Genomic DNA, 57,044 nt, shown 5'->3' on the forward strand with positions numbered 1-57,044 from the left:
GCAACCTCCCGTTCAAGATGCCTTCATTTTCTCATGAGCTTGAGGTTCTTGAAAGGTGGGGAGTATTTGACGCTCACATGGTCGGCATATTTGAATAAGCATTATAGAGGCAAATCTTTTCTTTTTTACATTTGGGGGGATTATCAGATTCCCGCTATAAGGTTGTCAATGGTTTCTTTTTATGATGGTTTAGAATTACCGTTTGGATGTATCTTGAACAAGGTAAATGAGATACATAACGTACTAATTCAATACAAAGAGAAAGCACAGTTTGATTGTATTACTATTATTGAAACGGGCAAATCAGACTTAAATGAAGACGAAACAAAAAGTGAATATATACTAACGCTATACTCAAAAATCATTAAGTGTTAGGTGCCAAAACTATCATCGAGTCAGCAAATCGGTTCGATTTTGAAGTTGATGACATTTTGGAAACGCTTGTAAAAAAACTCCCTCCTGTAAATTCTGATGTAAGTTATTTGGATGGTATGCAATTATTTCAATTTTGGTATGAGAAAGCATTATACAGCTTCAAAAAAAATCGAATTGTTGTTGGTATCGATGAGCTGCTATATGCCTTATATCTCGCGCAAGTTATGAAATATTATTTGGGTTTCGAGAAATGTATAACTTTGTTCCGGGAGCACAGAGATTACGCGACGGAGCAGCAGAAGTTAGGGTACAAACATATTGTAGAAGGAGTGTTTGATTTATGAAAAAAGCATTTCTATCTTTGACGATGGGGTTGATTTTGTTAAGTGGTATTATTCTTATTCCAACACAACCGACACCACCGACAAATATGGCAACTCTTAACGATCATGGATGGGGCGGTTAATAAAAATAATAAGAGTCCCGGCCAGTAATTTGACTGGTCAGGGACTCTTTTGATAACTCGGTCGCGGCTCGCTGCGCTGCGACTGTCAGGCGGATATCCCTGAACATCCCTTCACCTTGTGCCGGAAGGCTTCGGCCTGTTCCGCTGGCATAGGCTGGCGGGGATTTTTTTTATTTCTCCTCACCTGGGCAACTACCGTGTTCCTTTGGATATATCCCCATAGACTGATCTCATAAAGTTGATCATGCGCCCTGGGAGGAGAATGCTGTATGGAGCCAACGACCGACTTGGAAACACTCCGGATGAGATTATGGGATCGATACTTGACCTTGCAGGACAGGAACAACATTTCTTTTGATCAATATTGGTATGAATTTCTGATCAGATATTCGATAACGGATGAAGATTTGAATGGGGAAACAGCCGCGAAATGAGAACGGATGAACTAGACGATGAATTCACGTATAACTTTGCCATGGAAACCGCATCCTAACGTGTAACTTATTCTCTACAACACACAGGATGATCGCCATGGCTTTTTTGCATAATTGGATTCGAGGAAAGAAGAGCTTTACGGCGCAGGCGCAGGCGAACCACAAGCTGAATACCCCGATCAGCTCCGTATTAGCGCAAAATATAGCGGATTTGCACGAGCTGTTCAGTCAGACGCCCGATTTGGTCATACGCCATTTCGTGATCAAACAGACGGGCAGACAGGCGGCAATCGCTTATTTGGACGGGCTTACGGACAAAAATGCCCTCAACAACAACGTGCTGCGCCCGCTTCAATTCGAATCGGATGCGGACGCGCCGGGCAATTTGCCCCGGGTGAACGTCGGGAATGTCAAGACCATAAGTCTGTGGTCCGATCTCGAAATGTCCATGCTGCAGGGCGTCAGCATTTTGTTCGAGGATGGCCGCAGCGAAGCCGTCGTCTTCAACACCCAAGGATGGCCGCAGCGGGCGATCGAAGACCCGCAGCTCGAAGCATCGCTTAAGGGCGCGCATCAAGGCTTTGTCGAAACCGGCAGCCAGAATATTGCGATGATCCGCCGCTACATCCCGAACCGCGAGCTGAAAATTAAGGAGCTGACGATCGGCCGCCGGGGGAAAAACCAGATATCCATCTTATACATGGCCGATATCGTTCATCCCGAAATATTAAAAGAAATCGATGACCGCATTCGGCAGTTGGACATCGATGCCATTATTAACACAGGGGAATTGGCCGAACTGATCGAAGACAACCCATATTCGCCTTTCCCGCAGTTTATTGCCACGGAACGCCCGGATTCGGCTGCCGCCCAATTGCTGCAAGGGAGATTCGTCGTCGTTGTCGACCGTTCGCCAAGTGTATTGATCGGCCCCGCGACGTTTACATCGTTTTTTCAAAGTGTGGACGATTACAGCACACGTTGGATGGTCGCGTCCTTTACACGCTTGCTGAGGTTTGGGGGATTTGCCTTAGCCGTCTTTTTGCCGGCGCTCTATATCGCCGTCATTTCCTTTAATTACGAGGTCATTCCGCTGCAATTGTTGCTGTCGATCGGAGAATCCCGGGCGCGCGTTCCGTTTCCTCCGCTTGTCGAAGCTCTGCTTATGGAAATTACGCTGGAAATGATGCGCGAAGCGGGGGTCCGGCTTCCGGCTCCCGTCGGCCAAACGGTTGGGATTGTCGGGGGCATCGTCATCGGGCAAGCGGCCGTTTCCGCGGGAATCGTCAGCAACATTATGGTTATCGTGGTCGCTTCCACGGCGATCGCTTCGTTTATTATCCCGAATTACGATATGGCGTCCGGCGTCCGGCTGCTTCGGTTCCCGATGATGATCATTGCCTCGATGTTCGGGATTGTGGGCATCGTGATCGGCATGATGACCTTGATCGGGCATTTGATTTCGCTGGAATCGCTTGGCACACCTTACGGCAACCCGATCGCCCCGATGCGGTTCGCGGATATGAAAGACACGTTCCTTCGTCTGCCCTTATGGAACATGAGGAAGCGTCCCAAGAGCTCGCGGGCCGTTCAATCGCGAAGAATGGGCGACAACCACCCGAAAGGTGACGGCTGAATGAAGAAGTTTTTTTCGGGCCGTGCTTTTTTGGAAGCTGTGGGTTTTTGCTGTGGATGAAAACTCGTGTTACCCGGAGGCGGCTCGCATGAAACGATGGGTTATGCTCGGACTGCTGGTTCTTCTGCTCGTTCCAGGCTGCAGCAACGATAAGATCAATGTCGAGGATTTGACGCTCGGCTTAATGCTCGGCATGGATTTGGACCAAGATAACCATATGGTGTATTACTTATCCAGCCCTGTATTTAACAAGGAAGCGGTGAAGAAAAACGAAGAGTTCGGCCGCAAGACAGAAACGTTTCGCCAAGCGATGACGGGGTTTGATGCGATGACGACGGGACTGACCATTCGGGGGAAGGTACAGGTTATGCTGGTAGGTAAGCGCGTACTACAGCATCCGGATTGGTTCCGGCTGTTCGATGGCGTATACCGGGACGCCAAGTATTCCGTGAACGCCAGAGTCATCGCCGTCGATGGGCCGGTTTCAGAAATTATTGACTTCTATCCGCTCGATAAGCCGCGGCTGCCTCTGCATATGACCAAATTGATCGACACGGCCAACCGGAGAGGAATAACCGTGCGAACGACGCTGCAGGAGCTGCACCGGCAAATGTACGAGAAGGGAATGACGCCATCGATTAGTGAAGTTAAGATGAGTAAAGCCGTTGAGGTGACAGGAACAGCGGTGCTGAACGAGCGCGGGAAGTATGGGGAGCTGTTGGGCTTTCAAGAGAGCAGCTTGCTGCTTCTTTTGCAAAACCGCGGAAAGGAAATAAATCTATCGGTTGAAATTCCCGGAAAAGGTCATGGACGTCCCGTCCCACGAAGCGTGACCACCTTTCGGGTCAAAAGTAGCAAGATAAAGATTAAAACGAAGCACGCTCAAGACAAGTTTCAATTCGACATCGATATTCGGTTGCCCATTGCTTTGTCGGAACGGTTATTCCCGTTTGACGTCAGAAAAAAGGGAGACAAGCTGCAGCAGGCCATTGACAAGCAGTTGAAGCGGCAGTTCGAACAACTGATCCGAAGTTTTCAAAAGCATCAGGTCGATCCGATCGGTCTCGGGCTGTACGCCCGCGCTCATGAGTATCAAGCCTACAAGAAGGTGCAGGATCGTTGGGGCGAAGCGTTTGCCAAGGCGGATGTGAAGCTTTCCGTAAAAACAGAAATTGTCGATATGGGGCCGGCCAAATAAGAGATGCCCGAGCCTGTTCAATTCGTAAAGCGGGTGATAACGGATGAAAAAGTATGCGTTTAATGACATTACATTGATGCAATATATTTTTCTGATCGCCGGCATTCAATTGGGCGTCGGCTTGCTGCAGCTGCCGCGGGAGTTGGCCGAACTCGCAGGAACCGACGGATGGATCGCTATCGTCATCTGTTTTTTCATTGCCACCTGCTCTAGTTTAACGATAGTTCAAGTGATGAAGCGGCACCCGGACGGGACGCTTTTTGATCTGCTGAAGCGGTACGCGGGAAAATGGGTGGGACGAGCCGCAGCGGTCTTGACCGCAATGTATTTTGCTTTCTTTTCCTATACCATCATGGTAAGGGCTGTTTTGTTTATCAAGTCGTGGATTTTACCGAAAACTCCTGATGTCGTCATGCTGATTCTACTCGCCATTCCGTCGTATTTGCTTGCCCGGGGAGGCGTTCGCGTTTTAGGCCGCTATGCGGAGCTCATTTTTTATATCACCTTGTGGATGCCTTTCTTCTACCTGCTCTCCTTGAAAGAAAGCAATTGGCTGTACATGCTTCCCTTGTTTAAAGAGGGTCTGCATCCGATCCTGCTTGCGATGAAGCCGGCGCTGTACGCCTTTTTAGGGTTTGAAGCGTCGTTTCTCCTGTATCCGTTTCTAAAATCCAAACAATACGCCTCAAGGGGGATTGTTATCGCCAATGTGCTGACGCTGCTCGTTTACCTGCATGTTACCGTGACCTGCAACGTCTTTTATAGCCCGGATGCCATTACCCACTTTAATGAGCCCTCAGTCAATGTGCTCAAAACGATGGAATTCCGGTTTATCGAACGGCTGGAAATCGTTTTTCTCTCTTTCTTTATTATGATCATTTCAACCACATGGCTGCCGGGAATATATTTTTCCGTTTTCTCGATCAATTGGATTTTCGGCAGAGAGGATCACCGTAAACTGCTTCAATGGGTAATGCTGCTTTTTATCGGCAGCGTGATCTTTGTTATGCCGACGTTCAACAAGACCGATAAATGGATTGAAGTCGTCAACCTGACGGAGATGTTCTTCGGCTATTTGTTCCCATATATATTGTGGCTGTACGTATGGCTTCACGATCGTCTGCGCTGGAGGCGAGGGGGAACATGAAGCGATGGGTACGGACGGCAGCATTAGTCGTATTCGTGGCGATGCTGCCCGGTTGTTGGGATCAGGCGAATATCGAGGATTTAACGCTCAGCTTATCGATAGGCCTCGATGTGGACGAGAAAGATAACTTGATGGTCTCTACGGCCGCTCCCGTGTTCAGTAAAGAAGCGAAGAAAAAAAATGAAGACTACGAATTCCGGTCCAAGACGATCCGCACGGCCAGAAACCGGCTCGATGCCGTCGTGTCCGCCCTTACCGTCGGTGGGAAATCGCAAATATTGTTTGTCAGCAAGCGACTGACGGAGCGGGCGGATTGGTTGCCTTTGACGGATGTTTTTTTACGGGACGGGAAGCAGACCGTCAATGCCAAGGTCGTGCTTGTGGACGGCCAATTATCCGATGTGATGCACTATTCTCCTAAGGACAAGCCGCGGCTTTCCCTTCATCTGACCAGGCTGCTCGATAAAAACAATCGGCGTAACTTCACCGTCCGGACGACGGTGCAACAGCTGATCGACCAAAAGTACGAGAAAGGCATGAGCATCTCCATTTCCGAGCTTAAATTGAACAAGGAATTCGAGGTGACGGGCACGGCGCTCCTGAATAACAAGGGCAAATACAAGGGCTCCCTGAATCGACAGGAAAGCTCCTTGCTGCTCATTCTGCAGCGGCGTACGGTAGAAGAGATTCCTTTCAATATCCATATCCCGCATGAGCGGAAGAGCGGTGTTTTCGCCTCGGATATGGTCAGCTTCAACGCAGGTACCGAGAAGGTCAAAATTAAAACGGCTTACAATCAAGGGAAGTTTCGTTTTGATGTGGACATCCATTTATCAGGAGCTTTGACGCAGAGGCTGTTTCCTTTTGATTTTGAAAAAAAAGGAGGAGAGCTGGAAGCCGCGATTGAGAAGCAGCTGGACAAGCAATTCTCGGAGCTGGTGAAAAAATTCCAGAGCCTGAAGGTCGATCCGGTCGGCTTCGGCGTCTTCGCGCGGGCGTACCAATTCAAGGCATTCAAGCAGGTGCAAGAGGAGTGGGACAATGCGTTCGCAAAAGCGGACGTGAACGTAAAAGTCAAGTTGACGCTCAAGAGCACCGGGGCCATCAAGTGACGCATACAGGATATAAAATTCCGAGAAATCCGGAGAAAAAAGATTGGCCCTTGCCGCAAAGGATGCGAGCAAGAGCCTTTTTTGCGTTGTTTCACGAAATGACAATCGCCGCTTTAGCGCAGCGCCGTCTTCACATCATCTTTGGATTCATTTAACAGGATAAAGTAAAAATGTAGAGAATACAACAAAGCGAAGGAAGATACTGAATGGAAAGGGGACAACGAAATGAAATTGACGATTTTGGGCCCGTGGGGCGCTTATCCGGCTGCGGATTCCGCGTCGGCGTCGTATTTGATTCAGACGGAGTCGGTCAACGTGCTGCTGGATTGCGGCTCCGGCGCGCTTGCCCAGCTTCAGCGGCATCTGCCGCTGGAGGAGCTGGATGCGGTCGTGCTCACGCACTACCATACCGATCATATCGCCGACGTGTACTGCCTTCAGCATGCGGCGATGATTCTGATGCAGCTCGGCCGCAGGACGAAGCCGATCGAGATTTATGCCCACGACGCGGACCTTACGGCTTTCGCGACACTCGCTTACGGAGAATACATGCATTCGCATGTCATTGCGGTAGGAGATACGCTTGCGCTGGGTGATCTGATCTGGACCTTCGGGCATACGACCCATCCCGTTCCGTGCCTGTCCATGCGCATTGAGCATGGGGGACAGACGCTCGTGTTTACGGCGGATACCGCTTGGAACGACGATTTGGTGCGAATCGGCCGGAACGCGGATCTGCTGCTTTGCGAAAGCAATCTGTACAACGAATACTTCGGCAAAATCGGCGGCCATCTGACCGCCGGCGAAGCGGGAAGGCTCGCCGCTCAGTGCGGAGCGAAGCGGCTCGTGCTGACGCATCTTCCCCAATACGGCGATCTCGGCCAGCTTGTCCGGGAAGCGCAAGAGACGTATCCAGGACCGATTGATCTCGCCCGCACGGGCGATCAATATCGGCTGTAATACAGCCGGAAGAAATAAAAACAACGGATGGAGAAACCATGCTAACCGAAAGATTGCGAAGGCTCGAACTGCAGCGGCGCTTCGCGCTGCTACGCTGTTCGTCTCGCACGATCTCAACGTCGTGCAGTACATGAGCGACCGGGTCGCCTTCATGTATCTGGGCACGCTCGTCGAGCTTGCGCCGGCCGAAACTATGTTTCGCGGTGCGGTCCATCCGTACACGCGGGCGCTGCTCTTGGCGATCCCGTCCGTGCCGGAGAGCGGCGCGAACGCATCGTGCTCCGCGGCGAGGTGCCGAGCCCGCTTGATCCGCCATCGCCATCCGATCCGCCCAAGCCTACAGGAGAACGAGGAGGGAACCGTTTTGAACATCGGCATATTGTCGGATTTGCATATCGATACCAATAACCCCGGCTGCTCTGTTTCGGTCGAGGACGCGCTCTGCGAAGCGGCGCTTGCGCAGAAGATTGACCTGCTGCTGATCGGCGGAGACATCTCCAACAACAGCGCCATGACGCTGAAGACGCTCAGGTATATCCGGGAACGGCTGTCCATTCCGTGCTTGTTCGTTCCGGGCAATCACGATTTGTGGAACATCCATAATCCGGAACGTACGGCTTGGGATTCGTACCGCGAGCTGCAAGCGTTCGAAGGGAACCTCGCGAACGGCGTCTACATGATCAATGAAGAATGGGCCGTCGTCGGAGATATCGGCTGGTACGATTACTCGTTCGGCGCAGACCGCTACACGAAGGAGGAGTTTGACCGGATGTCGCTCGGCGAGCGGACGTGGCAGGACAGTCTGTTTGCCCTATGGGACCGGCCGACGACGGAGGTCTGCGATTATTTCGTGCAGAAGCTGGACGAGCAGCTGAGCGCGCTTCGGGACAAGAAGGTCATCGTGATGACCCACGTCCTGCCGCACCGTTATTTTACCGTCCCGAACGCCGGCGAGGTGTGGGGCTACTTTAACGCCTTTCTCGGAAGCGAGCAGTACGGGAAGCTGATCGAATCGTACGCCTCCTCCGTGAAGCTGGCCGTCTGCGGCCACGTGCATTACCGGAAGCGGCAAACCTTCGGCGGCACGCTGTACGTATGCAGCTGTCTCGGCTATACCCGGGAATGGTCGAATCCAGGCGATGCGCGGACCGAGGTTGCGAAGGCATTGTCCGTCATCGAGCTGGCCTCTCTTGAGGATCGAAGCACGCTGAATTCATAATTGATCTGTCCATTTTACAAAGGAAGCACCTCTTACGGCGAAAACGGTCGGAGGCGCTTCTTTTTTCGTTCTTCCGGAATAGGATGCAGTACGCTTCGGGTACTACGCAAAGTTAGTACTACCCGCTTTGTCGAATCCGCGTACAATATGGTTTAAGACCAGGTGCTAAGAACTAATCGCAAAAACATAAAGCACCGACGGAGGGAATGGCTATGGTATTGGTAAAATGGTTGGCCCGAATCGTACTCAACCTGTTCTTTCAAGCGAGATTCAGCGGTTTGGAAAAGCTCGACTTCCGCAAACCGACCATTCTGATTCCGAATCATCTGTCGCTGATCGACGCGGCGCTGCTTGCTACGCGGCTGCCGGAGGAAGTGACGTTCGTCGTGAACACGCGCATTGCCAAGCGGTTCGCCCCGTTGATCCGGCTGCGCAAGCATATTGCCGTCGATCCGATGAATCCGTACTCCGTGAAGCAGATGGTCAAGACCGTGCAGAAAGGGGCCCCGCTCCTCGTATTCCCGGAAGGACGCATCAATACCGCGAGCGGCGGCTCGCTGATGAAAATATACAGCGGCGTCGGCTACATTGCGCTCCGCACGGGCGCGACGCTGTACCCGATTGCCTTGAACGGCCCGGAACGGTCCAAATTTTCTTACCTGAAGCATAAAATCCGGCAAGTATGGTTCCCCAAGGTTACCGTGCAGATCGGCGATCCGTTTACTTTGGATTATGACCGCAGCCAGTCGATGAAATCGCAAAAGGAACGCGCTGCGGCGCAAATCCAGAAGAAGCTGGAAGCCGAGCTGGTGAGCAGCCGGGTGAAGACCGGGATCAACCTGTTCAACGAACTGCTGACCGCCGCCAAGCACCACGGCTACAACTTCCCGGTATGCGAGGATTTGAGCCAGACGTTTACTTACAAAAAGCTGCTGACCGCTTCCTACGTCTTTGCCAGAAAGCTTGCTTCCGAGCTGAAAGACGAGCCGGGCGTCGCCGTCCTGCTGCCGAATTCCGCCGCCCATCTGCTTGTTTTGTTCGCGCTGTTCAAGCTTGACAAACGGCCGGCGATCCTCAACTTTTCGGCCGGAGAAAATAACATGCGCATCGCCTGCGAAACCGCTTCTGTCCGCACGATTCTAACTTCCAGACAGTTTGTCGACAAAGGAAAGCTGACGCCGCTGATCGAAAGTCTCGGCCACAAGTACCGCGTCCTGTATTTGGAAGACATGAAGGACACGCTCCGTATGAGCGATAAGCTATCCGGCTTCGCGGATTTTCTGCTCAAGCGGAAGGCGACGGTGAACAATACCGAGATTGTGCTCTTCACCTCCGGCAGTGAAAGCGTCCCGAAAGGGGTCGTGCTGGACCATGCGAACCTGTACGCGAACATGCAGCAGACGCGCACGGTGATGGACATTAACGCCCGGGACGTTTTTTTCAACGCCATGCCGATGTTCCATAGCCTCGGGCTGCTGGTGACGGTGCTTCCGGTGCTGAACGGCGTGAAGGTGTTTCTGTACCCGAGCCCGCTCCACTACAAAGTCATCCCGGAGCTGGCCTACGATCGAAATGCGACGTTTTTGTTCGGCACCTCGACGTTTCTGGCGGCGTACGGCAAAGCGGCCCATCCGTACGATTTTCAATCGCTTCGCTGCGTGATCGCCGGAGCCGAGAAGCTGAAGGACGAAGTCCGACAGCTGTGGGTCGACAAGTTCCATGTGTGCCCGGTGGAAGGCTACGGCACGACGGAAGCGTCGCCGGTCGTGGCGATGAACACCCGGATGTGGCACCGCAAAGGCACGGTCGGCCAATTGCTCCCGGGCATCGCATATAAGCTGGAGCCGGTGCCGGGGCTGGAAGGCGGCAAGCTGCTGATTCAGGGCCCGAACTTAATGAAGGGCTACCTGCTCCACGAAGAGGGCTTCAAGCCGTGTCCCGAATGGTACGATACCGGAGACGTAGTGAAGATCGACGAAGACGGCTTTGTGACGATCGTGAGCCGGGTGAAGCGGTTCGCGAAGATCGGCGGCGAGATGGTGTCCTTGAACCAAGTGGAGGAGATGGCGGCAAGCTGCTACCGGGACGCGAACGTAGCCGCAGTCAGCGTGCCGGACAGCCGCAAAGGCGAACGAATCATACTATTCGTGACGCAGGAAGAGCATCAGATTCAGACGATCAAGCAATTCGTGAAGGATCACGGGCATTCTCAACTCATGACCCCGTCCAAGCTTATGCGGGTCGAGAAGCTGCCGATTCTGGGCAGCGGCAAGCCGGATTATGTGGCACTCAAAAAGCTGGCCGAAGAGCCGGCGGCAGACGAAGGAGCGAACGCTGTATGAACCTATGGAACAAACTCAGACTCAAGCCGATCCATGCGCTGCTCGTCTCGCAATTTTGGAGCGCGTTCGCCGATAACGCTATTCTGTTCGCGATCATTGAGATGCTGCGGGCCAAGGCGTATCCCGAATCGTATATCGGCAATGTGCAGCAAGCCTTTTTGTTCGCTTACGTCGTTCTGGCGCCGTTCGTCGGAAGCTTCGCGGATAAGCATCCGAAGTCGGTCGTGCTGTTGATCGGCAACGCGCTGAAAGCGATCGGGATCGTCGGGCTGCTCTTCGGTCTTGAGCCTGTCTTAAGCTACGCCGTAATCGGAATCGGCGCAGCCGTGTACAGTCCGGCGAAATACGGCATCCTCGGTGAAATTTTAAGCCGCTCCGCGACGGATGCGAAGCAGCTCGATTCCGAGCTGCTCAAGGCGAATGCCAAGATCGAAGGGTATACGATCATCGCCATTCTGGCCGGTACGGTGGGCGGAGGCATTCTGGCGAAGCAGTCGCTGACGGTGTGTATCGTCGCCTGCCTGCTGCTGTACGTGACCGCGCTGCTTTTGTCGCTTTCGATTCCCCGGGTGGCGGGGAACCCAAACATTCATTACATCAAAGATTCGATCTTGTTCTTTAAAGATATCGCCCGGCTGTTCCGGGACCGGACGGCCCGCTATTGCCTGATCGGCACCGGTTCGTTCTGGTTGACGTCGTCGGTGATTCGCGTGGCGGTTATCGCATGGATTCCGCTGCATCTCGGCATTCACGGGGTCGATCAGATTTCGATGCTGATTGCGGTTACGGCGATCGGCATTATGGCCGGAGCCCTGGCTGCTCCCAAGCTGATCCCGGCGCATAAGTATCTGAACTCTTATCTGTATGGCGTCGTGATGGTGGTGCTCATTCTCGTTTTCCCGATGCTGGGCAATTTGTACGTGACGGTGTTCATTTTGCTGGCGGTCGGTTTCGCCGGGGGCGTCTACGTCGTACCGCTGAACTCGGTGCTGCAAAAGGTAGGCAACCCGAAGATCGGCGCAGGCAAAACGATTGCCGTGCAAAACTTGTTCGAGAACATCCTGATGTTTGCGGGCGTGCGGGCGTATACGCAAGCGACCGCTGCGGGAACAAGCGTGGAGACGTCGATCTACGGCGTCGGGCTGGTGCTGGCGCTGTTCGTGCTGTATCTGGTGTTCCAGGCCGTCATGCTGAAGCGGAAAAACGCCGGAGTTGCCGATTCCCGCATATGATCGTTCGTGCTTCAAAGCAAAGACCGGACCCCGCCGCCTGGCAGGGTCCGGTCTTTGTTGCGCTTAGCGTCCCGGCAGCGAGGCCGAGCCGTACGGATAAGTATACTGAAGCGGTTCGTCGAACGTGATGTAATCGAGGTTGACCATCAGCAGCAAAAAGCGCATGCCGGTTTTAGGATCGCTGATGATGATGTGGTCGCGGCCGGCGGCTTCCAGACGCCCTTTGAAAATTTTGGCGTTCCACTGGGTGTTGTTCTCGTACGTCATATACAGCGTAGCGATTTTGCCCAAATTGAGCCGCAAAATGTTTTCGATGAAGGACTGCTCCATCGGCAGCTGCCCCGGGGTGGTCGGCGCGGCCGCCATCGGCACCGGCTGTCCTGCAGCTGTAATCATAGAGCCTGCCGGAATCATCGGCGGCACCGCTTGCGCAGTAGGCTGGCCGAAGCCGGGGCTGGGGTAACCGGCGCCATAAGGAGTTGGTACTGCTTTGGTCGGATTGCTATACATCGCTCATAATCCTCCTTCAAACTTCGCTTGAATTGGGTTTCGACTGGGCTGGAGCACACCATTCATACTATGGTGTGGGCGAATGTTTGGTGACGGATTTTTTTTATGGGAACTCCTCGTCCTTTCGTACACGGATGTAAAAAAGAGCCCTCGATTTACAAGGGCTCTCTCCGAACTAAAAATCAATATGATCCGGGTCCGGACCGAAGCGACGGTCTTGGTTCAGGCCGTCCAGACGCGCTATATCATCGTCGGACAAGGCGAAGTCAAAGACGTTGATGTTCTCGCGGATGCGGCTTTCGCGAATGGACTTCGGAATGGTGACCACCCCGTGCTGCAAATCCCAACGGAGAATGATTTGCGCTGGCGTTTTGCCGTATTTATCCGCAAGCTCGCTCAGCAGCGGCAATTCGAGATTACCCTGCATCAGCGGACTCCAAGCTTCGAGCTGGATCTTGTGTTCCTTGCAGAACGTCCGTAGCTCCTGTTGAATCAGAAGCGGATGGAATTCGACTTGGTTAACCGCAGGAACGATTTCGCTACCCTGCAGCAAATCCTCCAGATGGTGCACTTTGAAATTGCTGACGCCGATCGCCCGGACGACTCCGTCCTTATACAGCTTTTCGAGCGCTTTCCACGTTTCCTTATATTTGCCCTTCACCGGCCAGTGAATGAGGTACAGGTCGATGACCTCGAGCTGCAGCTTCCGCCGGCTTTCCTCGAAAGCCCGAAGCGTACTGTCATAGCCTTGATCTGCGTTCCATACTTTCGTCGTGATGAACAACTGGTCGCGCGGAATGCTGCTGGCTTGAATCGCTTGGCCTACCCCGGCTTCGTTGCCGTAGACGGCAGCCGTATCAATGGAGCGGTAACCGGCTTCCAGCGCATGCTGCACGGCTTGGACGACCTCGTCGCCTTCCTTGGTTTTCCAGACGCCCAGTCCGAGCCATGGCATGCGGACGCCGTTGTTCAACACCGTAGTGTCGCTGTTTCGCTGAATCACGGTCATGCTCAAATTCCCTCCCTGGACAAATTTCATTCTATTTCATGATAACACAAACGGCTGCGGAACGAAAAATTGCGGTCCGGATCACGTGGGATGAAGGATGCTGATGAATCGCCTTGAAGAAATGATTTACAAATAAAACCTAATTTAATATAATTAGCCATGCATATTCATTTATTACTCAATACTTTTGTCTTAAACCATCCTTCATCAATGACCTTAGCCCCAAAAAATGGTGATTTTTAGCAAACTTACACGCTTCCATATTAATTTTGATATACGTTAATATATCGCATTATCGCATTGGAGAGCTTATTTGGGTTTGGGAGGTGTTTCATGTATTTGACGGAACGCGAGAAAGAGAAGCTGCTCGTCACCGTGGCGGCCGATGTGGCCCGGCGGCGGCTGGCGCGCGGCGTGAAGCTGAACTACCCGGAAAGCGTGGCGCTCATTACCTCCGAGATCATGGAAGGAGCGCGCGACGGGAAGACGGTAGCGCAAATGATGCAGTACGGAACGACGGTACTCCGGGCGGAGCAGGTGATGGAAGGCGTGCCGGAAATGATTCACGAGGTGCAGGTGGAGGCGACGTTTCCGGACGGGACGAAGCTGGTTACGGTGCATCAGCCGATTCGGAAAGGCTAACCGTTGATGGCCAATGGAATGCCGTTCATTTATGTGACATATGGAGCGGCTTTTGTGTGCAGCGCAGGAAAGCCGGCGCAGAGAGGGGAGCGTCTATGGTACCGGGCGAATACCGGATCAAACCGGGATCGATCAAGCTGAACAAAGGAAAAGAAAAGTCGGACCTCGTCGTTGTGAATACGGGGGACCGGCCGGTGCAGGTCGGGTCTCATTATCATTTTTTCGAAGTTAACCGGGCACTTTCATTCGACCGGGCGGAAGCTTTCGGGATGCGGCTCGATATTCCTGCCGGCACGGCGGTCCGCTTCGAGCCGGGCGAAGAGAAGAAGGTGCGGCTTACCGAGCTTGGGGGCGAGCGTTTGTCTTACGGGTTGAACGGTTTGTCCCGGGGCGCCGTTCAGCGCGGCGTTCTCCCGGAGCCGGTTCGCATCCGGCTGGCCGAATGGGAAGGAGGAGCTTAACCGTGGCAGAGATGGATCGTAATTCGTACGCGCTCATGTTCGGGCCGACCGTTGGCGATCAGGTGCTTCTGGCCGATACGGACTTATGGGCCGAAATCGAGTATGACTATACCGTTTATGGAGAGGAGTGCAAATTCGGCGGCGGCAAGGTCATCCGCGACGGGATGGGGCAGTCGTCGCGCCATACGCGGGACCAGGGCGTGCTGGACACTTTAATTACGAATGCCGTGATTTTCGACCACGGCGGGATCGTCAAAGCGGATATCGGCATCAAGGACGGGATCATCGTCGGCATCGGGAAGGCGGGGAACCCGGACATTATGGACGGCGTACATCCGGGCATGATTGCCGGAGCATCGACGGAAGTCATCGCGGGCGAAGGCAAGATCGTCACGGCCGGGGGCATCGATACGCATATTCATTATATATGCCCGCAGCAGATCGAGACGGCGCTGTCGTCCGGCGTAACGACGATGATCGGCGGCGGTACGGGCCCGGCGGCAGGCACGAGCGCGACGACGTGCACCCCCGGCGCATGGCATATGCGCCGGATGCTTGAGGCGGCGGAGGCGTTCCCGATGAACCTCGGGTTCACGGGCAAAGGCAACGCCTCATTCCCGGAGCCGCTCGCGGAGCAAGTCGAGGCGGGGGCCATCGGGCTGAAGCTGCACGAGGATTGGGGGACGACGCCGGCAGCCATCGACGCTTGTCTCGCCGTAGCCGACCGTTACGACGTGCAGGTGGCGATTCATACGGATACGCTGAACGAGTCCGGGTTCGTCGAAGATACGATTCGTGCGATCGACGGGCGTACGATTCATACCTATCACACGGAAGGCGCCGGAGGCGGGCACGCGCCCGACATTATCCGCATCGCTTCCGAGCTTAACGTTCTGCCGTCTTCGACGAATCCGACCCGGCCATATACGGTCAACACCGTCGAAGAGCATCTCGACATGCTGATGGTCTGCCATCATCTCGACAGCCGCATCCCGGAGGATGTGGCGTTTGCGGATTCCCGCATCCGTCCCGAGACGATCGCGGCGGAAGATATTTTGCACGACCTTGGCGTTTTCAGCATGATCAGCTCCGATTCGCAAGCGATGGGCCGGGTAGGGGAAGTGATTACCCGGACATGGCAGACGGCGGACAAGATGAAGAAGCAGCGCGGGCATTTGCCTGCGCCCGATGGCCCGGGTCCGGCCGGCGAACCGCCGGATAACGATAATTTCCGCATCAAACGCTACATTGCGAAATATACGATCAATCCGGCGCTAACGCACGGCATCGCGCATCTGGTCGGCTCGGTCGAAATCGGCAAGCTGGCCGATCTCGTCGTATGGAGCCCCGCCTTTTTCGGGGTGAAGCCCGACATGGTGCTCAAGGGCGGCATCATTGCTTACGCCCAGATGGGCGATCCGAACGCTTCAATCCCGACGCCGCAGCCCGTGTTCGGCCGGCCGATGTTCGGCGCTTTCGGACGGGCGCTGAGGCACAGCATCACGTTCGTTTCGCAGACGGCTTACGATAACGGCGTTCACCTTGAGCTGGGGCTGTTGAAGCGGATCGAGCCGGTCCGCAACTGCCGCAGCGTGACGAAGAAGGATATGATCCACAACGGAGAAACGCCGGGCATTGAAGTCGATCCAGAAACATACGAGGTGAAAGTGGACGGGCAGCCGGTCACCTGCGAGGCGGCCAGCGTGCTGCCGATGGCGCAGCGGTATTTTTTGTTCTGAATGCAATCGTTAGGAGGCGGCCGCGCCATGGAGCACACCACAGATTTTTCCTGGCTGGCCTATACGCAGCTATTGGACTCGGCACTGCCGATCGGAGGGTTTTCCCATTCGTTCGGTCTGGAAACGTTGGTGCAGGATGGCCGGATCGAAAGGCCGGATCAGCTAAAAGATTATATGGAAGCGATGCTGTTTCACAGCTGGGCGCCGGTCGATGCCTTGGCCGTCAAAGCGGTGTACGGCTACGCTCCCGGCGAGCGATGGGAGGAGCTGTGGCTCGTCGACCGGACGCAGCATGTGCAGCGGGCATCTGCCGAGACGCGGGAAGGCGTGGCCAAAATGGGCCGCAGGCTGCTCCAGCTTGCCCGCGCCATATACCCGCAGCTGGAGTGGGAGCCACTGGCCGGAGCGATGCGGGACGGGCGGTGCATCGGCACCCATCCGCTCGTCCATGGCTGGATCAGCCTGCAGCTTGGCGTGCCGCTGCCGGCAGCCGCCGAAGGATACTTGTACACATGTGTAACGACCGGCATCAACAGCGGCTTGCGCCTGATGTCGCTTGGTCAAACCGACGGCCAACGGCTGCTTGCCGCGCTGCTTCCTTCCATCCGGGAGGCGTGGCTGCACTTCGCTCCTTTGGACCCGCTGGAGGACGGCTTTTCCAGCACGCCACAGGCGGAAATCGCCATGATGCGGCACGAAGGGCTTTATTCGCGGCTGTTCATGTCTTAGAGTCAGAATTCTTTTTATCATAACCTTATTTTCTAAACCAAGGAGGGCTTTAGCCATGTGTCAAGGAGGAACGCATCATCACCATCATTGGGAAACGCCGGAGGGACGTCAGCTCGAACGTCCGATGCGTATCGGAATCGGCGGACCGGTCGGCTCCGGCAAAACAGCGCTTGTGGAACGGCTGGCGCGGAAGCTGAATGGAAAGTACAGCATTGCCGTAATCACCAACGATATTTATACGAAGGAAGACGCGGATATTTTGATTCGTTCGGAAGCGCTGCCGGCTGAACGGATTATCGGGGTAGAGACGGGCGGTTGCCCGCATACGGCGATTCGCGAGGACGCCTCGATGAATTTCGAAGCGGTCGAGGAACTGGAGCGCCGGTTTTCGCATCTGGACATCATCTTCATCGAAAGCGGCGGGGACAATCTGGCGGCGGCGTTCAGCCCGGAGCTGGTGGACCGGTTTATTTATATCATCGATGTGGCGCAGGGAGAAAAAATTCCGCGTAAAGGCGGGCCCAGTATCATCCGCTCCGATATGTTGGTCATTAACAAAATCGATCTCGCCCCGCACGTTAGGGCTTCTTTGAAGGTCATGGAGGAGGATACGGTCAAAATGCGGGGCGACCGGCCGTTCGTCTTCTCCAACTTGTTCGACGGACATGGGCTCGACGACATCGTGGCTTGGGTCGAGCGAGAATACAGCCATAGCCATGCCTGAAGTGACGGGCTGCATTGACGCGTACTTTACGGCGGCGGACGGCGTGACACAGCTCAGGAACCATGCGCAATCGTATCCGCTCAAGATTGCGAAGACGTTTCCGTTTGGCGGCGGGCAGCTTGGCGTTTACGTCATGGACGCATCCCCGGGAATCATCGCGGGCGACCGATACGAGCTGACATGGCGGTTCGGAGAGGATACGAACGTTCATGTGACCAACCAGTCCTACACCAAGGTGCATCCGTCGCACAAAACGGGTTGGGATGTCCCGCGTCCGAGCGCACAGCTGCAAAAGCTCGAGCTCCGACAGGGAGCTTACGTGGAATATATGCCGGAGCCGCTGATGCTGTACCAAGCCGCTTCGTTTCGCAGCGAGACGGCCGTCGAGCTGGAGCCGGGCTCATCCTTGGTGCTGAGCGAGATCGTCTGCCCCGGCCGGACGCATCGCGGCGAACGGTTTCATTATGCCCGTTACCAAAACGCGCTGTCGGTCCGCCGCGACGGAGAGCTGATCTTCAGCGCCAGACAGCGGGTGGAGCCGCAGCTTGAGACGCCGCGTTCCATGGCCCGCTGGGATCTTTATACGCATCTGGGGACTCTGTATCTGTTCTCCGACTCGGCTGACGCACGGCTTGTGGATGGGCTGCGCGAGCGGCTGAACGGCTTTGTTCCCGCTGCTGCGGCTGATTCGGAGCTTTACTATGGCGTAAGCTTGACGTACAAGCACGGGCTTGCCGTTTCCATCCTCGGCTATCGTGTCGGGGATGTCCAAGAGCTGCTGGACGAAGCTTGGCGTTATATCCGTACGGAAGCGTTCGGCAAGGAAGTGTTGAGGGTTCCTAAGTAATTTCCGATGTTATTCAAAAAAATATGCACTGTGCATGTCCGGCGTCTCCAAGCACACAACCGCTCTCGTCCCTTGCTGGGGGATTCGACAATATTTTGAACAACGCCATCCTTTGTTGTCAAAAGGTTCGGAGGTTGTTATGATAAAGAGGATCTTTTCAAGAGTGAAGGATATCACAATCATTTTTGAATTCTTCACACAAGGGGGTTGCATAGAGGTGGAAAAACAGGCAGGCTTGGGGATGGGTGTAGAGACGACAAATATTGAAGCGGATGCCGCTGTTAACTCGTCGGCTACGTGGAGAGAGTTTGTGAATCTCGCCAAACCCGGCATTTTATTTTCCAACGCGATTACGGCATTTGGCGGCTTTTGGGTCGCTTCCGGCTGGCATATCCAGTGGGATAAATTGATATATATGCTGCTCGGGACCGTATTGGTCATGGCATCCGGCTGCGTGTTGAATAACTATTTGGACCGGGACATGGACAAGAAAATGACCCGGACGCAAAAGCGTGCAACCGCAGTAGGCAGTATTGCTCCGCAGACCGTGCTATGGTATGGCATCGTACTCGGCGTTGTCGGCCTTGCAGTGCTATGGTTCTTGACGAATCCACTTACCGCTCTGCTCGGTTTACTCGGTCTGTTCATTTACGTATGGATTTATACCGCATGGGTTAAGCGGTCATCCGTATGGAGCACGTTCGTCGGCAGCTTTTCCGGCGCGATGCCTACGTTGCTTGGCTACTGCGCCGTTCAGGGACAGATTGATGCCGCGGGGCTTATTCTGTACGGTATTATGTTTCTGTGGCAGCCGCCGCATTTCTGGGCGCTTGGCATTCGCCGGATGGAAGAATACCGCGCAGCCGGCTTCCCGCTTCTGCCGGTAGTCAAAGGAACGTACATTACCAAGATGGCGATGATCCGTTATATCGTACTGCTTGTGCCTGTTTCGCTTTTGTTGTACTGGCTTGGTTATGTAGGAGAGCTTTACTTCTACGCGGCTACGATTATGGGCTTGTACTGGGCGTTCTTGAGCCTCAAAGGGTTCAAAGCGGAAGACGAAGTGCAATGGGCCAAAAAAATGTTTATTTACTCCATTAACTATTTGACCTTGCTGTATATCATCATGGTCATCAGCACCACTCCTTTACCGTAAGGTATTCGGGAACGGTGCAGCACGGTGGATGACAATCCCTTGGCTCCGGCCTTGGGATTTATTTTTTGAACAATGGGAAGGTGAGCGATGAAATGCAGAAAACCGGTTTTAAAATCGTCGTTATGGTGCTGTTGGTTGGTTTGATCGCAACATTGGCTTATATGCTGATGAAAGGTCCGGATAAAAAAATCGGGGTGCTTAAGAAGGCGCCGGATTTCAAGCTGGAAAACTTGGACGGCAAGACGGTAACGATGGCTGATACGGCGGGAAAAGCAAAGCTGGTGTATTTCTATTTTTCGCATTGCCCTGACGTCTGTCCGCCAACGACCTACAACCTGTCTAAAATTCAGGACGTCTTGGTGAAAAAGGGCGTGTTCGGCACAAAGACGGCGCTTCTTTCCATCACATTCGATCCGATGCGGGATACGCCTGAACGGCTCAAGGAATTTTCCGGCCGTTATCATCCGGATTATAAGGGGTGGTACTTCCTGCGCGGCGACGAGGCCTATACGGCGGACCTTGCCAAGAAGTTCGACGTCCTTGTAACCAAAGACCCGAAAACCGGCGATTTTACACATTCGAACTTATTTTTACTGGTCGATGGTAAAGGTAACACACGGACCTACTATTCGGGTAACGACGAAAATATAGATATCGAAGGAATCGCAAACGATTTGATTCAAGTTAGCAAGGAATCCTAGGCAAGTGGCTAAGGCATCGAATTGACATGACTTATTTTACGCACATCCTGCTCAATAATGTCATTCCGCTGACCATCATGATTGCGATAGGCGCTATTTTGTACCGGGCATTCAAGCTCGATATCAGGACGCTTTCCAAATTGAATTTTTACTTATTCTCCCCGGCGCTCGTCTTCAAAATGCTGTATGAATCGTCGCTCTCGCTGGCTGTCCTCGGACAAACGCTGCTGTTTTTCGTCCTGTTTTTTGCCGCGATGTTTCTTTTGATGGAAGTCGTGATCCGTCTGCGGGGCTATAAGGGCGGCATGATCCCGGCGATGCGCAATAGCGTTATTTTTTACAACAGCGCGAATTATGCGATTCCGCTTAACCAGCTTGTGTTTGTCGGGGACGCGTTCACCTTGTCGATTCAGATCATCATTATGATGATGCAGAGTCTGCTGCCGAACACATACGGCATATATGCCGTTAATGCTTCTAAGCGCAACGACATGAAGCAGACGCTTCGCACGATCCTGACGCTACCGGTTATCTACATCATTCCGATCGCGTTTTTGATGAAGGGGCTGGACATTCCGATTCCGGGACCGGTGTATGCTCCGATCAAATATGTATCGGACGCGTTTATTGCAACCGCACTCTTAACGCTTGGCGTGCAATTGGGAAGCATGAAATGGACGTTCAACCTGACGGATGTTATGCTGTCAAACGTGCTGAGGCTCTGTGTGGGCCCGGCCGTCGGCTTTCTTATCGTTATGCTGATGGGGATCGAAGGGGTCATGGCGCAGGCGCTTGTGCTGTCCTGTGCGGTGCCTACATCACTAAGCAGCGTGCTCATTGCCGTTGAGTATGACAATGAACCGGAATTTTCGTCGCAGGCGGTGTTTTCTTCAACGGTATTCAGTATTTTTACGGTGACGCTGGTTATTTATTTGATAAAATTTATAGGCTAGAACTTCTCAAAGGTCGGGATCATCGGGGGATAAATAATAAACTCCTCCAGCCCGGCCTTTTCCAATTGCTGAATAAGGTACTCGTCCGGCGTGCCTTCGACGCCTGCATAGCCGCGCCGGGTATACATTTGTTCGGCATCCGGAAACGAGTCTCGGAGAATGGCGCGTATTTTTTTGCCCGAGGGGTCATTGTCCGTAAATAGGTAGACGTCGCGCGTTCCGATCTTCTTCTTCAACTCTTCCAAACGATCCGTATTCAGCGATCCGAAGGTACAAACGATGATGATGTCCTCTGTCAGCAGGCGGCGAAGCCTGGTTTTGTCGTTTTTTCCTTCTACAATGATGGCTATTGACATCAACTGCCTCCGTTCCTGCAATGAATTTCCTTCTTGTAGTATATCCCCTTTTGCTGTCCGATCCAATCCCTCCGTGTATGTATTTCCCAGGAAATGTCGGAGTTGGCCGGAGGTATCCGAAGCCCTTTCGAGGAAGATTTATTCGATAATAAAGGGCCGCTGCCCTTGTCTGCGAGAGACAAAAGAAACGGCCCAAGTTCATGGAGAGTGGTTCATGATGTGATAGCAATTAGTTGTTGATGAAGCTTGCTTTGGAGAGCAGGCGTTTCAGCATGGTTGCGGATTGTGCGCGAGTCGCCGTATCGCGGGCGCCCAACGTGTCGTCCGTCATGCCGTCGATGATGCCGGCGTCAATCGCAGTGGCGATTTCGTTCTTCGCCCATACGATTTTGCTTGCGTCTTTGAACTTCGCCAACAGTTGAGTTTGTTTATCAGCCGAAACGTCCGGTTTCGCACCGGCATAGTTCAGAGCGCGTACGACCATAGCCGCCAGCTCTTCGCGGTTGATCGTAGCGTTCGGACGGAACGTTCCGTCTTCGTAGCCGTCAACCAGCTTCGCATTGGCTGCTGCTGCTACAACGCTTGCGTACCACTCGCTAGCTGCAACGTCTTTAAACGTGCTGCTGCCACTGTTCGTATCCAGACCCAGTGCGCGAACAACCAGTGCTGCGAATTCCGCACGGGTGATATTGCGCTCCGGCTGGAATGTCGTGTCGGTTACCCCGTCAACAACAAGTTTGTTAGCCAGCAGTTTGACGTAGCTTTCAGCCCAATGACCGTTGATGTCGGAGAATGTTTTATTCATCTCGATCACGGCATAGATGCTGCTGCCGTTGCGTTTCAATGTTGCTTCGCCTTTACCATCCGTCGAAGAAGAGAAGACAGCAGGCACAAAGCTCAGTTTGCCCGTTGTCGGGTTATACAGAACGCCTGTCGCTTTGGACGAATCGACAGCCTTGCTCAGCGGAAGAATCCGACTGATGTAGTTGTTGCCGAGGTCCAGAGCAGCGGTTTTCTGATCTTTGCCAAGACCGACGATATCGAAATCGACAGCATTGCTGGCTACCGTACCGCCAAGCGCTTTAGCAGCCTTGTCTACGCCGTCTTTCGTCGCATCATTTGCTTTCGCGATGGTTACTTTCAGCTTCAGCTCATCCGTCGTTACCGACAGTTTGCTGGCCAAGTCTTTCAGCTTCAGCGCGTTGATCGGAATGCTGTACGAGCCGTTGTTGTTAACGATGACCAGTACCTTCTTGGAATTCGTTACATAATCGACAAGCGCTTTAGCCGGAATCAGAGCGATGTCGCCGCTCAGCTTCAGCGTCACTTTGTCGCGGTCCTTGAACGAATTTTTCAGTTGGTCGGCATCAACGGAACCGTCAGAGTTCACGTAGAGCGTTTCCGAACCCCAGATTCCGCCGCCACCGCCACCGCCGCCACCGCCGGAGCAGCAACCGCCACCGCCAGTGTTACCGCCGGTTCCTGTATCACGATATACCTGTGCGGAAACAGCCCCGGGTACTTCCACGCCGTTTACGTACAAGCCGCGCAGATAAACGGAATCGTATACTCCGGCCGTTACCGTAAATGGTTTATAAATATACAGTTTGTTGACTTCATCGTACGTATCATACGTAACATTGGTTACAGCTACTCGGTTTCCGTTCGGATCGTAAGCATACACTTGAGCGTGTACGTCGTTCACGTCGGAGTATACGACACCGGTCACCGTATCGTTGCTATACTTCAAATCTTTGAATCCCGTAGCGGCAAACGCCAGAACAGGAACCAAAACAGTGATGATAAGCATCAATACGGTCACTTGTGCTGTCTTTTTAAGCACAGCAGGCTTCATGCAGGGATCACTCCTATCTTTCTTGACGAATAATGGATTATTGCTATTGCGTTGAACAGGTTTCCTGGACAAATGCATTTTCACCTCCTTCGGCCAGTAATCGATATCATTTTAGATGTTTTCGAATCGGACAGATCCGTTTATGTCCGTCGCGCCAATGGCAGAATGATCCATTACAGCGGCCCTTTGAACATTACCCAAATCTGCCCGCAGTGAAACATCTCGCATCTTAAACGTCAGAGAGCGAAGTAAAGTTGCGTCCCGAACCGTTTATCGATACTTTTGGACTATTAATTTAGGACTAAATACCTATAAATCAACTGAGCTAGGAATTTCACTCCATCTGAAAAAGCAAAATCCGTCCGACATCCGGACGGGTAAAATATTTCCTATCCCCAAAATCATTTCAAACTCGCACGGGAGCGGCGAACGAACGGGGCGGCAGCAGAGAGAGCGCAAGCATAAGGCAGAGAAACGCGAGAAAATACGGCGATACTTGTGTCCGTGTATGCCCGGCGACAATCGGGCCGATAAAGGCGCCGATTGAGTACGAAATCGACAGAATCGAAAAGACGCGTCCGTAACGGTCCGCGCGCGTCAGGACTGCAAGCAGCGATGCGATGGCCGGAAAAATGACCCCCTTGGTCATCCCGATCAGAAACAGCGAAGCATATAGCGGCAGCGGCCAATGAACGGACATCCCGAAAAAAATGAACGCCAGCGCAAGACTGCCGAACAGCATCCGGTAAAAAGGGGAAATCCGGTTCAAAAACAATAGGCTTAGCGTCACCAACGACCCCATGGAAATGACGGAAAAGAACACGCCGGAGGTCATGATGGAGCCGCTCGCCTCCTTCATCAACGGAAGCTCGAAAAACAAAATGCCTTGGGAACAAGAAAGCGCAAGAGGAACAACGAAGAAAAGCCAAGGAATGTTTTCCTGGCCGGAGACCGGTAAATTCTCCTGGAAAGCAGGAGGAAGGGCGTGTTCCCCCGCAATCGCCGCATTGGCGGTTCGCTCGCTTCGCTGTTCCTTTACCCCGATCCAAGCGAGCAAGCCGGTAAGGATGAGGCCCCATCCGAGAAACGTAAACGATTTGGCAAAGCCAAGCTGTGAGACCAGGTAGGCGCCGGCGGCCGGACTGAGCACGGAAGCGATCGTATGCACCATGCCGTTGCCGGCCATCAGCTTGCTTTGTTGAATTTGGTTTTTGGCGATTTTGGCGAGCAGGGACAAGCAGGCCGGCGATAGAAATGCCAGGACGAAGCCGCTGATCGAACGGATGACGAGCAGCCCCCACGGATCGCTGACACGGGATTGAATTAAGAGCACGATTCCTGCTACAATCAGGCTGAACACAATGAAGCCCTTGCTTCCATAGCGGTCAACGCCGTAGCCAGCGATCAGGTTTCCGGGCAAGTGCGTGATCGAATAAACCCCGAGAATAAGCCCGATGAACGAAGGCGTCGCACCTAGCGACACGGCAAAAGGAGTAAGAATCGGGTATTGGGCATGCAGGTCGAAAATGGCGACGAACATGAACAGATAGAGCCATACGGCGGTTTTCATGAAATCACCTCTTTTCATATATGGGGTTCGTCCGTCCATCGCTACTCTATACGTTTACGTCTGCCGGCAAAGGGATAGTACAAGTATTTTGCATCATGCCGGATCGTTTAGCGTATTAGAAACGTGAGTTCCGGCGGATAAAAGGAGGGATGCCGGATGGACCTGTTTATCCGAATCGTGCTGGTGGCCGTCTTGCTGCTGGCGCTGTGGAGGCTGTTCGTATCGTTTCGCCGAACCAGGCGAAGAGAAGACAAAGGGGCGGAAATCCAGCGCAAGCTCGCCAAGCTCCGCAAAAAAAGAGATGAAGAGTGACGCGGGGCTGGTGTATGATAAGGGCGCGGAGAGCTGCTATCAGGGATTTACATAAGCGATAGAAGACGGACTTTTAGGGGAGCGATGGAAGTGGATTTTGTAACGGCTTTTTTATCCGAGCGATGGTATGTGCTCGTCGGGGCGCTGATTGTGCTGTTTCTCGTTATCAAAGTGGTGAAAACCGTCATCAAATGGGCTCTCGTGCTCGCGATACTGGCGGGGCTCATCTGGTATGGCGCCAGCTACAAGGATCAGCTTTTGGAGCTGGGCACGACGGTGGGAGCGAAAGTCGCCGCCGAAGTCAAGAATCAAATGGTCAAAGCGATTACCGACGAAGTGAAAGAAGCGAAATACAGCCAGAACGCCGACGGCTCGTATACCGTAAGCACCAGAACCGTGCAGTTGGAAGGCAAATCCGGTTCGAGCGATGTGCAGGTTACCTTTATGAACCAAACGTTCACGATGAAGCTGGACGATGTCCTGAAAGGATTCATCGATCAGGCGAAGAAAAACGCCGGCCAATAAGCCTTCGGAACGCATCTCGATAGGAAAGGGGGGACGTGGTGAACGAGCTGCAGAAGCTGGCGCAAATCAATTGGATTACCGTGCTCATCGCCATATTGTTTGTAGTATCGATTGTACAGGGCTTGCTTCGCGGGGCGTCCTCCTCTGCGAAGCATCTTGCGCTTATGGTGACGGAAGGGGCCGTGACGCTGCTCAGCCTGTTTCTCGCTTGGGAGCTGACTTCATGGCTGTCGCCCAAGCTGCAGGCGTGGCTTGTAGGGCTCGGGCTGACGATACCGTCCGAGGAGCTCGGCTTTTGGAAGCAGCTATATTACACCGCCGCAACGGCTCTGCGCGATTTTTCCCTGCTGCGGTTCAGCGTCCTGTTTGTTTTGGGATACGGCTTGATTAAGCAGCTGGTTTACCGCATGATCGACCCGCTGGTGGACGATTGGCTGGCGGAACGGACGAATGCGGACTCTGCCAACGGGAGACGAGTCGCCCCTCCTTCCCTGCTCAGCAGTCTGATCGGCGGCGTCATCGGCTCGGTGACCGGGTTCGGCCGGGGGATGATTATGATTGCCGTGCTGTTTATCGTCACGACGCTGTTCCCGCAGACGCCGGTGGCCGCTTATATTCAGGACTCGTCCCTTTTTCAAAAAGGGGCGACGGAAGTGATTCGGCCGATGACGGGCGACTTTTTCGCTAACCAGCTCCCCGTTTTCACGCGGGCCGTGGAACAGGAATTCGCCAACATTTTGCAGCGGAAATACGAGGTTGTGGATGCCCGTATTCCCCAAGATGTTGCGGAAGCGGCCAAGCAGGTGACGGCCAAAGGGCAGACCGACGAAGAGAAAGCCAAGCTGCTGTACCGCTGGGTCGGCACGCGTATCAAGTACGACTGGGACAAAGTGAAAGCGTACGAGGAGCAGCGCATTTGGAAAGAGCAGACGCCGGAGGATACGTTTAACACGAAACAGGGCGTGTGCATCGACTTTTCCAGGTTGTACGCGGTGATGGCGAGGGCGGTCGGGCTGGACGTCAAGGTTGTGACCGGGCTCGGCTATGACGGACGTGGCGGTTACGGCCCTCACGCGTGGAACGAAGTGTACCTGGGGGAGAAAAGCGAGTGGGTGCCGCTCGATTCCACCTGGGTAGCCAGCGGAGGCAACTGGTTCAATCCACCACGCTTTCAGGAAACGCATATTAAAGATACGTAATCACGGATGCCGGACGGCCGCCACAAGCGACGAACCGGTTTTTTCCTTTTCCGTACGTTTCTATAAATTCCTCGAATATGGTACACTTGTTACGATGCAAGTCTGAAAAAGGTGGGTTTATCGTTGCTACAAACCGTTAACGCAATATAAAGCGATATTTTTCGATGATGACCATACCGGGGAAGGCATTCTTTCCCTGCGCGAGCTGCTGCGGGACGTAAAGCAGCATATGGGAACTATTTTTGGAAGGAAGGAGCCGCAAGCAAGATGAAGAAACCTATCGGCATGGACGACTCAAGCAAGCACGACGGAAGCCAGCGCCGTCATTTTACAACCCGGATCAACCTGTTCTTTTTCTTTACGTTTTTCCTGTTTTCCGTACTTATCGTGCGGCTGGCGATGCTGCAATTTGTCGAAGGCAAAGAGCTGGCGGCGAAAAAGGATAGGAGTAACAACGCCGATACGCCGATCCCTCCGATACGCGGCAATATTTTCGACCGCAAGAGTGCCCCGATCGCCTATACGACGTCGACCCAGTCGCTTTATTTCCGCATCGAGCAGGACCAGCCCAAGGATCAAGTGGTCGCCTTGGCCAAGCGCTTGGCCGACATTTTCGCGCAGTACGGCAACAAGGACTTGAAGCAGCCGACCGCGGAGGAAATCATTAAGGCAATGGATGTCGGCTTCGATTTGAACCAGGACGATACGGCCAAAAAACCGAGCTATTACTCGGTGCCGAGGCGGATCAAGACCGATTTGACGCAAATGGAAATGGCGTTTATTTTGGAGCACCGCGACGAGCTGAAGTGGATTGAGATCATGGAGGAGAGCCTCCGCACATACGACCGCGAGAACACCATTGCGGTGCAGCTTGTCGGGTATATGCGGCCGTTCTCGACGGCGCGAGAAGCGAAGAACGGGCTTGAATTTTATAAGGACAAAACAAAAACGGAAGAATACCTCGACCGGGAATACGTCGGCTATGACGGCATTGAATTGATGTACCAGGAAGAGCTGCGCGGCAAAAACGGCGTAAAGTCGTATCCGGTCAACGTCTTGCAGAAAATTATCGGCGATGCGGAAGCCCCTACGGTCACCCCGCCGGAGAAGGGGAACAACCTGTACCTGACGATCGACAAAAACGTTCAGCTGGCCACCGAGCAGGCGATCACGGACCATCTGGTGACGTTGAAAAGCTCGGCTTATCGTTCCAATTCTTACTCGGCCAAAGGAGTCAACGCCGTCGCGGGCTATGCCGTGGCGATGGAGGTCGATACGGGCAAAGTCGTGGCGATGGCCAGTATGCCGGATTATGATCCGACCTTCTGGAGCAATCCGTTCTCGGATGCCGATTACAAGCAGGTTCAGACGAAAATCAACAACGGCACGATTACGACAGCGTACCCGGACTATCCGGATGACGAGCAAAAATATCATCCTACGTCCATCGTGTATATGGGCTCCGTCATTAAACCGCTCTCGGTGTTGATCGGGTTCAACGAAGGGTTGCTTACGCCCAATACGATTTACACCGATACCGGCGTATTTACCTATGGTAAAAACAACAGCTCCAGACATACGAATTCCGGCAGAGCCTCTTTTGGACCGATCAATGCCAGCGAGGCGCTTCGGGTCTCGTCTAACACGTTCATGTCAGCGTTGATCGGTAACGCACTGTACAATCGTACCCCTGGCAAAGCCGTAGAAATCTGGGACCAATATTTGGCTAAATTCGGCTTGGGCGTGCTTACCGGCAGCGGTCTGCCGCGGGAAAGCGCGGGAATCAGCGAGTACAAGACGAATACGAAAGAGACCGCTCAATCCCGGATGGTATTCGCCTCCTGGGGACAGAACGAGAAGTACACGACGCTTCAATTGGCGCAGTATACCACAACGCTCGCGACCCGGGGCAAACGGCTTCAGCCGCTGCTTGTCGACCGGATCGAAACATACGACAAAGGCCAGATTGTCAAGAAGTTTGACCCGGTCGTGCTGGATCAGACCGATTTCCCGAAAGCTTACTGGGACTCCGTGATCAAAGGAATGCTGCAGGTCCGCACTCAAGGCTTTGACGATTTCCCATATCCAGTCGCCAGAAAAACAGGAACCTCCACGCAAAGAGTGGCCGGCGGCAAAGAAATCGACAACGCCGTGTTTATCGCCTTCGCGCCTGCGGAAAATCCGAAGCTTGCCGTCGCCGTCGTTGTGCCGGAAGGCGGATTCGGCGCCTACGGCGCCGGCCCGATCGCACGCAAAATGTTCGACGCTTATGATCAATATTACGGACTGGATGGGAAACCGAAAGGGCCTCCGACCGCAAACAAAACGCCATAACGAAATACCGGAAATCTCCTTGAACAGAGGGGATTTCTTTTTTTATAAAAAAAATGTTGCACTAGGTAAACATATTTGTGTATTATAAACATATAGTCATTAGGGAAATAAAAATGGATTAATACAACTTGCTAGTGAAGATGGGAGAGGACTACTTTGAAAAACGTAAAAACAAAACCGAGGCTATCGTCTTCGTTCAAGCGATTTATTATGACGATCATGTTCCTCGCACTTGCCGTATCGCTTGCCGCATGCGGAGCGGCTAAGGAGAATGCCGCTCCCGGTAAAGTGAAAATAACGGCTACGATCGGGATGATCGCCGACATTGTCAAACAGGTCGGGGGGACGCACGTCGAGGTGACCGGATTGATGAAGGCGGGCGTCGACCCGCACTTATACAAAGCATCGCAAGGAGATCTGAAAAAGCTGGATCGGGCGGAGATCATTTTCTATAACGGGCTTCATTTGGAAGGCAAAATGACCGACGTCTTCGAGAAAATGGAAAAGTCCAAGCCTACGGTAGCCGTGACGAAAAACATTCCGGAGTCCAAGCTTCGCGGCATGGAGGACGGAAGCGGAGCGCATGATCCTCACGTATGGTTCGATGTCAAGCACTGGATCAGCGCTACCGAGACGGTGCGCGACGAACTCAGCAAGCACGATGCGGCAAATGCTGCCGATTACAAAAAAAACGCGGAGGCGTACATCAAGCAATTGGAGGAGCTGCATCAGTTCGCGAAGGAGCAGATGGCCTCGATTCCGGAAAAGCAGCGCGTACTTGTTACGGCGCATGACGCGTTCGGTTATTTCGGGGATGCCTACGGCATCAAAGTGATGGGGCTTCAGGGCATCAGCACCGCTTCGGAATACGGCTCCAAGGACGTCAGCGACCTGCGCGACTTCCTCGTTGCGAACAAGATTAAGGCGGTTTTCGTTGAATCGAGCGTACCGAAAAAATCGATCGAGGCCGTTATTGAAGGGGCCAAGAAGCAAGGGCACGAGATTCAAATCGGTGGCGAGCTGTTCTCCGACGCGATGGGGGAAGAAGGCACACCGGAAGGAAACTATATCGGCATGGTGAAGCATAACATTAATACGATTGTTCAAGCGTTGAAATAACAGTTCTGGCGGAGAGAGCGAGAAGCGGATGAACGAAAAGGGGAGTGGAACCAATGAAAGAACAGCGGATACCGTTATCTATACTAGGGATGACCGTAGCTTACCAGAAAAAGCCCGTCCTTCGCGATATATCGCTTCAGGTGCCGGAAGGAACATTAATCGGCATCGTCGGGCCGAACGGCGCCGGCAAATCGACGCTGATCAAAGCGGCTCTCGGACTCATTCCCAGCGTAACCGGGGAAGTTTCGATCTACGGCAAGCCTTACGCCGAGCAGCGGAAGCTCATTGGCTACGTGCCGCAGCGGGAGTCCGTCGATTGGGATTTTCCGACAAGCGCGCTCGATGTGGTGATGATGGGACGATACGGTCATTTAGGCTGGTTTAAACGTCCGGGCGCCAAAGAGCGGGAGATTGCCATGGATTGCTTGTCTAAAGTAGGTATGGAAAACTTTGCCGACAGACAGATCAGCCAGCTTTCCGGCGGGCAGCAGCAGCGCGTGTTTTTGGCCCGGGCGCTGGCGCAGGATGCGAAGCTGTATTTTATGGACGAACCGTTCGTCGGCGTCGATGCGGCTACGGAGAAAGCGATCGTTACGCTGCTGGGCGAGCTCAGGGAGCAGGGCAAGACCGTTCTGGTCGTGCACCATGACCTCGCGACCGTGAAGCAATATTTCGATTGGGTCATCCTGCTGAATGTGGAGCTTCAAGGCATCGGACCTGTGGAAGACGTATTTACGAGGGACAATCTTCAACAAACCTACGGCGGGCGGCTGGCGTTCTTGGATCAGCAGCATGACGGCGCGCTCGTCGTGAATGCGAGGTGAGCGGCATGGCATGGCTGGAATTGTTCCGCGATCCGAACGCGCAGTGGATATTAATGGGAAGCATGCTGCTCGGACTAAGCAGCGGCGTGCTCGGAAGCTTCGCTTATTTGCGCAAGCAGAGCCTGATGGGCGACGCGCTTGCTCATGCGGCGCTGCCGGGCGTGTGCATCGCTTTTATGCTCACCGGCTCGAAATCGATCTTTTTCTTTTTGCTCGGCGCGATCGTCGCCGGTCTGGCGGCCACCTTCGGGATCGGCTATGTCACCCGCAACTCCCGGATCAAGCAGGATACGGCGCTTGGCATCGTATTGTCGGTATTTTTCGGACTTGGCATCGTGCTGCTGACCAAAATTCAGCATAGCGGCAGCGGCAACCAGAGCGGCCTCGACAAGTTCTTGTTCGGACAGGCCGCTTCCATGGTACTGTCGGATGTCATCACGATGGCGGTTGTGGCGCTGCTGCTGACGATGGTTTGCGCCTTGCTGTTCAAGGAGTTCAAGCTGCTCAGCTTCGACTCAGGGTTTGCGAAAGGGATCGGGCTCCCGGTCGCTTTTCTCGACCAATTCATGATGTTTTTGATCGTGGTGGCCGTGGTCGTCGGCATTCAGGCCGTAGGCGTCGTGCTGATGTCGGCGCTGCTCATTACACCGGCCGTCTCGGCCCGGTATTGGACCGAGAAGCTGGGCGTCATGGTGGCGCTCTCGGGCGTGTTCGGAGCGCTAAGCGGCTTCTTCGGCACACTGCTTAGCAGCATGGCGAATAATATGCCGACCGGACCGCTTACGGTGTTGGCCGCTACTCTTTTCTTCGTCGTGTCGGTGCTATTCGCGCCGCGCCGGGGGCTGCTGGCGAAATTGCTTGAGCGATTGGCTGTCAAACGCAGCGTGATGAGCGAGAGGGAGCTCCGGCCGCAACTGCACGGCCTCGGTCCGGCAGGCGAAAAGCTTCGGAAGGAGGGGCAGGCATGAACGACTTTTGGATACTGCTGACGGCTTCGCTCGTAGCCGTCTCCTGCAGCCTGCTCGGCTGCTTTCTCGTTCTGCGGAAAATGGCGATGATCGGGGATGCGATCAGCCACTCGGTGCTGCCGGGAATTGTGCTGGCGTTTCTGTTCAGCGGCTCGCGGGATTCGTTGTGGATGATGCTGGGAGCGTCAGTCATCGGCCTCGTGACCGTGTTTCTGATCCAATGGTTTCATCAGAACGGGGTTCAATCCGACGCCTCCATCGGCGTCGTGTTTACCGCCTTGTTCGCCGTAGGGGTCGTCTTGGTGAGTCTCTTTACGCGGCAGGTGGACTTGGACTTGGATTGCGTGCTGTACGGGGAAATTATTCATGTGCCGTGGGAAACCGTGGAGTGGAACGGGATCGATATCGGTCCGAAAGCGGTCTGGGGACTCGGCATCGTGCTGACGCTCAGCGCTTTGATCATCGGGCTGTTCTACAAGCAATTCAAAATATGCGCGTTCGATCCGGCCATGGCTGCCGCGGTAGGCATTCCGGTCGCGCTGTTCCATTACCTGCTGATGGGACTGGTCTCCATGACAACGGTAGCTTCGTTCGAAAGCGTAGGCGCCATTCTGGTCGTCGGTATGCTGGTCGTGCCGGCCGCCACAGCGTACTTGCTTACGGAAAAGCTCAGCCGCATGATCTTCTACAGCATGGGAGTCGGCGTACTGAGCGCCGTGCTCGGCTACTTCACCGCTGCGGTGCTGGACGCTTCGATCGCCGGCTGCATGATCGTCGTTGCGGGCGTGCTGTTCATTCTGGCGCTGCTGTTCTCGCCGACGCATGGCGTCGTCTGGCGCAAATTCAGACGGAAGCAGGCCGCTGTCGTATAATTGGGAAAGCCCGGGCTCACTGGAGCCCGGCTTTTTCGTATACGCGCTTAAATGCCTGCTGCGATCGCGCCGCCAACGCTTCGGCGGTTTCCGCCGGCGGCAGCGGCGTCAAAATCTCCTGCGCCACGACGCCGGTATAGCCGATGCGTTGCAGCCCTTGCAGGAACGCCGTCAGGTCGATGACGCCCTCGCCCGGATACAGCCGGTCGTTGTCCAACACCTCGGCGACTGAAACGTCCTTGGCATCGTTGATATGGACATGAACGATCTGATCGGCGCGCAGCTTGGCGATATCGGCGGCCGTGCCTCCCGTCGTATGCCAATGGTAGGCGTCGAACAACAGGCCGACATTGCTTTTGCCGATCGTATCGATCCACTCCAGCATGCTGTCCGCATCCCATAAAAAGGGATGCTTCCATCGCGTGCGCAGATGATGCGGCCCGACGAATTCCAGTCCGAGCCGGATGCCGTACGCCTCCAAAATGTCCGCGCAAAGGCGCAGCCGCCGGGTCGCGACAGCCATGAAGCGCGCAGCGTTCTCGTCCGTCGACGGCAGCACGTGCGTGCAGCAGGCGGTTACGCCGAGCTTGCTTGCCGCCGCCGCTTCTGCGGCGAGCTGGGGCAAGCCGTCCCGGAACGCCTCCTCGGTTTGCCGCCATTCTGCGGCGAGTCCAGTCGCGCCAATGCGCACTTGCTTCTCCTGCAAAAAGTCTCTCGCCTGCTCCAAGCCTGCCGCTGCGATCCATGCCTCCAGCTCTTGGCCGTGCGCGTCGACCGCGCCAAATCCGAAGCGGGAGGCGAGCTCCGCAAACTCGCGGATCGTCCCGGCCTCGCCGATGCCTGCTCTGGTCAATCCCTTGATCATCCGTTCGTCCTCTCCTTCCATAAGGTCTATCCGCCCACATCATAAACCGCCGCTCCGCAGGCTGTCTACTCGGAAAAAGCGACATAATTTTCAGGAAACCTACCATTTCCTGAAACCCGTACGAATATGGTATACTGTTATATCGGACTATTTTTTAGCGTTTGAGGAGGAAAAATAATGTGCGGGATCACCGGCGTCATGTATTTTGAAGACCGCGAGCCTTCCCCGTCCATACTGAAGAGCATGACCGACTGTATCGTGCATCGGGGACCGGACGATTTTGGATTTTGGAGTGAGAACCGCATCGGACTCGGCTTCCGCCGCTTGTCCATCATCGATTTGCAGGAAGGCCATCAGCCGCTCGCCAACGAAGACGAAACGGTATGGATTGCGTTCAACGGCGAGATTTATAACTATAAATATTTGCGCAATACGCTTCAGGCGAAAGGACATCAATTCAAAACTCATTCGGACACCGAAGTGATCGTCCACCTGTACGAAGAGTACGGGGAAGAGTGCGTGAAGCAGCTTCGCGGGATGTTCGGGTTCGTCATCTGGGATCGCAGGAAAAAGCAGCTGTTCGGCGCGCGGGACCATTTCGGCATCAAGCCGTTCTACTATTACCACGACGGCAGCCAATTCCTGTTCGGCTCGGAAATCAAAAGCATTCTGGCCGCCGGAGTCGCCCGGACGATTCATACGGAAAGCCTGTTGAACTACTTGACGTTCCAATACGTGCCGGAGCCGACGACGATGTTTCAAGGCATACATAAGCTGCCGCCGGGACATACCGTTACCGTATCGTATGACGGCGGACTGTCGGTCAAGCAATACTGGGATGCGATGCTGGAGCCGGAGGAGCGGCCGTTTGACGAATGCGTCGAGCGCATCCGCGAGGCGCTCAAGGATTCGGTCGTTCACCATATGCAGAGCGACGTGGAGCGGGGCTGCTTCCTATCCAGCGGCATCGACTCGACGGCGATCGCGGCGCATATGCGCCAGGTCGAATCGATCCGCACGTTCTCCGTCGGCTTCGAGGGGGCCAACAACGAGACCGTCATCGCGCGTCAAACCGCACAGGCGCTGGGCACCGAGCATTACGATAAAGTTATTACGAAGGAAGATTACTTCGGCACCTTAGCCAAAGCCGCCTGGCATCAGGACGAGCCGGTGGCCGACCCTTCGGCGATTGCACTGTATCATGTGGCGCAGCTTGCGAGCGAGCACGTGACGGTCGTACTGTCCGGCGAAGGAGCGGACGAACTGTTCGGCGGGTACCGCATCTACCACGAGCCGCAGTCGCTCGCGCCGATCGAGCGGCTGCCGCACGGCGTGAAGCGGCTGCTGCACGCGCTGGCCCGGCTGCTGCCGAACGGCATCTATGGCCGCAATTACGTGCTGCGCGGCACGACGCCGCTGGAGCAGCGGTTTCTCGGCAACGCCAAAATTTTCACCGAAGACATGAAGGCCGAGATCGTGCGTGCGGACCGCGAGCTGTTGAGCCGGTACCGCAATCCGTTCGACATCGCCAAAACGTTTTACGATAAAAGCAAGCATCTGGACCCGGTGTCCCGGATGCAGTATATCGACATGAACTTGTGGATGCCGGGCGACATTCTGATGAAGGCGGACAAAATGACGATGGCACATTCCATCGAGCTGCGCGTGCCGTTCCTCGATGTGGAGGTGTACGAGGTGGCGCGCCGGATTCCGGCCAAGTACCGGATTGCGGAAGGCACGACCAAATACGTGTTCCGCAAAGCGATGGAAGGCATGATCCCGGACTTTATTCTGAATCGGCCGAAGCTCGGGTTTCCGGTGCCGATGCGCGAGTGGCTGAAGGGTCCGCAAGGAAACGTCGTGATGGAGCAGATCGCGGCAAGCGGCATCGACAATTACATCCGGATGGACACGGTAAGGGCGATGCTCGGAAATCATCAGAGCGGCAAGGGCGATTACGCCCGGCGCATTTGGACGATCTATATGTTCGCGCTTTGGCATGCGGCCTACATGGAGGAGCTGCCGGCCCGAACGCTCGCGCACGCTCAATAAGCGAAGGTCCGCAGAGGAGCGAGTGCGGCCGCAGACCGCGGCAGGTACGTTACTTCAAGGAACGGACGAAAAGGGAGAGAAGCGAACATGAGTCGATTCAAAATGGTAGCGTTGGATCTGGATGGCACATTGCTGACGGAAGAAAAGACGATCTCGGAGGAGAACCGCGCGGCTATTCTGGCGGCGCAGGATGCCGGAGTAACGGTCGTCTTTTCGACCGGGCGGGGGATTCAGAACTGTCTGTCTTATGCGGAGGAGCTCGGCCTGAAGTCGCCGCTCGTCACGGTGAACGGCAGCGAAGTATGGAAAGCGCCGGGCGAACTGCTTGAGCGTCATACGTTGGACACGGAGCTGATCCGCCGCATGCATGCGCTCGCAGTCCATTACGATACTTGGTTTTGGGCTTATGGCGTCGAGGAAATCTACAACAAAGAGCACTGGTTGCCCGAAGCGGAAATTGATGCGCAGCAGTGGCTGAAGTTTGGCTATTATATCGAAAACGAAGAAAGCCTCGCGGCCATCCGCCGGGAATTGGAATCGTGGGATAAGCTGGAAATTACGAATTCTCATCCGTTCAATATCGAGGTGAATCCGAAAGGCATCAGCAAGGCCAGCGGATTGAGACAAGTATGCGCGCTGCTGGGAATCGAGATGTCGCAGGTGATCGCCATGGGCGACAGCTTGAACGATGCGGCTATGATCCGCGAAGCGGGGCTCGGTGTGGCGATGGGGAACGCGCAGGAGGAAGTCAAGCGGCTGGCCGATGCGGTGACCGGGACGAACGAAGAACACGGTGTCGCTCAGATAATCAGAGAGTTTGCGCTGAAATAGCGGATCGGATCGGGCCATCCGGCAAGTTACGCATAGCAACTGAAAAGGGAGGCATCCATCTATGGTCATCGCCGCATGGATCATCATCGTTGTTCTGTTTCTCGTCGGCATAGCCGGGGCGGTATACCCGGTGCTGCCGGGAGCGCTCGCGATCTATGCGGCGTTCTTCGTCTACGGCTTTATGATCGGCTTCGAACCGTTCGGGGTCTGGTTCTGGCTCATTCAAACGACGATCGTAGCCATTCTGATCGTGGCCGATTATGCCGTCAGCGCGGTTGGCGCCAAAAAGTTTGGCGGCACGCGGGCATCTGTCATCGGCAGTACGATCGGGATATTGATCGGCCCGTTCGTAATCCCGGTCGCAGGGCTGCTGATCGGTCCATTTCTTGGCGCCGTCGTGGGCGAACTGATCGTCGGAACGGAATTCCGCCAGGCGGTGCGGGCGGGAATCGGGGCGTTGGTCGGCTTTTTCTCGGGGCTCGTCGTTAAACTCGTGCTGCAGCTGCTGATGATCGTGCTGTTTATCATCTGGATCGTGTAAGGCATGAAGGGAAGAAGGGAACGTTTTGTCCAAAGATTCATTAGTCAAAGGAACGCTGATTCTAACCTTGGCGGCATTGGTCGCCCGGGCGCTCGGCGTGGTGCAGCGCATCCCGCTCGTTTATTTGCTCGGCGATATCGGCATGGCGGCCTACGGCATCGCTTTCAACCTGTACTCTGTGCTGCTCGTCGTCGCCACCGCAGGCATTCCGAGCGCACTCAGCAAAATGATCTCCGAAAAGACCGCGCTCGGCCGGCATGCGGAGGCGGACCGGATCTACAAGGCGGCGCTGTGGTTTGCCGTATGCGCAGGTGTGCTGATGACTGTTCTGCTATATGCCGCAGCACCGTATTTTGCCAACAGTACTCTCAACCCGCAGGCGGCGCTGCCGATCCAAGCTATCGCACCGGCGCTGCTGCTGTTTCCGCTGATCGCCATCATGCGCGGCTACTTCCAGGGACGCCGGATGATGATGCCGAACGGCATATCGCAGATCATCGAACAGCTGTTCCGCGTCGTCACTTCGGTGGCGCTTGCCTATTTGCTGCTCAGCCACAGCTTGGACTATGCCGTCGCCGGAGCTTCGTTCGGCGGCGTGGCAGGCAGCATCGCGGCAGCGGCCGTGATGCTGTATTATGCGATGCGGCTGAAGCAAAGCGACCGCCGCGAGCGGTCCGCGGAGGGCGCCGACGCCGCAGCGGCAGAGAGCGCGGGCGCTGCGGCGTCCGACCAACCGCTGACGTTCAAAGCGATCTATGCGCAGCTGTTCAAGCTGTCTGTGCCGATCGTCATTTTCTCGATGACCGTCACGCTGATTTATACGATCGATTCGTCCATCGTGACGCTGCTGCTCAAGGATCAGTTTGGAGAGCACGCGGCTCGTGAAATGCTTGGTATTTTAGCCGGCCGGGCGCAATCGCTGGCAGGCATTCCGATCATTCTCGCCGTGGCGCTCAGCCAATCGGTCGTACCGATTATTTCGTCAGCCTATTCGCAAAAAGACATGAAGCAGGTATCCGATCAGACGGCCAAGGTACTGCAATTATCGATTCTTACCGGCCTGCCGATGGTGCTGCTGATCAGTCTGGGGGCACGCTCGATCAACGGGTTTATTTTTGCGAACCCAGCCGGTTCGCTGATCGTGGATGCGTATGCCCCTCCAATCATCACTCTGCTTACCGTCAGCGCGATGTTCCAGATCGTCATGCAGACCTCGGGCGCGGTGCTGATGGGAATGGGCCGCATGAGGCCGCTTGTGCTGAGCGTGATCCTTGGCATCGCGGTCAAGCTGGCAGGCAGCTATGCGCTGGCTCCGTACTGGGGCATCTATGGCATCATCGCCGCCACTGCCCTGTGCTTCATCGTGATGGCGTGGATCAACCTCGCGGTGCTGCGGTCCGCCGTGCCGTTCCGGGTGTTCGGCCTGCGCCGTTGGCTGTCGTTGGCCGCGACGACGGCGCTGATTTGCCTGATCGGCTATGGACTGGAACAGATGTGTGTTGCCTACATCCATCCGTTCGGCAGCGAACGTTGGGATGATATGGTGCAAGCTTTGATCATCTGCGCGATCATCGGCGCGGCTTATCCCCTCCTGCTCTTCCTGACGCGGGTCATGACGCTGCACGATTTGCAGCATCTGCCAGGACCGCTCCGGAAGCTGGCGAAGCCGCTGCTCGTTCGTCTTGGCCGCACAACGCAGCAAGAAAAACGGTAAACGATGCGGCAGTGCTCGTAGATAATTGTTAAAAACAGCCCCGAACCTTCCAAGCAGATGCTGCTGCTGAGGAGGTTCGGGGCTATTCGTCGTTCGGAAGCGGCTTCGGAGCGCGCTGTCTTTCCCGTGTGCGCCACACAGTTTACATTTTGTTCAATAGGAGCAGTGAAGGGGTATAGCAGGCCGTTCAGGGGGCAAGCTGCCGCAGCGGACTTTCGCCGGAGTCGACGCATTAAACGATCAGATCGCCGGCGAGCACGGCGAGCTCGATTTTTTTCAGCCCGAGGCCACATTCCTGCGTCATTTCGAAGGAGAACGGCGCGCTGATTTCCGTAAAATAATCGAGGACGGACAAGTCGCGGAACCAATCCCCCGGAATGGGCGATTCGACGTCTCTGTCTCTCCATGCATCCGTCAGCGCCGGACTGTACAGCGGGGCCGCGCCGGGCCGCAGCTTGCAGCCGTCAAGCCGCTCCAGCAGCTGGCCACGGGGCCGGGGCGGCTCCTTGCGCACGGGTGCGAACAGATGCGGCCAGTAATCCGCGCGGGAGCCGCTGTGACGGCGTCCGCAGGCGAACGCCTGAGCGCCTTCAGCTACCGCACGAATCCCGAATAGAATGGCGTACAGCTTTTTGCCGACCTCGATGCGCTCGCGCACGCTGCTGAAGTTTTCCAGAATCAGACCTGCGAGCCGTATACGGTCGCCCTGAACATAAGGAAACACGACCTGGTTCAGCTGAAGCAGCGTCTGCGTCTGAAAAAACAAGGTGTCGAGCACGGTGCTTTGAAACGAAGGATGACGGACGACGCGCTCCTCAATATAATGCTGCTCGTTCACGATTAACGCGATGGTCAACAGCCCGGATTCCCGCTCGATCCAGAAACGGTCCCAGACCGGGCGCATAAAGCGCGAGACACCGAGCAGGGGAAGCAGATAAAACAGTGGGCGTTTCAGTTGCACGCTCGCCCGGTACAGCAAAAGCTGCGGGTAAGCATCCCGGAAGATGAGCGCGTTGGCCCTTTCCAAAAAAGCGAAGATGTTCTCGCGCTGCTCCTCGTTCAACAGAAATGGCAGCAGATCTCCCCGCAGATCCGTCATGCTCCACCCCCCGTTGCGCGACACCATATGGGCGAGCAGCGCCCAATGCAGCTCGGGATGCTCGCGGTACATATGCAAATAAGCCGCGGTACGTGTCACGTTGTTGCGGATATGCACGTCCCGCTCACGTAGGATTCGCTCCAGCAGCTTCTGGTCCTCTTCTTTGGCGTCTGGCCCAGTCTCCGGGGGTTCTTTTGCCGACTCCGCGTTCCCTTCCTGCAGCGCAAGCTTCCATTGCAGCCGCTTGCGCAGCGCTTCGACCGAAAACGGATCGATCGGAATGCGGTGCGCCGCGGTCAGAAGCTTTTTTTCATGCGCTATCGTCTGCGCCTTTCCTTTGATCCACTCTACCGCTTCCTGTGGCAAATCCGCCAGCTTATGAAGCAGGTCGATGCCATTCCAACGGTAATTTCTCCGGTTCATGGTCCGAGCCCTCCCGCCTTAAAAAAAGGATTTTCCAAACGGCTGTCGTATAATTCCATATGCAGGTGCGCAACGTTCTGCCAATTATTTCGTATAAATGGTGGGTTGCATGCATCATAGTACATATTTTTAGGAGGTTCCCGATGAGAACAAAACGTTGGAACACCATGTTGAGCCTCGTGCTGGTGGGCATTCTGATCCTGCTCGCCGGCTGCCAATCGGTCGGCAATGTCGACGTAGGCAAAGCGATGGCCGGAAGTTTGGCCGTCAAATCTTCGGAAGGCAAGCAGACGGTAACGCTGGAGCTGACGCCGGACCCGGCGGTCACGATGTCGCCGGAGGGCAAGCGGGTGTTCGATCTGTTCAGCAAGGTGAAAATTGACATTACCGAGATGAAGATGCAAGATCAGTTGCACGGGTCTATGAAAGGCGAATTCGAGTATCAGAAAGGCCGCGTGCCGTTCGAACTGGTCATGTCCGACATGAATTACACGCTCAAAATCGAAGGCGCAAAAAAGCCGATCATGATCCGCAACAGCGAGACGGCCGCTGCCGAGCTTCCCAAGGAATTGCAGGAGCAGCTCCAGCAGCTTAGCAAGAAGGCGGTTGAAGTGGTGCCTTCGCTCACGCCGCTCTTCACCCGCAACTTCCCGAACCCGAGCAAAATCACGGCTGCGGATGTGAACGAAACCGTGAACGGCGAAGCGCTGACCCTGCAAAAGGTTCATGCCGAAATTTACGGCAACGAGCTGCTGGGCTTGGTGAAAGGTTTCCTGACGAACGTGCTTGCCGACGATCAAGGTCTGAAAGATTTCATCGGCGTGCTGTACGATCTGTACGTGCCGATCTTGAAAGAAGCCACCAAGGAAATCGAAAACGATACGATCACGCCTTATTTGAGCAATAAAGCGCTGGCGGTAGAATTCATTCATACGTTTCTTAAAACCCACTTGGAGCAAATGCTCAAGGATTTCGACGCGTCGGTCAATGAGATGGGTCCGGAAGCCAAAGCTTGGTTGAGCGACAACCAATCGCTTAAGATGGACTTGTATGTAGACAAAGATTACGTTACCCGCAAATCGAACACGGAAATTGGATTTACCCTTCCGCAAGGCAAGGGAGACGGCTTGAAAAGCGTCAAAATTACGTCGGTCTACGAAGTGTGGAACGTGAACAAGCCGGTACAGGCCGCCACAATCGATACCGCAGGCGGAGTTATCGAAATGAACGGTGCGGACGGCCGCCTGACGGCAGGCAAATTCGTCGCATCGCTTGATCCGAACTCTCAACTGTACAAACTGCTTAAAGACGATCTTGGCGTAACGAAGAAAAACATCAGCATGATCGTCGGTGAAGACAAAGAGATGTCTTTCGGCACGCTTCCTTATAACGACAACGGCACGATTATGGTCCCGGCGCGTTTCGTCGTCGAGGAACTGGACGCCGATGTGAAGTGGGATGCGGCCACCAAGCAAGTCAAAGTGACCGATCCGCTGAACGGCACCGCGCTCGTATTAACGATCGGCAGCGACGAAGCTACCGTTAACGGCAAGACCGTTAAGCTGGAGAAGCCCGCCGTTCTCGTAGAAGGCGTTACTTATGTTCCCGTTCGCGTCGTTTCCGAAGGCCTCGGAGCAAAAGTAGGCTGGGAGCAAGCAACGCAAACCGTTAAAATTACCCGCGATTAATAAGAATATGGCTTCATCCTTAATATGTGCTTGAACGGCCGGACTATTCGGCCTTAAAAGCAGAAAACAGCCTCCCATCCGACTCCGCCTCGGAAAGATGGGGGGCTGTTTCTATTTCATATACGAGCATCAGACCTAATCCTGGGTTGAATCGGAAGTTGGGGCTTTCGTCTCCGTTCCCGGCCCCAGAGACCGGGGGGAGGGCAGCCGACCGGCTCGGGCGGCTGTCTCCCGCAGCAAATATTCGATGTGGCTGTTGACACTGCGGAATTCGTCAGCCGCCCATTTTTCCAGCACTTCGTACAGCTTCGGATCAAGCCGCAGCGGGAAGTTTTTTTTACCGGCCATGGTGGACCGTCAGTATAAGCTTCCCGTATTGATGACCGGGCTGGCGGAACGGTCTGACACGATGGCGACGAGCAGATTGTTGATCATGGCGGCTTTGCGTTCTTCGTCAAGCTCTACGACGCCTTCTTGCTGCAATTGGGCGATAGCGAGCTGCACCATGCCGACGGCGCCTTCGACAATTTTGGCGCGTGCGGCGATGATCGCCGTTGCCTGCTGACGCTGCAGCATGGCGCTGGCGATCTCCGTGGAATAAGCCAGATGCGTCAAGCGGGCTTCAAGGACTTCGACGCCGGCTACCGACAGGCGGTCCTGCAGCTCGCGGCTCAGCTCTAGGGCGACCTCTTCGGAGTTGCCGCGCAAGGAGTAGCCGTTCTCGTAAGAATCGTACGGATATTTGTTGGCTACGTGCCGCAGCGCAGTTTCGCTCTGAATCTCGACGAATTGCTCATAGTTGTCGACATCGAAGCTGGCTCTAGCCGAATCGACGACGCGGAAGACGACGACGGCGGCGATTTCAATCGGATTGCCGTCGATGTCGTTCACCTTTAACTTGGCGCTGTTGAAGTTGCGGACGCGCAGCGATACCTTTTTCCGAACGGAGAAAGGAACCGTTACCCACATTCCGCTCTCGCGCAGCGTTCCGGCGTAGCTGCCGAAGAACGTTACGACCATCGCCTGATTCGGTTGAATGACCGTCAATGAGGATAACGGCAGCACCGACAGGACGATCAAGACGATGCCCAAAGCGGGCGAAGCTTTGGTAATCAGCAGGAATAGTCCTCCTCCGACCAGCGCAAGCACCAGCAGCAGCCCGAGAAATCCGTTCATCACCCATGCTTTTCTTTCTTTCATCGCAAACACTCCTTTTTTAAGGAAATCATATTGTTTTGATATTTTTATGATATCACTCTTAGTAATAATTGTAAAGTTGTATAAACTGGAAATTCAATTCAGGATTGAAATTGTCCCGCCTGTGCAAGATTGACAGAAGCCACTCCGAGTGCTATAAGTGGGGTAAGCGAAAGAAATAGGGCAAAACGATGACCGAAGGCGGTGTTTTCCATGGAACAAGTGACAACCGAACAACGATTTAGAGAAGTAATCGCCGGCTCGAAGCCGACCGTTGCCGTTTTCCAAGCGACTTGGTGCAAGGATTGCCATTTTATCCATCCGTTCATGCCTCAAGTGGAGGAAGCGTACCAAGATCGCCTGAACCTCGTTCATATTGACGTTGACGATTTGCCGGATCTTTGCTCGGAATTGAACATCTTGGGCATCCCGAGCTTTATCGCGTTCCGTGACGGTCAAGAGCTTGTCCGTTTTGTCAGCAAGCTGCGCAAAACGCGCGACGAAATCGAGCAATTCCTGGACCGTGCGCTCGAAGTATCGAATGCCTTGCAGAAATAACAGCCATCGAGTGCCAAAGCGCAAAAGCCCGCCGGAAACCGTTCCGGCCGGGCTTTTATTCGTTGAAGAGGGGGGTGCAGCCGGTTCGTCCGGTTTCAAGGCTTTGTAACATTTCCGCATGGATTTAGGTACTTTTTATCGCTATAATAAGGGTTGGACGTTCGCTTTGTCTAATGTTGTCGACAAATGATGATAGACATATTAAATAGAAGAAGCGGGTGAATGTTACGCATGAACATACAACGTTGGCTGAAGCGCTTTTCTTTTACGAGCATGGCCGGCATGTTTTTAATCTTGCTGATGGGCGCGTTGGTGACGAAAACGGAATCGGGCCGGGGCTGCGGCGACGATTGGCCGCTGTGCAACGGACAGATTGTTCCGGCTTATACGATTGAATCGATGATCGAGTACAGCCACCGCTTTGTGGTCGGCGTTGTGGGGATTATTTTGCTTATTACGACGATTCTCGTGCTGCTGTACAGCCATCGCAAGGATGCCAAATGGTACGTAGGCGGGGCGATGGCGTTCACGGTGCTGCAAGCGATCCTCGGCGCCATGGCCGTCTTATGGCCGCAATCCGGCCCGGTGCTTGCGCTGCATTTCGGCTTCTCGCTGATGTCGTTTGCTTTTACGCTGCTGTTGTATTTAGTTTTCACGAAATTCGGAGACGCGATGCACCGCGGTGACGGAACGAGACTGACCAAAGGCGTGCGCATCGCTATCTGGGGCATTTTGATTTACTCTTATGTCGTCGTTTATTTGGGAGCCTACGTCCGGCATTCCGAATCGACCGGTGGCTGTATCGGCTGGCCCTTGTGCAACGGACAAGTCATTCCGGAGTTGAGCGGGGCGACCGGCATCGTATTCTTGCACCGCGTGGCGGCTGCGGTACTGGGGATCGCGATTCTGGTTCTGTTCCTCGTCGTTCGGATGCAGGCGCATACGGACAGCGCGATCTATCGGGCGACCCGCTTGTCGCTGGTGCTTGTTATTCTGCAAATCTTAAGCGGCGGCTTTGTTACGCTGGCCATGGGATACGATATTTACCTGCTCGCCAGTATGCTGCACGCACTGTTGATCTCCTGCTTGTTCGGCATCTTGTGCTACGTGGGGATAACGTCTCTGCACGCGGCAGAGGGGAAAGTACGGGCTTACGCGGCTTCTCGGCTGCCGTAAGCCCCTCTTATTACTATACGTCCTAATCGGGGACATTTAGCAATGATCTATTTCACTTTGTGGGATGAAAGAAGGGAGACGCTCGGCCATGAGATTTGAAAATTTACGCAGCTTTCTGGAAGCGCTTCGTAAGGAAAATCAATTAAAAGTCATCTCCGCGCCGGTCGATCCGAATTTGGAGCTTGCCGAAATTCATCGCAGGATCATCGATGAGCAAGGGCCTGCACTGCTGTTTACTAATGTAAAAGGCGCTTCCTTTCCGGTCGTAACGAATCTGTTCGGCACAAGCCGAAGGGTAGACCTCGCGTTCGGGCCTCGTCCCGAGCAGCTGATGAAGGATATTATCGCGGCGAAAGATACGCTGATTCCGCCAACGCCGAAGGCAGTCTGGGACCATCGGCAGCTTCTTCTGGACCTGCTCAAAGTCGGGACTAAAAACGTGTCCTCCGACGCCGCTCCGGTGCTACAGCAGTGCAATACCGAAGCTCCGCTTGCCGGGCTTCCCGTATTGACGAGCTGGCAGGAAGACGGAGGGCCGTTCGTTACGCTGCCTCTCGTATATACCGAGCATCCGGAAAACGGCCATCATAATCTGGGCATGTACCGGATGCAGGTGTATGACGACCGGACGACAGGGATGCACTGGCAAATTCATAAGGGCGGCGGCTTCCACTACCACGAAGCGGAGAAGCGCGGACAAGCGCTGCCGGTGACGGTCTTTCTCGGCGGACCGCCGGCCTTGATCGCGTCGGCGATCGCGCCGGTGCCCGAGCATTTGCCGGAGCTGATGCTAACCTCGCTGATTATGGGACAGAAGCTGCCGCTTGTGACCAATCCGCACGGCGGACATCGTCTCGTTGCCGAGGCGGAATTTGCGATTTGCGGCTCGGTAGCGCCGCATGTGCGTCGTCCCGAAGGTCCGTTCGGAGATCATTACGGTTATTATTCGCTGACTCACGATTTTCCGGTGTTCAACGTGAGTCATGTATGGCATCGTAAGGATGCTATTTATCCGGCTACGATTGTCGGCAAGCCGAGACAAGAGGATTACTATCTCGGAGAGTTTCTGCAAAAGCTTCTGTCGCCGGCCTTCCCGATGGCGATGCCGGGCGTTAAAGACCTGTGGACTTACGCCGAAACCGGCTTTCATGCGCTTGCCGCGGCGATTGTCCGCGAAAGCTACAGCCGCGAAGCGATCGTCTCGGCGTTCCGTATTCTCGGCGAGGGCCAGCTGTCGCTGACGAAATTTTTGATGGTGACGGATCGGCAGTTGGACCTGGAACGTTTCCCGACGCTGCTGGAGACGGTACTGGAGCGGTTCGATCCGCTGCAGGACTTGTACGTATTCGGCAATACGTCGCACGATACGCTCGATTATACCGGCGACCGGCTTAACCATGGCAGCAAAGCGGTGCTGGTCGGTGTCGGCGAGCCGAAGCGGGAGCTGCCGGCCGTCTATATGGGCGGGGAACTGCCAGGCATTTCGGCTGCCGCCGTCTATTGCCGCGGCTGCCTCGTCGTCTCCGGCGCCTCGTATACGGACGATCCCGGATTGGCTAACCGGTTGGCGGAGGAGGCGGGAGATCGTCTTGCCCAGTGGCCGCTTGTCATCGTAGCGGACGAGACGTCCATTGCCGGCGACCAGACGGCGTTTCTGTGGACGGTGTTCACCCGTTTCAACCCGGCCGCCGATATCCACGCGCGGACGCAGGTCAAGCGCCATCATATCGGTTACGAGCTGCCGCTCGTGATCGACGCCCGGATGAAGCCGGGGTACCCGGACGAGCTTTTCCCACGGGAAGATATCGTGAAGCTGGTCGACTCCAGATGGAGCGAATATTTTGCTTAATTTCACAAACGCAACCGACGATAGCGGCGTGTCCTTTACCCAGGGCGATGCGCCGCTGTCGTTTTTTTGCAGGTGCGATTGTTTTTGCAAAACGGGATCGGGTATACTGAATGGGATAACAAGATGGGATGGGGACACCTATGTTAAGAGCGATTTTTGGCGAGCCGCCCAGGCAGGACAGCGGGCTGCTGCTTGAGGCCAATGAGGCGATCCGGGGCTACATGCGGACCGTCACCCGGAAGAAGGGGGCGGCTCCGACCCCGCAGGAGCGCCGTTATGCGATCTGGTGCCAAAGCTTTCTGCGGGCATTGGACGAATTGGAGCAAAGCCAGTATGCAGCCGTCCGCTACGGGGAGCGGGTGAAGACGACGTTTATCGACCGGATGGAACGCGAGGAACTGGACGATTACCACCGCCATTTATATTATTATAACAACGCACTGATTCGGCTGTTCGCCGTGCTGGACAAGCTCGGGCATTTTATGAACGAACGTTTTGCTTTGAAGACCGAAAAGATCAAATCGAGGTTTTCCTATTTTACCGTTCTTCGCAATATGCATCAACATAAGCTGTTTACCGATTTGGAGGCAAAGCTCTACGAGCTTAAAACGAGTTATAAAGAGCCGCTTACGCGTCTGCGTAATCAGCGCAACATGGAAATCCATACGATTAACGCCGATCTGCTGGACGATCTGATGAAGGCGGAGGAAGCGAAATACGGGGAACGGCTGCGTTCCGAGACGGAGGATGTCCGAGAGAATTTGGCCGATCTCGCGCAAGGCTGCGACATGGCGTTCCGTTCGGTAACGACCGTATTTCGTTATCTGGTCCGGTGATCCGGGGCGCGTTGAGTTTGTGTATCGGGTGAAGTTGAATCGCTCTCCGGCTTGCACTATACTTTGTATAGAATGGGAACGAACGAGAAGCGGGAGGTGGAAGCATGGAGAGGCAGCGGAAAACCGCCCTTATTACGGGAAGCGCCAAAGGCCTTGGTAAAATGACCGCGCTCCTGCTTGCCGAACGGGGAACCGATATCGTGCTGAATTACGTGTCCAGCGAGAAGGAAGCGTTCGAGCTGCGCGAGGCGATATGCGGCAAGGGCGTGCGCTGCGAGGCGGTGCAGGGAAGCGTAGCCTTACCCGAGGACAGGGAAAGGCTCGTACAGGAAGCGTTCGGCCATTTCGGATCGATCGATATTTTGATCAACAACGCCGGTCCGTTCATCCGCGAGCGCCGGCTGTTTATGGAGTATGAACTTGGGGAAATCAACGAGCTGATGCAGGGCAATCTACTCGGCGTGATGCATTTGGATCATCTGGTTATTCCGATGATGCGCCGGAAGCAGTGGGGCCGGATTATTCATTTCGGCTTCGGCCATGCGGCGGAAGCGCGGGGATGGCCGCACCGGGCAGCCTATGCAGCGGCCAAAGTCGGTCTCGTCTCCTTCACGAAAACGTTGGCCGTGGAAGAAGCGTCGGAAGGAATTACGGTCAACATGATTTGTCCGGGGGACATTCGCGGCGCGAATAAAGAGCGGACGATCGTCGAGGTGGAGCATCTGCAGGATGACGAATCCCCGCGCGGACGTCCCGGAACGGGAGAAGACATCGCGCGGGTTATCGCTTTTTTATGCGAAGAGCGCTCCGATTTCATTACCGGCAACATTATGGACGTGTCCGGAGGACTGGACCCGATCCGCGCCATGATCGGCAGCGGGTCCGTGCAAGCGTCCACAAACGGCACAAACAAACAGCCCTGAGCGGCGCATGGTTGCATGCGGGCTCAGGGCTGTTCTTCGTAAGACTGTGATCCGGCGGTCCATGCATTAGAATACTTGCATAACCTCTTGAACGCCTTCCACTTCTTCAAGCAGCGCGCGCTCGATACCGGCTTTCAGCGTGATGGTTGAGCTCGGGCAGCTGCCGCAAGCGCCCATCAAACGCAGTTTAACGATGCCGTCTTCCACGTCGACCAGCTCTACGTCGCCGCCGTCGCGTTGCAGGAACGGACGCAGCTTATCTAGAACTTCAAGAACCTCGTCGTACATGGTGCTTTGCTGAGTGTTCTCGCTCATTTGCATCATCTCCCTTCTTATTTTATTATAGTACAATCGACCGAAAATTAAAATGGCTGTAAGGCAGGCGAAGTACGATGAGACCGATCATTGAATTTTGTACGAACAATATGCACCACGGGACAGCCAAGCTGATGCAGCAACTGGAGCAAAATCCGGAATATGACGTAATCGAGTATGGATGTCTCGGCAACTGCGGCGAATGCTATTTGGCTCCGTTCGCGCTGGTGAACGGCGAGATCGTAGCGGCGGCCACCGCGGAGGAGCTGGAGGCGGCTATTCTGCTTAAAATAAAAGAGATCGAGGATATGCTCGATCTCTTCCAAGACGAATAAAGTTTATCCCAGATGGCGCTTGGACATCCAGAGCACGCCGCTCTTCAAGGCGCGGGGCACCATGCCAAGCATGACCGTACGTTTGCCCATCAGGCCGAAGCCGGCTTTTTTGCCGAGCGACCCGAGAACTCCCTTGAGCTTGATTTTGCCGAGCCGGGGAGTTTCGTTTTTCCATACGGCTTGCAGGACTTCCGCCACTTGCTTGCCTTGCGCTTCTGCCGCTTGTCCGCTCGGGGAGAAGGGCAGGGCCGCACAGTCGCCGACGACATAAATTTCATTGTGGTCCGGCAGTTGATGGTATTGGTTAATCGTTAACCGTCCTTGATTGTCCTTGGGCAGATTCAAGTTCTGTACGATCGGGCTGGGCTGAATGCCGGCGGTCCAGATGGTAATGTCGGTCTGAATGATTTCCTGCTGATTATACAGCAGACCACTTTCCAAGCGGCTCAACGATACGTGCGAACGCAGCTCGATGTCGTGCTCCAGCATCCACTCGCGCACATACCGCTGCAGCCTCTCCGGGAACGGAGACAGAACGCTGGCGCCGCGGTCCAGGATGCGGATGTTCAAGTCCGGCCGGCTTTCGCGCAGCTCCGCCGCCATTTCTACGCCGCTGAGACCGCCTCCAACAATGGTGATCTGACCGTAAGGTGCCGCATCGTTGGAAGCTTGATATGTTTTGCGGGTTGCGGACAACGACTGAATGCTGTTCGAGAATTCCTCCGCTCCGGGAATGTTGTGGTATTTGTCCACGCATCCGAGCGCGATAACCAGCCAGTCGTAAGACAACGGTTCGTCGTTCGCGAAACGGATCACCTTCTGCTCGGGATCGACGGCCGTGACTTCGCCGTATTTCAGAATCAATCTCGGGTCTACCGGAAAATGCACCCGGATGTCTTGTTCGGACACCGTTCCAGCCGCCAGCGCGTAGTATTCCGTCTTCAGTCCCTGATAAGGCATCCGATCGATCATGATCACCACCGTATCGGCCGGGATGTCTCCTTCCAGCAATTCTTTCGCTACCGTCAGTCCGCCGTAGCCTCCGCCCAAAATGACAAGTTTTTTCATACAACGGTTAACCCTTTCTCTTATGACTTAATTAGTAGACCTTGATCTCGTTATAGAAAGTATCGCGCTCGACGGCAATGCGGCCGGCTCCTTGAATGAGCCAAACCAGTTCGTCCCGTGTCATGCCTTCCGGCGAGGTCGCTCCGGCGGCATGGCTGATGCGCTCCTGGATAATCGTACCGTGGGCGTCCGAAGCGCCGAACGTCAGGGCGATCTGCGTAAGCTGCGTACCGAGATTGATGAAATAAGCTTTGATATGCTGAATGTTGTCCAGCATCAGACGGCTGATCGCAATCGTCTTCAAATTGTCGAAGGCCGATACCCGGCGCTTGATGCTGGCATTGACGCTGGCCGGCTGAACCGAGTTCGGAATAAAGACCATGAAGCCGCCGGTTTCGTCCTGCAGCTCACGCAGGTACATCAGATGCCGGATCCGTTCTTCGAACGTCTCGATGGCGCCGAACAGCATGGTGGCGTGCGTTTTCATGCCAAGCAGATGCGCGGTGCGATGCACTTCCAGCCACGCTTCGGTGGAGGCTTTGTCGACCAGGTGCATTTTTTTTCGGTAACGCTCGGACAAAATCTCCGCGCCCCCGCCCGGCATCGTGCCGAGTCCGGCATCTATCAGCGTTTGCAGCACTTCTTTATAGCTTAACCCGCTGAGTCGTGAAAAAAACTCAATCTCTGCCGCCGTGTGCGCCTTGATGGTTACATTCGGGTAGCGCTGCTTCAGTCCCTTAATACAGTCGACATAATATTGGAACGGCACGTTCGGATTATGGCCGCCCGTAATGTGGAACTCCCGCATGTTCGGGTGGTAGTGCTTGTCGATGTAATCGAACATTTCCTCGGCCGTCAGCGTGTACGCGCCGTCCTCGCCTTCGTCGCGGCGGAAATGGCAGAACGCGCAGTGCTCTTCGCACACATTGGTAAAGTACAGGCTCATGTTGTCGACGAAATACACTTTTTTGCCGTTCTTTTTCAGGTTCACTTGGTTTGCTAATTGTCCAATGGTTAATAAATCGTCCGTTTCGTACAGAAAAACGCCGTCTTCCAGGGTCAAACGCTCTCCGTGCTCCACTTTTTCGGCGATTTCGGCCATGCGCCTTTCCTGGCTGTTGATGATCATACTCATGGTTTAGCCACCTCCGTAAATGGGTCAGGCGCCCCTGGTTTCCGCTAACGGGACGCTCTGTCGATGAAGTTGTACAATGATACAGGGACGCTCTTTCACAGTCTGCTGTGGATGAACCGGCGAAAGCTGTGAAAGCTTGCACATGGTCAGCCCAGCCAAGAACACACAGGTAGGCGAAGCTTGGACGTATTCTATGAAATACGAAGCTTCGCTTGAGCGCTTGGTCAAACCGACAATGCGTTTCTCCCGAATGACATGTGTGATAAACAATACTCCTTATTATAAACCTACTGCCGGAGAGGGGCAATACATGAATCGTTAAAACTATATTCTTGTTGTAGAATCTAACAAGATAGGGTTTAGTTCCTATTTTCATGAAGCCGACAAAACGGACAGCCGCAAATGAGGCAGCCCTTGAGGACCGAGGCCGGAAGGAGTATACTTCTATATAGAAGTACATTTTTGAGCAGGTAAGGGAGGCATGGCGGTATGATTAAAATCAGCGAAACGGCTTGCGATAAAATTAAAGAAATGCTCGCGGCGGAGGAAGCAACTCCGAATCTGTTCTTGCGCGTAGGCGTCAAGGAAGGCGGCTGCAGCGGCTTTTCCTACGGGATGGGCTTTGACGACAACGAGCAGGAAGGCGACAAAGTCATGGACATCCACGGACTGAAGGTCGTCGTGGACGAGGAGAGCGCCAAATATTTGTACGGCGTGGAGATCGATTTCCAAGACACCGGCATCGGCGGCGGGTTCAGTATTCAGAACCCGAACGCAGTAGCCACATGCGGCTGCGGCTCCAGCTTCCGCACGAAGCCGGAAGAAGAAAAGCTGGCACAGCCTTGCGAGGATTGAGGCGCGGCTGGTCCGCGCGAAATGAACGATAACAGCCCGAATTTTTTTATTTATGGTTTGCGAACTCCGTACCTCCTGACGTTATTCTTCGGAATACAACGTTGGGAGGTTTTTATTTTGAAGCTTAAAAACATGTATGTAGTACATACAAAAAGTGTGCCGCTCGGAGCTGGTGGTGGCCGGGCGCTGGTCCGCCGGTGATTACCTTCGGTGGCACACGCGATTTGAAGCCAGGTAGTTAGGACAACTTCTTCAGAAATTCCCTTCAAAATTTTGTTGGAAAATCCGATATATATAGGGATAACTGATATAAAAGGAAATCAAAAACTGGCTGAGGCCATTCAGAAATCGATTGCGAACTCTGCTAATAAGACGGATGCTTCTACTAAAAAGGAAGAGCCTACAGTAGAATCAAAGCTAGCTGAGATTGACAGGTTTATAACCGTGAATGTTTGGAACGAAGGATTCGTAAACATCGGTTCGTACAAAAGTAGGGGTACTAGCAGCACAGGCAAGGAGTTAGACATAGATTTCACAATTGACCGACTTGGTAAAGCGATGGAGAAGAAAGCGGAATATGATGCTTGTATAAAGGGGTTGGATGCGAAGTATGATAATGTGAAGCAAGTATGGTCTAAACTATCGAGTGAAATCGATAACTTGTACAAACAGCTTAAGGAAAATAAGCCCCAAGCCAATGACAAGAGTTATAAGTTTAATACGGGATTATTCGAGCAGTATAGTAAAGCTTTTGCAGATGATATAGATGCGTTGAAGAAGAAATAAGCCCGCCGCCAGTTCTTTGGATGATCAGGCTGTCCGGGACTAGGCTGATTCTTATCGATAATTCGGTACCAGGCAAAAGGTACCATAATTTGGATTCTTCATTTAATTCCTATTTTTCGCCAATAATTGGCAGGCTAGGCTCCATAGACTCCCCCCAACTGTATAACAACATATGCTATAACGCATGTCAAAAATTAAGACGGCAGCTTGTCGGTGTAGAGGTTAACTCCCTTATTCCGAGTGGCTGCCGTCTTTTGGTACTACGCTAAAAAGTTCGTTTGGAGTGATGTTAAAATAAGCGCATAATTTGGCTATAAGTTCCGCAGGGATTCGTTTATTTTCCATATCGACATTATTAATCAAGTCATTAATTGTTGATCGGCGATATTTTATTTCGGTTGAGAGTTTAAGCGCCGAAATATTTTTCTTCTTTATAATTTCGCCAAGATGACAGTGTAGTCTCACATCGTTAATATCCATATTAATAAGCTCCTATTCAATCTTCCACTTGCAATAAATATAACAAAAAGACAAAAAGCAATCTATTGACCGTTTAACGATCAATTGTTATAGTAATAATGTGACCGTTTAACGTTCATGATACCAGTATTCTTTTTTTGCAGCTTCAATTGCCGAACGAATGCAATTAAAAAAACAATAAGGAGTGGCAGAACATGTTGAAGAGGGTAACTCTTGTTCTCGAAGCAGGCGAAAATGATTTTGAACTGACAGATGCATACTTGACGCCGGACGAATCGCATGCATTTTTTATTTTAAACCATATTGTCCATTATACCATGGCTTCCCGGACGCAAAATCATCGAATTTACGTGGAGTGTGGCGCCAGATTAAATTTAGGCAAGACGCATAAAGGGGAAATCGCTATTTTCGATCTGCACGAAAAGCTCTATGCCATGACTGCTTACGAACTTTTGAATTTCCATGTGCTCTATGATGCAGATAAATTGAGCCTTATTCGTTGAAGATGGGCCCTCTTGGAAAAATAAATCAACAGCTCCTCGAACCGGATCGGCGCTTCATTGCTCAAATAACCATTTTGTAGTAATATCAGAACAGGTGTTTGTTATCGGGGGGCGTGGAAGACGCAGCGCTTCGTTCGATTTGGAGAGGAGGACGAATATGCCGGTAATCAGATCCGAATTGTACATAGAAGCGCCGATTGAAACCTGCTTCGATCTGGCGCGAAGCATCGACGTTCATGCCCAATCAACTTCGCAAACGAAGGAAAGAGCGATCGGCGGAGTCATGAGCGGGTTGATTGAGCTAGGGCAGACGGTGACGTGGGAGGCCGTCCATTTTGGCATCAAGCAGCGGTTGACCGCGAAAATAACGGAGTTTGAGTTGCCTTTTTATTTTGTGGACGAGATGGTCCGGGGCGCATTCAAGCGGTTTCGGCATACGCATGAGTTCTGCGCCGTCGATTCGGGAACGTTGATGATCGACGAATTTGATTATACTTCTCCATTAGGGCCTCTTGGCAAGCTGGCGGACCAGATGTTTCTCGAAGCGTACATGAGAGATTTTTTGCTGAAACGAAATCTCTACATTAAACAGCTGGCGGAGAAGCAAGCCGGATGAATGCCGACCCATGCAAAAAGCGGACGATCCCATACAAGTAGTCCGCTTTTTTGTCGTGGTTGATGTTCGGCTCACTGTTTGGCGTAGGCATGCAGATGCTCGATATATTCATGCACTAGCGCTTGCAGGGCTTCCGCCTTTTGCTCAAGGCCGTCGCCTTCGCCGAAGGCCTGCCGAATCGCTTCAACGTAGGCCTGGCCCTGTTTCTTTCCCGGCGCGTATGCGCGGCCGTAGTCGTCAAGGTAGCTCGGCAAAAAGTAACATTCCAATACATTCATCGCCAGCTGGTAGTCCTCTTGCGGATTCGAATCCGACCAAGCCTTCAGCTTGTCATACAAGGCGCTTAGCGTAATAAGGCCGAGCCGATACGTTCTTCGCGCGAATTCAAACGCCTGCGGGTCGATATCCCCGCGCTCGAACTGCTTGAAGTTTTTCTCGTCCAGCAAATACAAAGCCCCGCCCCATTCGGAAGCAAATTTCAGCCAAAAGTCGGCGTCCTCCCGTCGGATCGCAATCGTTTGAAGCGCTTCGAATACGATATCCGGGTTGTCGGTAAGCTTGGCTTTGGCCACCGTTTTCGGCGAGTCTCCTTCAAAATTCAGCACATTGGCATTCACGTGACTGCTCCTATCTAAGCATGGGTTTATTCCGCGGGTCCCTGCCGTAGTTGGCAGCGAACGTGCGAACAGATACTTCATTGTATCATATCCGCATCCGCCGGTTAAATCCTAAACGCCAATGGCTGGGGTCGAACCGACAGCTTGACCTTGCTTGGCTTATGCTTCTGCAGCAGCGTCCACATAAGATGCCGCCCGATCGGGTTAGCGCTGTGAATAATAATTTCTTTTGCATACAGGTTCTTCTTGACCATATATTTGACCAGATCGTAGCCGCTGGCTTTGCCGAGACCCAGATCATGATCGAGCGACAGGATGTTAACCGGTCTGGACGACATCAAATCGATACACTGCTCAACCGATCTCGCCAGCGTAAAACCTTTCGGGCACGGACGCAAGTCATCCAAATACACGTTCATCATATGCCATCGCCTCTCTTTAACTTCCAGCATACGCACCGCACGTTTAGATTGCTTGGACTGCGGCACAGCCACGGCGCGCCGTTTATTCGGCGAACGCCAAAAATGCCACTTCTTGGTCGAAGTAGCGTCCGCACGCAGCATAGCAGTTATCGTTCCAGCACAACTTGAAGGCCTTTGATCACGTTCCAGAGCATTACGACGAAACACTGCATAGTTTCAACCGACGGAGGGACGATTAAACAACAAATGACAAGATTATTCCTAAATTACTCTATTATAGTTGAAATGGAGTAAAATGGTCTTTCCCGATCATATTTTTTTATCACGAAAACGGTACGCTGCTTGTGTATAACTTTGTCCACATTATACACCCCGCCAATGACGTATATTCGACACTTATTAACATAATACTCACAAGATATGCACAATTCTATGTGGATAATGGAACGGTTGTTCTAATTTTGGGCGCATGTTAATATAATTTTACATTACCAGAATAAGGTGAGTTGTTCCCATGAAACTGATCAGTAATGAGATTTTAGTGGACTCCTATTTCAAAGCCGTCGATTTGAAACTCGAAGAAGATTTTGTCGGATTGTTGTTAGACGAGATCAAGAGGAGACAAATCAACTTA

At 53.9% G+C, this 57,044-nt stretch carries 57 protein-coding genes (1 of these 57 running past the window's edge); 42 read left to right on the forward strand and 15 right to left on the reverse strand.

The window, feature by feature from the left end; genetic code table 11:
* Positions 1-715: 715 nt before the first annotated feature.
* From NLX71_RS26615 to lplT, 9 genes are all read left to right on the forward strand, one after another.
* Positions 716-841: a hypothetical protein gene (locus NLX71_RS26615; RefSeq protein ID WP_302058261.1), complete on the forward strand. Its 126-nt coding sequence runs from the start codon at positions 716-718 to the stop codon at positions 839-841.
* Between the two features lie 531 nt (positions 842-1,372).
* Positions 1,373-2,911 carry a spore germination protein gene (locus NLX71_RS15380; RefSeq protein WP_254364626.1) on the forward strand — a complete coding sequence of 513 codons (1,539 nt, stop codon included), beginning with the start codon at positions 1,373-1,375 and terminating at the stop codon, positions 2,909-2,911.
* Between the two features lie 88 nt (positions 2,912-2,999).
* Entirely contained in the window at positions 3,000-4,109 is a 1,110-nt protein-coding gene (locus NLX71_RS15385; protein ID WP_254364627.1) for a Ger(x)C family spore germination protein, read from the forward strand.
* 43 nt (positions 4,110-4,152) lie between these two features.
* Complete coding sequence (locus NLX71_RS15390) at positions 4,153-5,256, forward strand: GerAB/ArcD/ProY family transporter (protein ID WP_254364629.1); 1,104 nt, start codon at positions 4,153-4,155, stop codon at positions 5,254-5,256.
* Entirely contained in the window at positions 5,253-6,368 is a 1,116-nt protein-coding gene (locus tag NLX71_RS15395; protein ID WP_254364630.1) for a Ger(x)C family spore germination protein, read from the forward strand. The genes NLX71_RS15390 and NLX71_RS15395 overlap by 4 nt, the downstream gene beginning before the upstream one ends.
* Before the next feature lie 225 nt (positions 6,369-6,593).
* Positions 6,594-7,328 (forward strand): MBL fold metallo-hydrolase, encoded by a 735-nt coding sequence (locus NLX71_RS15400; protein WP_254364632.1) that lies wholly within the window; start codon positions 6,594-6,596, stop codon positions 7,326-7,328.
* Positions 7,255-8,547: a metallophosphoesterase gene (locus NLX71_RS15405; RefSeq protein WP_254364633.1), complete on the forward strand. Its 1,293-nt coding sequence runs from the start codon at positions 7,255-7,257 to the stop codon at positions 8,545-8,547. Before NLX71_RS15400 ends, NLX71_RS15405 begins: the two co-directional genes overlap by 74 nt.
* A 212-nt stretch (positions 8,548-8,759) precedes the next feature.
* Positions 8,760-10,889, forward strand: a complete 2,130-nt coding sequence (locus tag NLX71_RS15410) for an AMP-binding protein (protein ID WP_254364634.1) — start codon at positions 8,760-8,762, stop codon at positions 10,887-10,889.
* The gene (gene lplT, locus NLX71_RS15415) at positions 10,886-12,121 is read left to right on the forward strand and encodes a lysophospholipid transporter LplT (protein WP_254364635.1); all 1,236 of its coding nucleotides are present in this window, start codon (positions 10,886-10,888) and stop codon (positions 12,119-12,121) included. Before NLX71_RS15410 ends, lplT begins: the two co-directional genes overlap by 4 nt.
* A 63-nt stretch (positions 12,122-12,184) precedes the next feature.
* Here the strand turns inward: lplT and gerQ are convergent, their stop codons facing one another.
* Together gerQ and NLX71_RS15425 are read right to left on the reverse strand one after the other, a co-directional pair.
* Entirely contained in the window at positions 12,185-12,631 is a 447-nt protein-coding gene (gene gerQ, locus NLX71_RS15420) for a spore coat protein GerQ (protein WP_254364637.1), read from the reverse strand.
* Between the two features lie 175 nt (positions 12,632-12,806).
* A complete protein-coding gene (locus NLX71_RS15425; RefSeq protein WP_254364638.1) occupies positions 12,807-13,640 on the reverse strand; it encodes an aldo/keto reductase in 834 nt (277 codons plus the stop codon).
* Positions 13,641-13,973: 333 nt separating this feature from the next.
* Between NLX71_RS15425 and NLX71_RS15430 the strand changes: the two genes are divergently transcribed.
* From NLX71_RS15430 to NLX71_RS15470, 9 genes are all read left to right on the forward strand, one after another.
* Complete coding sequence (locus NLX71_RS15430) at positions 13,974-14,282, forward strand: urease subunit gamma (protein ID WP_254364640.1); 309 nt, start codon at positions 13,974-13,976, stop codon at positions 14,280-14,282.
* 95 nt (positions 14,283-14,377) lie between these two features.
* The gene (locus NLX71_RS15435; RefSeq protein ID WP_254364740.1) at positions 14,378-14,743 is read left to right on the forward strand and encodes an urease subunit beta; all 366 of its coding nucleotides are present in this window, start codon (positions 14,378-14,380) and stop codon (positions 14,741-14,743) included.
* An 11-nt stretch (positions 14,744-14,754) separates the two neighbouring features.
* On the forward strand, positions 14,755-16,482 hold the full coding sequence (gene ureC / locus NLX71_RS15440) for an urease subunit alpha (RefSeq protein ID WP_254364742.1): 1,728 nt from the start codon (positions 14,755-14,757) through the stop codon (positions 16,480-16,482).
* A gap of 27 nt (positions 16,483-16,509) precedes the next feature.
* Entirely contained in the window at positions 16,510-17,211 is a 702-nt protein-coding gene (locus NLX71_RS15445; RefSeq protein WP_254364641.1) for an urease accessory protein UreF, read from the forward strand.
* Positions 17,212-17,266: 55 nt separating this feature from the next.
* On the forward strand, positions 17,267-17,935 hold the full coding sequence (gene ureG / locus NLX71_RS15450) for an urease accessory protein UreG (RefSeq protein WP_254364642.1): 669 nt from the start codon (positions 17,267-17,269) through the stop codon (positions 17,933-17,935).
* On the forward strand, positions 17,928-18,782 hold the full coding sequence (locus NLX71_RS15455) for an urease accessory protein UreD (protein ID WP_254364644.1): 855 nt from the start codon (positions 17,928-17,930) through the stop codon (positions 18,780-18,782). Before ureG ends, NLX71_RS15455 begins: the two co-directional genes overlap by 8 nt.
* A 217-nt stretch (positions 18,783-18,999) precedes the next feature.
* Positions 19,000-19,938, forward strand: coding sequence for a heme o synthase (gene cyoE / locus NLX71_RS15460; RefSeq protein ID WP_254364645.1), 939 nt, complete (start codon positions 19,000-19,002; stop codon positions 19,936-19,938).
* A 92-nt stretch (positions 19,939-20,030) separates the two neighbouring features.
* Positions 20,031-20,639: an SCO family protein gene (locus NLX71_RS15465; RefSeq protein ID WP_254364647.1), complete on the forward strand. Its 609-nt coding sequence runs from the start codon at positions 20,031-20,033 to the stop codon at positions 20,637-20,639.
* 26 nt (positions 20,640-20,665) lie between these two features.
* Positions 20,666-21,592 (forward strand): AEC family transporter, encoded by a 927-nt coding sequence (locus NLX71_RS15470; protein WP_254364648.1) that lies wholly within the window; start codon positions 20,666-20,668, stop codon positions 21,590-21,592.
* On the opposite strand, the gene NLX71_RS15475 is transcribed toward NLX71_RS15470, so the two are convergent.
* The 3 genes from NLX71_RS15475 to NLX71_RS15485 form a co-directional block, all read right to left on the reverse strand.
* Positions 21,589-21,948, reverse strand: coding sequence for a ribonuclease M5 (locus NLX71_RS15475; protein ID WP_254364650.1), 360 nt, complete (start codon positions 21,946-21,948; stop codon positions 21,589-21,591). The two genes, NLX71_RS15470 and NLX71_RS15475, sit on opposite strands and share 4 nt — an antisense overlap.
* Before the next feature lie 229 nt (positions 21,949-22,177).
* Entirely contained in the window at positions 22,178-23,803 is a 1,626-nt protein-coding gene (locus NLX71_RS15480; RefSeq protein WP_254364651.1) for an S-layer homology domain-containing protein, read from the reverse strand.
* Positions 23,804-24,209: 406 nt separating this feature from the next.
* Positions 24,210-25,373: an MFS transporter gene (locus NLX71_RS15485; RefSeq protein ID WP_254364653.1), complete on the reverse strand. Its 1,164-nt coding sequence runs from the start codon at positions 25,371-25,373 to the stop codon at positions 24,210-24,212.
* Between the two features lie 156 nt (positions 25,374-25,529).
* Here NLX71_RS15485 and NLX71_RS15490 point away from each other — a divergent pair, with 156 nt between their 5' ends.
* The 8 genes from NLX71_RS15490 to NLX71_RS15525 all read left to right on the forward strand — a co-directional run bounded on the left by NLX71_RS15490 (position 25,530) and on the right by NLX71_RS15525 (position 33,526).
* On the forward strand, positions 25,530-25,685 hold the full coding sequence (locus NLX71_RS15490; protein WP_254364654.1) for a hypothetical protein: 156 nt from the start codon (positions 25,530-25,532) through the stop codon (positions 25,683-25,685).
* A gap of 84 nt (positions 25,686-25,769) precedes the next feature.
* On the forward strand, positions 25,770-26,210 hold the full coding sequence (locus NLX71_RS15495) for a hypothetical protein (RefSeq protein WP_254364656.1): 441 nt from the start codon (positions 25,770-25,772) through the stop codon (positions 26,208-26,210).
* A 38-nt stretch (positions 26,211-26,248) separates the two neighbouring features.
* The gene (locus NLX71_RS15500; RefSeq protein ID WP_254364657.1) at positions 26,249-27,409 is read left to right on the forward strand and encodes a transglutaminase domain-containing protein; all 1,161 of its coding nucleotides are present in this window, start codon (positions 26,249-26,251) and stop codon (positions 27,407-27,409) included.
* A gap of 267 nt (positions 27,410-27,676) precedes the next feature.
* Entirely contained in the window at positions 27,677-29,743 is a 2,067-nt protein-coding gene (locus NLX71_RS15505; RefSeq protein ID WP_254364659.1) for a peptidoglycan D,D-transpeptidase FtsI family protein, read from the forward strand.
* Positions 29,744-29,953: 210 nt separating this feature from the next.
* Positions 29,954-30,862 (forward strand): metal ABC transporter solute-binding protein, Zn/Mn family, encoded by a 909-nt coding sequence (locus tag NLX71_RS15510; protein WP_254364743.1) that lies wholly within the window; start codon positions 29,954-29,956, stop codon positions 30,860-30,862.
* Between the two features lie 53 nt (positions 30,863-30,915).
* A complete protein-coding gene (locus NLX71_RS15515; RefSeq protein ID WP_254364660.1) occupies positions 30,916-31,686 on the forward strand; it encodes a metal ABC transporter ATP-binding protein in 771 nt (256 codons plus the stop codon).
* 5 nt (positions 31,687-31,691) lie between these two features.
* On the forward strand, positions 31,692-32,654 hold the full coding sequence (locus tag NLX71_RS15520; protein ID WP_254364662.1) for a metal ABC transporter permease: 963 nt from the start codon (positions 31,692-31,694) through the stop codon (positions 32,652-32,654).
* The gene (locus tag NLX71_RS15525; RefSeq protein ID WP_254364666.1) at positions 32,651-33,526 is read left to right on the forward strand and encodes a metal ABC transporter permease; all 876 of its coding nucleotides are present in this window, start codon (positions 32,651-32,653) and stop codon (positions 33,524-33,526) included. Before NLX71_RS15520 ends, NLX71_RS15525 begins: the two co-directional genes overlap by 4 nt.
* A 16-nt stretch (positions 33,527-33,542) precedes the next feature.
* On the opposite strand, the gene NLX71_RS15530 is transcribed toward NLX71_RS15525, so the two are convergent.
* A complete protein-coding gene (locus NLX71_RS15530; protein ID WP_254364745.1) occupies positions 33,543-34,391 on the reverse strand; it encodes a sugar phosphate isomerase/epimerase family protein in 849 nt (282 codons plus the stop codon).
* A gap of 177 nt (positions 34,392-34,568) precedes the next feature.
* Between NLX71_RS15530 and asnB the strand changes: the two genes are divergently transcribed.
* The 4 genes from asnB (at position 34,569) to NLX71_RS15550 (ending at position 39,529) form a co-directional block, all read left to right on the forward strand.
* Complete coding sequence (asnB, locus tag NLX71_RS15535) at positions 34,569-36,443, forward strand: asparagine synthase (glutamine-hydrolyzing) (RefSeq protein ID WP_254364668.1); 1,875 nt, start codon at positions 34,569-34,571, stop codon at positions 36,441-36,443.
* Positions 36,444-36,530: 87 nt separating this feature from the next.
* The gene (locus tag NLX71_RS15540) at positions 36,531-37,274 is read left to right on the forward strand and encodes a Cof-type HAD-IIB family hydrolase (RefSeq protein ID WP_254364669.1); all 744 of its coding nucleotides are present in this window, start codon (positions 36,531-36,533) and stop codon (positions 37,272-37,274) included.
* A gap of 61 nt (positions 37,275-37,335) precedes the next feature.
* Positions 37,336-37,815 (forward strand): DUF456 domain-containing protein, encoded by a 480-nt coding sequence (locus NLX71_RS15545; protein WP_254364671.1) that lies wholly within the window; start codon positions 37,336-37,338, stop codon positions 37,813-37,815.
* 25 nt (positions 37,816-37,840) lie between these two features.
* Entirely contained in the window at positions 37,841-39,529 is a 1,689-nt protein-coding gene (locus NLX71_RS15550; protein WP_254364672.1) for a putative polysaccharide biosynthesis protein, read from the forward strand.
* A gap of 232 nt (positions 39,530-39,761) precedes the next feature.
* On the opposite strand, the gene NLX71_RS15555 is transcribed toward NLX71_RS15550, so the two are convergent.
* Positions 39,762-41,051: a DUF2515 domain-containing protein gene (locus NLX71_RS15555; RefSeq protein WP_254364673.1), complete on the reverse strand. Its 1,290-nt coding sequence runs from the start codon at positions 41,049-41,051 to the stop codon at positions 39,762-39,764.
* A gap of 143 nt (positions 41,052-41,194) precedes the next feature.
* Between NLX71_RS15555 and NLX71_RS15560 the strand changes: the two genes are divergently transcribed.
* Positions 41,195-42,739 carry a copper amine oxidase N-terminal domain-containing protein gene (locus tag NLX71_RS15560; protein WP_254364675.1) on the forward strand — a complete coding sequence of 515 codons (1,545 nt, stop codon included), beginning with the start codon at positions 41,195-41,197 and terminating at the stop codon, positions 42,737-42,739.
* A gap of 135 nt (positions 42,740-42,874) precedes the next feature.
* Here NLX71_RS15560 and NLX71_RS15565 read toward each other — a convergent pair whose 3' ends face one another.
* Both NLX71_RS15565 and NLX71_RS15570 read right to left on the reverse strand, forming a co-directional pair.
* Positions 42,875-43,087, reverse strand: coding sequence for a type II toxin-antitoxin system antitoxin (locus NLX71_RS15565; RefSeq protein WP_054977259.1), 213 nt, complete (start codon positions 43,085-43,087; stop codon positions 42,875-42,877).
* A gap of 9 nt (positions 43,088-43,096) precedes the next feature.
* Positions 43,097-43,939: an SPFH domain-containing protein gene (locus NLX71_RS15570; RefSeq protein ID WP_254364676.1), complete on the reverse strand. Its 843-nt coding sequence runs from the start codon at positions 43,937-43,939 to the stop codon at positions 43,097-43,099.
* Between the two features lie 210 nt (positions 43,940-44,149).
* Between NLX71_RS15570 and NLX71_RS15575 the strand changes: the two genes are divergently transcribed.
* The 5 genes from NLX71_RS15575 to NLX71_RS15595 all read left to right on the forward strand — a co-directional run bounded on the left by NLX71_RS15575 (position 44,150) and on the right by NLX71_RS15595 (position 49,278).
* Positions 44,150-44,494, forward strand: coding sequence for a thioredoxin family protein (locus tag NLX71_RS15575; protein WP_254364678.1), 345 nt, complete (start codon positions 44,150-44,152; stop codon positions 44,492-44,494).
* Between the two features lie 222 nt (positions 44,495-44,716).
* Complete coding sequence (locus tag NLX71_RS15580) at positions 44,717-45,670, forward strand: COX15/CtaA family protein (RefSeq protein WP_254364679.1); 954 nt, start codon at positions 44,717-44,719, stop codon at positions 45,668-45,670.
* Positions 45,671-45,758: 88 nt separating this feature from the next.
* The gene (locus NLX71_RS15585; RefSeq protein WP_254364680.1) at positions 45,759-47,519 is read left to right on the forward strand and encodes a UbiD family decarboxylase; all 1,761 of its coding nucleotides are present in this window, start codon (positions 45,759-45,761) and stop codon (positions 47,517-47,519) included.
* 140 nt (positions 47,520-47,659) lie between these two features.
* Positions 47,660-48,355: a Cthe_2314 family HEPN domain-containing protein gene (locus tag NLX71_RS15590; RefSeq protein WP_254364682.1), complete on the forward strand. Its 696-nt coding sequence runs from the start codon at positions 47,660-47,662 to the stop codon at positions 48,353-48,355.
* 104 nt (positions 48,356-48,459) lie between these two features.
* Positions 48,460-49,278 (forward strand): SDR family oxidoreductase, encoded by an 819-nt coding sequence (locus tag NLX71_RS15595; RefSeq protein ID WP_254364684.1) that lies wholly within the window; start codon positions 48,460-48,462, stop codon positions 49,276-49,278.
* A 66-nt stretch (positions 49,279-49,344) separates the two neighbouring features.
* Here NLX71_RS15595 and NLX71_RS15600 read toward each other — a convergent pair whose 3' ends face one another.
* Complete coding sequence (locus tag NLX71_RS15600; protein WP_010493716.1) at positions 49,345-49,593, reverse strand: NifU family protein; 249 nt, start codon at positions 49,591-49,593, stop codon at positions 49,345-49,347.
* 77 nt (positions 49,594-49,670) lie between these two features.
* On the opposite strand from NLX71_RS15600, the gene NLX71_RS15605 reads away from it, so the two are divergent.
* On the forward strand, positions 49,671-49,928 hold the full coding sequence (locus NLX71_RS15605; RefSeq protein WP_254364687.1) for a YuzB family protein: 258 nt from the start codon (positions 49,671-49,673) through the stop codon (positions 49,926-49,928).
* 3 nt (positions 49,929-49,931) lie between these two features.
* On the opposite strand, the gene NLX71_RS15610 is transcribed toward NLX71_RS15605, so the two are convergent.
* Positions 49,932-50,996: an NAD(P)/FAD-dependent oxidoreductase gene (locus NLX71_RS15610; RefSeq protein WP_254364688.1), complete on the reverse strand. Its 1,065-nt coding sequence runs from the start codon at positions 50,994-50,996 to the stop codon at positions 49,932-49,934.
* Positions 50,997-51,027: 31 nt separating this feature from the next.
* Positions 51,028-52,131, reverse strand: a complete 1,104-nt coding sequence (gene mqnE / locus NLX71_RS15615) for an aminofutalosine synthase MqnE (RefSeq protein ID WP_254364690.1) — start codon at positions 52,129-52,131, stop codon at positions 51,028-51,030.
* 489 nt (positions 52,132-52,620) lie between these two features.
* On the opposite strand from mqnE, the gene NLX71_RS15620 reads away from it, so the two are divergent.
* Together NLX71_RS15620 and NLX71_RS15625 are read left to right on the forward strand one after the other, a co-directional pair.
* Positions 52,621-52,986, forward strand: coding sequence for a HesB/IscA family protein (locus NLX71_RS15620; protein WP_254364692.1), 366 nt, complete (start codon positions 52,621-52,623; stop codon positions 52,984-52,986).
* Between the two features lie 273 nt (positions 52,987-53,259).
* Positions 53,260-53,772: a hypothetical protein gene (locus tag NLX71_RS15625; RefSeq protein WP_254364694.1), complete on the forward strand. Its 513-nt coding sequence runs from the start codon at positions 53,260-53,262 to the stop codon at positions 53,770-53,772.
* 231 nt (positions 53,773-54,003) lie between these two features.
* On the opposite strand, the gene NLX71_RS15630 is transcribed toward NLX71_RS15625, so the two are convergent.
* The gene (locus NLX71_RS15630; RefSeq protein ID WP_254364695.1) at positions 54,004-54,252 is read right to left on the reverse strand and encodes a helix-turn-helix domain-containing protein; all 249 of its coding nucleotides are present in this window, start codon (positions 54,250-54,252) and stop codon (positions 54,004-54,006) included.
* 194 nt (positions 54,253-54,446) lie between these two features.
* On the opposite strand from NLX71_RS15630, the gene NLX71_RS15635 reads away from it, so the two are divergent.
* Both NLX71_RS15635 and NLX71_RS15640 read left to right on the forward strand, forming a co-directional pair.
* Positions 54,447-54,755: a hypothetical protein gene (locus NLX71_RS15635; RefSeq protein ID WP_254364697.1), complete on the forward strand. Its 309-nt coding sequence runs from the start codon at positions 54,447-54,449 to the stop codon at positions 54,753-54,755.
* A gap of 157 nt (positions 54,756-54,912) precedes the next feature.
* Positions 54,913-55,371 carry an SRPBCC family protein gene (locus tag NLX71_RS15640; protein ID WP_254364698.1) on the forward strand — a complete coding sequence of 153 codons (459 nt, stop codon included), beginning with the start codon at positions 54,913-54,915 and terminating at the stop codon, positions 55,369-55,371.
* 71 nt (positions 55,372-55,442) lie between these two features.
* Here the strand turns inward: NLX71_RS15640 and NLX71_RS15645 are convergent, their stop codons facing one another.
* Positions 55,443-55,988 (reverse strand): hypothetical protein, encoded by a 546-nt coding sequence (locus NLX71_RS15645; RefSeq protein ID WP_254364700.1) that lies wholly within the window; start codon positions 55,986-55,988, stop codon positions 55,443-55,445.
* Between the two features lie 104 nt (positions 55,989-56,092).
* Positions 56,093-56,551, reverse strand: a complete 459-nt coding sequence (locus NLX71_RS15650) for a cyclic-phosphate processing receiver domain-containing protein (RefSeq protein ID WP_254364701.1) — start codon at positions 56,549-56,551, stop codon at positions 56,093-56,095.
* Between the two features lie 373 nt (positions 56,552-56,924).
* On the opposite strand from NLX71_RS15650, the gene sda reads away from it, so the two are divergent.
* Positions 56,925-57,044: the 5' portion of a sporulation histidine kinase inhibitor Sda gene (sda, locus tag NLX71_RS15655; protein ID WP_254364705.1), read on the forward strand. The gene runs 36 nt beyond the window's last position; only the first 120 of its 156 coding nucleotides appear in the window; the start codon lies at positions 56,925-56,927; its stop codon lies off the right edge, out of view.

The sequence above is a fragment of the Paenibacillus sp. MZ04-78.2 genome, from assembly GCF_024213375.1.
In the GTDB taxonomy this organism is placed as follows: domain Bacteria; phylum Bacillota; class Bacilli; order Paenibacillales; family NBRC-103111; genus Paenibacillus_G.

Excerpts from the sequence above, each read along its gene's own strand:
- NLX71_RS26615 (WP_302058261.1), top strand. The coding sequence starts at position 716 with ATGAAAAAAGCATTTCTATCTTTGACGATGGGGTTGATTTTGTTAAGT.
- NLX71_RS15380 (WP_254364626.1), top strand. The coding sequence starts at position 1,373 with ATGGCTTTTTTGCATAATTGGATTCGAGGAAAGAAGAGCTTTACGGCG.
- NLX71_RS15385 (WP_254364627.1), top strand. The coding sequence starts at position 3,000 with ATGAAACGATGGGTTATGCTCGGACTGCTGGTTCTTCTGCTCGTTCCA.
- NLX71_RS15390 (WP_254364629.1), top strand. The coding sequence starts at position 4,153 with ATGAAAAAGTATGCGTTTAATGACATTACATTGATGCAATATATTTTT.
- NLX71_RS15395 (WP_254364630.1), top strand. The coding sequence starts at position 5,253 with ATGAAGCGATGGGTACGGACGGCAGCATTAGTCGTATTCGTGGCGATG.
- NLX71_RS15400 (WP_254364632.1), top strand. The coding sequence starts at position 6,594 with ATGAAATTGACGATTTTGGGCCCGTGGGGCGCTTATCCGGCTGCGGAT.
- NLX71_RS15410 (WP_254364634.1), top strand. The coding sequence starts at position 8,760 with ATGGTATTGGTAAAATGGTTGGCCCGAATCGTACTCAACCTGTTCTTT.
- lplT (WP_254364635.1), top strand. The coding sequence starts at position 10,886 with ATGAACCTATGGAACAAACTCAGACTCAAGCCGATCCATGCGCTGCTC.
- gerQ (WP_254364637.1), bottom strand. The coding sequence starts at position 12,631 with ATGTATAGCAATCCGACCAAAGCAGTACCAACTCCTTATGGCGCCGGT.
- NLX71_RS15425 (WP_254364638.1), bottom strand. The coding sequence starts at position 13,640 with ATGACCGTGATTCAGCGAAACAGCGACACTACGGTGTTGAACAACGGC.
- NLX71_RS15430 (WP_254364640.1), top strand. The coding sequence starts at position 13,974 with ATGTATTTGACGGAACGCGAGAAAGAGAAGCTGCTCGTCACCGTGGCG.
- NLX71_RS15435 (WP_254364740.1), top strand. The coding sequence starts at position 14,378 with ATGGTACCGGGCGAATACCGGATCAAACCGGGATCGATCAAGCTGAAC.
- ureC (WP_254364742.1), top strand. The coding sequence starts at position 14,755 with ATGGATCGTAATTCGTACGCGCTCATGTTCGGGCCGACCGTTGGCGAT.
- NLX71_RS15445 (WP_254364641.1), top strand. The coding sequence starts at position 16,510 with ATGGAGCACACCACAGATTTTTCCTGGCTGGCCTATACGCAGCTATTG.
- ureG (WP_254364642.1), top strand. The coding sequence starts at position 17,267 with ATGTGTCAAGGAGGAACGCATCATCACCATCATTGGGAAACGCCGGAG.
- NLX71_RS15455 (WP_254364644.1), top strand. The coding sequence starts at position 17,928 with ATGCCTGAAGTGACGGGCTGCATTGACGCGTACTTTACGGCGGCGGAC.
- NLX71_RS15465 (WP_254364647.1), top strand. The coding sequence starts at position 20,031 with ATGCAGAAAACCGGTTTTAAAATCGTCGTTATGGTGCTGTTGGTTGGT.
- NLX71_RS15470 (WP_254364648.1), top strand. The coding sequence starts at position 20,666 with ATGACTTATTTTACGCACATCCTGCTCAATAATGTCATTCCGCTGACC.
- NLX71_RS15475 (WP_254364650.1), bottom strand. The coding sequence starts at position 21,948 with ATGTCAATAGCCATCATTGTAGAAGGAAAAAACGACAAAACCAGGCTT.
- NLX71_RS15480 (WP_254364651.1), bottom strand. The coding sequence starts at position 23,803 with ATGAAGCCTGCTGTGCTTAAAAAGACAGCACAAGTGACCGTATTGATG.
- NLX71_RS15485 (WP_254364653.1), bottom strand. The coding sequence starts at position 25,373 with ATGAAAACCGCCGTATGGCTCTATCTGTTCATGTTCGTCGCCATTTTC.
- NLX71_RS15490 (WP_254364654.1), top strand. The coding sequence starts at position 25,530 with ATGGACCTGTTTATCCGAATCGTGCTGGTGGCCGTCTTGCTGCTGGCG.
- NLX71_RS15495 (WP_254364656.1), top strand. The coding sequence starts at position 25,770 with ATGGAAGTGGATTTTGTAACGGCTTTTTTATCCGAGCGATGGTATGTG.
- NLX71_RS15505 (WP_254364659.1), top strand. The coding sequence starts at position 27,677 with ATGAAGAAACCTATCGGCATGGACGACTCAAGCAAGCACGACGGAAGC.
- NLX71_RS15510 (WP_254364743.1), top strand. The coding sequence starts at position 29,954 with ATGACGATCATGTTCCTCGCACTTGCCGTATCGCTTGCCGCATGCGGA.
- NLX71_RS15515 (WP_254364660.1), top strand. The coding sequence starts at position 30,916 with ATGAAAGAACAGCGGATACCGTTATCTATACTAGGGATGACCGTAGCT.
- NLX71_RS15520 (WP_254364662.1), top strand. The coding sequence starts at position 31,692 with ATGGCATGGCTGGAATTGTTCCGCGATCCGAACGCGCAGTGGATATTA.
- NLX71_RS15525 (WP_254364666.1), top strand. The coding sequence starts at position 32,651 with ATGAACGACTTTTGGATACTGCTGACGGCTTCGCTCGTAGCCGTCTCC.
- NLX71_RS15530 (WP_254364745.1), bottom strand. The coding sequence starts at position 34,391 with ATGATCAAGGGATTGACCAGAGCAGGCATCGGCGAGGCCGGGACGATC.
- asnB (WP_254364668.1), top strand. The coding sequence starts at position 34,569 with ATGTGCGGGATCACCGGCGTCATGTATTTTGAAGACCGCGAGCCTTCC.
- NLX71_RS15540 (WP_254364669.1), top strand. The coding sequence starts at position 36,531 with ATGAGTCGATTCAAAATGGTAGCGTTGGATCTGGATGGCACATTGCTG.
- NLX71_RS15545 (WP_254364671.1), top strand. The coding sequence starts at position 37,336 with ATGGTCATCGCCGCATGGATCATCATCGTTGTTCTGTTTCTCGTCGGC.
- NLX71_RS15555 (WP_254364673.1), bottom strand. The coding sequence starts at position 41,051 with ATGAACCGGAGAAATTACCGTTGGAATGGCATCGACCTGCTTCATAAG.
- NLX71_RS15560 (WP_254364675.1), top strand. The coding sequence starts at position 41,195 with ATGAGAACAAAACGTTGGAACACCATGTTGAGCCTCGTGCTGGTGGGC.
- NLX71_RS15565 (WP_054977259.1), bottom strand. The coding sequence starts at position 43,087 with ATGGCCGGTAAAAAAAACTTCCCGCTGCGGCTTGATCCGAAGCTGTAC.
- NLX71_RS15570 (WP_254364676.1), bottom strand. The coding sequence starts at position 43,939 with ATGAAAGAAAGAAAAGCATGGGTGATGAACGGATTTCTCGGGCTGCTG.
- NLX71_RS15575 (WP_254364678.1), top strand. The coding sequence starts at position 44,150 with ATGGAACAAGTGACAACCGAACAACGATTTAGAGAAGTAATCGCCGGC.
- NLX71_RS15580 (WP_254364679.1), top strand. The coding sequence starts at position 44,717 with ATGTTACGCATGAACATACAACGTTGGCTGAAGCGCTTTTCTTTTACG.
- NLX71_RS15585 (WP_254364680.1), top strand. The coding sequence starts at position 45,759 with ATGAGATTTGAAAATTTACGCAGCTTTCTGGAAGCGCTTCGTAAGGAA.
- NLX71_RS15590 (WP_254364682.1), top strand. The coding sequence starts at position 47,660 with ATGTTAAGAGCGATTTTTGGCGAGCCGCCCAGGCAGGACAGCGGGCTG.
- NLX71_RS15595 (WP_254364684.1), top strand. The coding sequence starts at position 48,460 with ATGGAGAGGCAGCGGAAAACCGCCCTTATTACGGGAAGCGCCAAAGGC.
- NLX71_RS15600 (WP_010493716.1), bottom strand. The coding sequence starts at position 49,593 with ATGAGCGAGAACACTCAGCAAAGCACCATGTACGACGAGGTTCTTGAA.
- NLX71_RS15605 (WP_254364687.1), top strand. The coding sequence starts at position 49,671 with ATGAGACCGATCATTGAATTTTGTACGAACAATATGCACCACGGGACA.
- NLX71_RS15610 (WP_254364688.1), bottom strand. The coding sequence starts at position 50,996 with ATGAAAAAACTTGTCATTTTGGGCGGAGGCTACGGCGGACTGACGGTA.
- mqnE (WP_254364690.1), bottom strand. The coding sequence starts at position 52,131 with ATGAGTATGATCATCAACAGCCAGGAAAGGCGCATGGCCGAAATCGCC.
- NLX71_RS15620 (WP_254364692.1), top strand. The coding sequence starts at position 52,621 with ATGATTAAAATCAGCGAAACGGCTTGCGATAAAATTAAAGAAATGCTC.
- NLX71_RS15630 (WP_254364695.1), bottom strand. The coding sequence starts at position 54,252 with ATGGATATTAACGATGTGAGACTACACTGTCATCTTGGCGAAATTATA.
- NLX71_RS15635 (WP_254364697.1), top strand. The coding sequence starts at position 54,447 with ATGTTGAAGAGGGTAACTCTTGTTCTCGAAGCAGGCGAAAATGATTTT.
- NLX71_RS15640 (WP_254364698.1), top strand. The coding sequence starts at position 54,913 with ATGCCGGTAATCAGATCCGAATTGTACATAGAAGCGCCGATTGAAACC.
- NLX71_RS15650 (WP_254364701.1), bottom strand. The coding sequence starts at position 56,551 with ATGCTGCGTGCGGACGCTACTTCGACCAAGAAGTGGCATTTTTGGCGT.